General features: G+C 57.5%; 53 protein-coding genes and 1 pseudogene (1 of these 54 running past the window's edge). 22 read left to right on the top strand and 32 right to left on the bottom strand.

Annotation, left to right across the window (positions count from 1 at the left end):
• Positions 1-1146: the 5' portion of an MFS transporter gene (locus tag J2X72_RS20245; protein ID WP_210003550.1), read on the bottom strand. 75 nt of this gene lie to the left of the window's left edge; 1146 of the gene's 1221 nt are visible here — the first part of the coding sequence; it begins with the start codon at positions 1144-1146; its stop codon lies off the left edge, out of view.
• Between the two features lie 128 nt (positions 1147-1274).
• Between J2X72_RS20245 and J2X72_RS20240 the strand changes: the two genes are divergently transcribed.
• A complete protein-coding gene (locus J2X72_RS20240) occupies positions 1275-2102 on the top strand; it encodes a helix-turn-helix transcriptional regulator (protein WP_310074919.1) in 828 nt (275 codons plus the stop codon).
• On the opposite strand, the gene metH is transcribed toward J2X72_RS20240, so the two are convergent.
• Positions 2087-5863 carry a methionine synthase gene (gene metH, locus J2X72_RS20235; protein ID WP_310074917.1) on the bottom strand — a complete coding sequence of 1259 codons (3777 nt, stop codon included), beginning with the start codon at positions 5861-5863 and terminating at the stop codon, positions 2087-2089. The two genes, J2X72_RS20240 and metH, sit on opposite strands and share 16 nt — an antisense overlap.
• A 186-nt stretch (positions 5864-6049) precedes the next feature.
• Between metH and J2X72_RS20230 the strand changes: the two genes are divergently transcribed.
• Both J2X72_RS20230 and J2X72_RS20225 read left to right on the top strand, forming a co-directional pair.
• Complete coding sequence (locus J2X72_RS20230) at positions 6050-6487, top strand: antitoxin Xre/MbcA/ParS toxin-binding domain-containing protein (protein ID WP_310074913.1); 438 nt, start codon at positions 6050-6052, stop codon at positions 6485-6487.
• Positions 6488-6529: 42 nt separating this feature from the next.
• Entirely contained in the window at positions 6530-6991 is a 462-nt protein-coding gene (locus J2X72_RS20225) for an RES family NAD+ phosphorylase (protein WP_310074910.1), read from the top strand.
• Between the two features lie 17 nt (positions 6992-7008).
• On the opposite strand, the gene J2X72_RS20220 is transcribed toward J2X72_RS20225, so the two are convergent.
• The 12 genes from J2X72_RS20220 to J2X72_RS20165 form a co-directional block, all read right to left on the bottom strand.
• The gene (locus J2X72_RS20220; protein ID WP_310074908.1) at positions 7009-7800 is read right to left on the bottom strand and encodes a heme ABC transporter ATP-binding protein; all 792 of its coding nucleotides are present in this window, start codon (positions 7798-7800) and stop codon (positions 7009-7011) included.
• Between the two features lie 2 nt (positions 7801-7802).
• Positions 7803-8918 (bottom strand): iron ABC transporter permease, encoded by a 1116-nt coding sequence (locus J2X72_RS20215; RefSeq protein ID WP_310074906.1) that lies wholly within the window; start codon positions 8916-8918, stop codon positions 7803-7805.
• The gene (locus tag J2X72_RS20210) at positions 8915-9793 is read right to left on the bottom strand and encodes an ABC transporter substrate-binding protein (RefSeq protein WP_310074904.1); all 879 of its coding nucleotides are present in this window, start codon (positions 9791-9793) and stop codon (positions 8915-8917) included. Before J2X72_RS20210 ends, J2X72_RS20215 begins: the two co-directional genes overlap by 4 nt.
• Before the next feature lie 9 nt (positions 9794-9802).
• Positions 9803-10861: a ChuX/HutX family heme-like substrate-binding protein gene (locus tag J2X72_RS20205; RefSeq protein WP_310074902.1), complete on the bottom strand. Its 1059-nt coding sequence runs from the start codon at positions 10859-10861 to the stop codon at positions 9803-9805.
• 21 nt (positions 10862-10882) lie between these two features.
• A complete protein-coding gene (hemP, locus tag J2X72_RS20200) occupies positions 10883-11092 on the bottom strand; it encodes a hemin uptake protein HemP (RefSeq protein ID WP_210003542.1) in 210 nt (69 codons plus the stop codon).
• Positions 11093-11390: 298 nt separating this feature from the next.
• Positions 11391-12338, bottom strand: coding sequence for a substrate-binding domain-containing protein (locus J2X72_RS20195; protein ID WP_210003541.1), 948 nt, complete (start codon positions 12336-12338; stop codon positions 11391-11393).
• A gap of 129 nt (positions 12339-12467) precedes the next feature.
• Complete coding sequence (locus J2X72_RS20190) at positions 12468-13478, bottom strand: ABC transporter permease (protein ID WP_210003540.1); 1011 nt, start codon at positions 13476-13478, stop codon at positions 12468-12470.
• Positions 13475-15022 (bottom strand): sugar ABC transporter ATP-binding protein, encoded by a 1548-nt coding sequence (locus J2X72_RS20185; RefSeq protein ID WP_310074899.1) that lies wholly within the window; start codon positions 15020-15022, stop codon positions 13475-13477. The genes J2X72_RS20190 and J2X72_RS20185 overlap by 4 nt, the downstream gene beginning before the upstream one ends.
• Positions 15022-16194: a Gfo/Idh/MocA family oxidoreductase gene (locus J2X72_RS20180; RefSeq protein ID WP_310074897.1), complete on the bottom strand. Its 1173-nt coding sequence runs from the start codon at positions 16192-16194 to the stop codon at positions 15022-15024. Before J2X72_RS20180 ends, J2X72_RS20185 begins: the two co-directional genes overlap by 1 nt.
• Positions 16195-16205: 11 nt before the next feature.
• The gene (locus tag J2X72_RS20175; RefSeq protein WP_310074895.1) at positions 16206-17261 is read right to left on the bottom strand and encodes a sugar phosphate isomerase/epimerase; all 1056 of its coding nucleotides are present in this window, start codon (positions 17259-17261) and stop codon (positions 16206-16208) included.
• A 22-nt stretch (positions 17262-17283) separates the two neighbouring features.
• A complete protein-coding gene (locus J2X72_RS20170; RefSeq protein ID WP_310074997.1) occupies positions 17284-18300 on the bottom strand; it encodes a LacI family DNA-binding transcriptional regulator in 1017 nt (338 codons plus the stop codon).
• A gap of 101 nt (positions 18301-18401) precedes the next feature.
• A complete protein-coding gene (locus J2X72_RS20165) occupies positions 18402-19427 on the bottom strand; it encodes an Ldh family oxidoreductase (RefSeq protein WP_310074893.1) in 1026 nt (341 codons plus the stop codon).
• Positions 19428-19513: 86 nt separating this feature from the next.
• On the opposite strand from J2X72_RS20165, the gene J2X72_RS20160 reads away from it, so the two are divergent.
• From J2X72_RS20160 to J2X72_RS20130, 7 genes are read left to right on the top strand one after another with little or no spacing between them, the layout of a single operon-like run.
• Positions 19514-20221, top strand: a complete 708-nt coding sequence (locus tag J2X72_RS20160; protein WP_310074891.1) for a GntR family transcriptional regulator — start codon at positions 19514-19516, stop codon at positions 20219-20221.
• 57 nt (positions 20222-20278) lie between these two features.
• Positions 20279-21211 (top strand): SMP-30/gluconolactonase/LRE family protein, encoded by a 933-nt coding sequence (locus J2X72_RS20155; protein WP_310074889.1) that lies wholly within the window; start codon positions 20279-20281, stop codon positions 21209-21211.
• A gap of 44 nt (positions 21212-21255) precedes the next feature.
• Entirely contained in the window at positions 21256-22383 is a 1128-nt protein-coding gene (locus J2X72_RS20150; RefSeq protein ID WP_310074887.1) for a sugar ABC transporter substrate-binding protein, read from the top strand.
• A gap of 55 nt (positions 22384-22438) precedes the next feature.
• Positions 22439-23965, top strand: a complete 1527-nt coding sequence (locus J2X72_RS20145) for a sugar ABC transporter ATP-binding protein (RefSeq protein ID WP_310074885.1) — start codon at positions 22439-22441, stop codon at positions 23963-23965.
• On the top strand, positions 23962-24942 hold the full coding sequence (locus J2X72_RS20140) for an ABC transporter permease (RefSeq protein WP_310074883.1): 981 nt from the start codon (positions 23962-23964) through the stop codon (positions 24940-24942). Before J2X72_RS20145 ends, J2X72_RS20140 begins: the two co-directional genes overlap by 4 nt.
• Positions 24939-25925: an ABC transporter permease gene (locus J2X72_RS20135; RefSeq protein ID WP_310074880.1), complete on the top strand. Its 987-nt coding sequence runs from the start codon at positions 24939-24941 to the stop codon at positions 25923-25925. Before J2X72_RS20140 ends, J2X72_RS20135 begins: the two co-directional genes overlap by 4 nt.
• Positions 25926-25984: 59 nt before the next feature.
• Positions 25985-26641 (top strand): hemolysin III family protein, encoded by a 657-nt coding sequence (locus J2X72_RS20130; protein ID WP_210003528.1) that lies wholly within the window; start codon positions 25985-25987, stop codon positions 26639-26641.
• On the opposite strand, the gene J2X72_RS20125 is transcribed toward J2X72_RS20130, so the two are convergent.
• Entirely contained in the window at positions 26642-29752 is a 3111-nt protein-coding gene (locus J2X72_RS20125) for an efflux RND transporter permease subunit (protein WP_310074878.1), read from the bottom strand.
• Entirely contained in the window at positions 29749-30972 is a 1224-nt protein-coding gene (locus tag J2X72_RS20120; protein ID WP_310074875.1) for an efflux RND transporter periplasmic adaptor subunit, read from the bottom strand. Before J2X72_RS20120 ends, J2X72_RS20125 begins: the two co-directional genes overlap by 4 nt.
• Positions 30973-31229: 257 nt before the next feature.
• Here J2X72_RS20120 and J2X72_RS20115 point away from each other — a divergent pair, with 257 nt between their 5' ends.
• Complete coding sequence (locus tag J2X72_RS20115; protein WP_210003525.1) at positions 31230-32264, top strand: ABC transporter ATP-binding protein; 1035 nt, start codon at positions 31230-31232, stop codon at positions 32262-32264.
• Positions 32265-32364: 100 nt separating this feature from the next.
• Here the strand turns inward: J2X72_RS20115 and J2X72_RS20110 are convergent, their stop codons facing one another.
• Positions 32365-34116, bottom strand: coding sequence for an iron ABC transporter permease (locus J2X72_RS20110; protein WP_310074870.1), 1752 nt, complete (start codon positions 34114-34116; stop codon positions 32365-32367).
• A 6-nt stretch (positions 34117-34122) separates the two neighbouring features.
• Positions 34123-35097 carry an ABC transporter substrate-binding protein gene (locus tag J2X72_RS20105; protein ID WP_310074868.1) on the bottom strand — a complete coding sequence of 325 codons (975 nt, stop codon included), beginning with the start codon at positions 35095-35097 and terminating at the stop codon, positions 34123-34125.
• Positions 35098-35477: 380 nt separating this feature from the next.
• Here J2X72_RS20105 and J2X72_RS20100 point away from each other — a divergent pair, with 380 nt between their 5' ends.
• From J2X72_RS20100 to J2X72_RS20085, 4 genes and pseudogenes are all read left to right on the top strand, one after another.
• A complete protein-coding gene (locus J2X72_RS20100; protein ID WP_310074866.1) occupies positions 35478-36614 on the top strand; it encodes an extracellular solute-binding protein in 1137 nt (378 codons plus the stop codon).
• Positions 36615-36844: 230 nt separating this feature from the next.
• Positions 36845-36996, top strand: a pseudogene (locus tag J2X72_RS20095) (ABC transporter permease); the annotation flags it as partial.
• Positions 36997-37001: 5 nt separating this feature from the next.
• Positions 37002-38051: a LacI family DNA-binding transcriptional regulator gene (locus J2X72_RS20090; RefSeq protein WP_310074865.1), complete on the top strand. Its 1050-nt coding sequence runs from the start codon at positions 37002-37004 to the stop codon at positions 38049-38051.
• Positions 38052-38072: 21 nt separating this feature from the next.
• Entirely contained in the window at positions 38073-38846 is a 774-nt protein-coding gene (locus J2X72_RS20085; protein ID WP_310074863.1) for a phosphodiesterase, read from the top strand.
• A 10-nt stretch (positions 38847-38856) separates the two neighbouring features.
• On the opposite strand, the gene J2X72_RS20080 is transcribed toward J2X72_RS20085, so the two are convergent.
• Positions 38857-39321, bottom strand: a complete 465-nt coding sequence (locus J2X72_RS20080) for a helix-turn-helix transcriptional regulator (protein WP_310074860.1) — start codon at positions 39319-39321, stop codon at positions 38857-38859.
• Positions 39322-39731: 410 nt separating this feature from the next.
• On the opposite strand from J2X72_RS20080, the gene J2X72_RS20075 reads away from it, so the two are divergent.
• From J2X72_RS20075 to J2X72_RS20055, 5 genes are all read left to right on the top strand, one after another.
• The gene (locus tag J2X72_RS20075) at positions 39732-40388 is read left to right on the top strand and encodes a L,D-transpeptidase (RefSeq protein ID WP_210003599.1); all 657 of its coding nucleotides are present in this window, start codon (positions 39732-39734) and stop codon (positions 40386-40388) included.
• Between the two features lie 136 nt (positions 40389-40524).
• Entirely contained in the window at positions 40525-41715 is a 1191-nt protein-coding gene (locus J2X72_RS20070) for an RHE_PE00001 family protein (protein WP_310074858.1), read from the top strand.
• 320 nt (positions 41716-42035) lie between these two features.
• Entirely contained in the window at positions 42036-42938 is a 903-nt protein-coding gene (exbB, locus tag J2X72_RS20065; RefSeq protein ID WP_310074856.1) for a tonB-system energizer ExbB, read from the top strand.
• A gap of 11 nt (positions 42939-42949) precedes the next feature.
• Entirely contained in the window at positions 42950-43408 is a 459-nt protein-coding gene (gene exbD / locus J2X72_RS20060; protein ID WP_310074854.1) for a TonB system transport protein ExbD, read from the top strand.
• Between the two features lie 26 nt (positions 43409-43434).
• Complete coding sequence (locus tag J2X72_RS20055) at positions 43435-44307, top strand: TonB family protein (RefSeq protein WP_310074852.1); 873 nt, start codon at positions 43435-43437, stop codon at positions 44305-44307.
• Here the strand turns inward: J2X72_RS20055 and J2X72_RS20050 are convergent.
• From J2X72_RS20050 to J2X72_RS20020, 7 genes are read right to left on the bottom strand one after another with little or no spacing between them, the layout of a single operon-like run.
• On the bottom strand, positions 44295-44459 hold the full coding sequence (locus J2X72_RS20050) for a hypothetical protein (RefSeq protein ID WP_310074850.1): 165 nt from the start codon (positions 44457-44459) through the stop codon (positions 44295-44297). The genes J2X72_RS20055 and J2X72_RS20050 overlap by 13 nt on opposite strands.
• Positions 44460-44471: 12 nt before the next feature.
• Positions 44472-46061, bottom strand: coding sequence for a GMC family oxidoreductase N-terminal domain-containing protein (locus J2X72_RS20045; RefSeq protein ID WP_310074846.1), 1590 nt, complete (start codon positions 46059-46061; stop codon positions 44472-44474).
• A 1-nt stretch (position 46062) separates the two neighbouring features.
• A complete protein-coding gene (locus J2X72_RS20040; protein ID WP_210003514.1) occupies positions 46063-47055 on the bottom strand; it encodes a branched-chain amino acid ABC transporter permease in 993 nt (330 codons plus the stop codon).
• Positions 47048-47935 (bottom strand): branched-chain amino acid ABC transporter permease, encoded by an 888-nt coding sequence (locus J2X72_RS20035; RefSeq protein WP_310074844.1) that lies wholly within the window; start codon positions 47933-47935, stop codon positions 47048-47050. Before J2X72_RS20035 ends, J2X72_RS20040 begins: the two co-directional genes overlap by 8 nt.
• Positions 47936-47939: 4 nt before the next feature.
• Positions 47940-48644 carry an ABC transporter ATP-binding protein gene (locus tag J2X72_RS20030; protein ID WP_310074841.1) on the bottom strand — a complete coding sequence of 235 codons (705 nt, stop codon included), beginning with the start codon at positions 48642-48644 and terminating at the stop codon, positions 47940-47942.
• Positions 48637-49458, bottom strand: coding sequence for an ABC transporter ATP-binding protein (locus J2X72_RS20025; protein ID WP_310074839.1), 822 nt, complete (start codon positions 49456-49458; stop codon positions 48637-48639). Before J2X72_RS20025 ends, J2X72_RS20030 begins: the two co-directional genes overlap by 8 nt.
• Positions 49458-50663: an ABC transporter substrate-binding protein gene (locus tag J2X72_RS20020; RefSeq protein WP_210003510.1), complete on the bottom strand. Its 1206-nt coding sequence runs from the start codon at positions 50661-50663 to the stop codon at positions 49458-49460. Before J2X72_RS20020 ends, J2X72_RS20025 begins: the two co-directional genes overlap by 1 nt.
• A gap of 42 nt (positions 50664-50705) precedes the next feature.
• Here J2X72_RS20020 and J2X72_RS20015 point away from each other — a divergent pair, with 42 nt between their 5' ends.
• Together J2X72_RS20015 and J2X72_RS20010 are read left to right on the top strand one after the other, a co-directional pair.
• Positions 50706-50936 carry a hypothetical protein gene (locus J2X72_RS20015; protein WP_210003509.1) on the top strand — a complete coding sequence of 77 codons (231 nt, stop codon included), beginning with the start codon at positions 50706-50708 and terminating at the stop codon, positions 50934-50936.
• Positions 50937-50968: 32 nt separating this feature from the next.
• Entirely contained in the window at positions 50969-51880 is a 912-nt protein-coding gene (locus J2X72_RS20010; protein WP_310074835.1) for a LysR family transcriptional regulator, read from the top strand.
• Here the strand turns inward: J2X72_RS20010 and J2X72_RS20005 are convergent, their stop codons facing one another.
• The 6 genes from J2X72_RS20005 to J2X72_RS19980 form a co-directional block, all read right to left on the bottom strand.
• Positions 51881-52993 carry an FAD-binding oxidoreductase gene (locus J2X72_RS20005; protein ID WP_310074833.1) on the bottom strand — a complete coding sequence of 371 codons (1113 nt, stop codon included), beginning with the start codon at positions 52991-52993 and terminating at the stop codon, positions 51881-51883.
• Positions 52990-53769, bottom strand: a complete 780-nt coding sequence (locus J2X72_RS20000; RefSeq protein ID WP_310074995.1) for a carbon-nitrogen hydrolase family protein — start codon at positions 53767-53769, stop codon at positions 52990-52992. Before J2X72_RS20000 ends, J2X72_RS20005 begins: the two co-directional genes overlap by 4 nt.
• Positions 53763-54563 carry an ABC transporter permease gene (locus J2X72_RS19995; RefSeq protein WP_210003507.1) on the bottom strand — a complete coding sequence of 267 codons (801 nt, stop codon included), beginning with the start codon at positions 54561-54563 and terminating at the stop codon, positions 53763-53765. Before J2X72_RS19995 ends, J2X72_RS20000 begins: the two co-directional genes overlap by 7 nt.
• Positions 54560-55414 carry an ABC transporter permease gene (locus J2X72_RS19990; RefSeq protein ID WP_210003506.1) on the bottom strand — a complete coding sequence of 285 codons (855 nt, stop codon included), beginning with the start codon at positions 55412-55414 and terminating at the stop codon, positions 54560-54562. Before J2X72_RS19990 ends, J2X72_RS19995 begins: the two co-directional genes overlap by 4 nt.
• Positions 55411-56448, bottom strand: coding sequence for an ABC transporter ATP-binding protein (locus J2X72_RS19985; RefSeq protein WP_310074829.1), 1038 nt, complete (start codon positions 56446-56448; stop codon positions 55411-55413). The genes J2X72_RS19990 and J2X72_RS19985 overlap by 4 nt, the downstream gene beginning before the upstream one ends.
• A gap of 78 nt (positions 56449-56526) precedes the next feature.
• Positions 56527-57615 (bottom strand): extracellular solute-binding protein, encoded by a 1089-nt coding sequence (locus J2X72_RS19980; RefSeq protein ID WP_310074828.1) that lies wholly within the window; start codon positions 57613-57615, stop codon positions 56527-56529.
• Between the last annotated feature and the right edge of the window lie 56 nt (positions 57616-57671).

Below are 57671 nucleotides of genomic sequence, written 5' to 3'. Positions count from 1 at the left end.
GTAGGAACAGATCATGTAAACATAGTCGATGCCCTTGGCATCGGCGACGAAGCCAAGTACCGCAGCGGCAATACCGGCCATGCCGAAGGCGAAGCCAAAGAAGATGCCGGCGATCATGCCGACCCGGCCGGGTACCAGTTCCTGTGCAAAAACCACGATCGCAGGAAAAGCGGACGAGAGGATGAAGCCGATGAAGACCGTCAGCACACCTGTCCACAACAGATTGGCGTAGGGCATCATCAACGTGAACGGCAAGACGCCAAGGATCGAGAACCAGATGACGGCCTTGGTGCCGATCTTGTCGCCGATTGGGCCGCCAAGAATAGTCCCGACAGCCGCCGCGCCGAGGAACAGGAACAGCATCATCTGCGATTGCTGTACCGAAATGCCGAATTTGTGGATGACATAGAATGTATAATAGCTGGAGATACTGGCAAGGTAGATGTTCTTCGTGAAGACAAGCAGCGTCAGGATCAGCAGCGATGTGATGACCTTTTTGCGTGGCAGCTTCAGTACCCTGCTGGCGGCTGGTTTGTTGGCGTTGGCGAGGCGATAGCGCTGGTACCAGTTGCCGACCTGATAAAGGATGATCATGCCGATCAGAGCGGCAGCGGAGAACCAGGCAATACTTTGCTGGCCGCGCGGCAGAACGATGAAGGCCGCGAGCAAGGGCCCGAGCGCCGTGCCGAAATTGCCGCCGACCTGAAAGAATGACTGTGCCAGGCCATGCCGCCCGCCCGACGCGAGACGGGCCACACGCGAGGATTCAGGGTGGAAGATCGACGAACCGATGCCAATGAAAGCAGCGCCGGCCAGCAACATGACATAATGCGTGGCGATGGAAAGCAAGCCCAGTCCAACCAGCGAAAAAGCCATGCCGACAGGCAGCGAATAGGGCATCGGTCGCTTGTCTGTATAGGTGCCGACGACCGGCTGCAGCAGCGAGGCGGTGACCTGGAATGTCAGCGTCAGAAAACCGATCTGCTTGAAATTGAGGCCATAGTTCTGTTTGAGCATCGGATAGATGGCTGCTAGCAGCGATTGCATCATGTCATTAAGAAAATGGCAGAAGCTGACGGCAAAAATGATGGCGAAGACAGTTGTTTCAGCGGAAGTCCGCTGAGCAGGCAAGGCAGTATCGGTCATGGTGTGCGTCCATCGAAGAAAGAGGGCGCACCGCCCAAGCGGTCACCCTTCCTGCGCAACTGATATACCTGTTGCGCGCATCCTGCTTTCGTGGTTTGGTCCAGTTCTTTCGAGCGTGGGCCAAAACAATGCGCTATCAGACATTTGCTGACCGGATTGCCGCGGGCCTTCGGCTCGAGGAGTTGCACAAGGTGCGGCTCGACTGGCTTGAGCAAGCCGAAGGCGACGTTTTTGCCTTGGCAACCGTTTATCCATCCGGGTTTCACATCCCCGATCATCATCACAGCCAATCGCAGCTCCTGCATGCCATCAGCGGCGTTGCCATGGTCACGACCAAGTTTGGCCGCTGGATGGTGCCGCCACATCATGCATTGTGGCTGCCTGCAGGGACGGAGCATGCGGTGGATATGCTGGGCGATGTCTCAATGCATTCAATCTACGTGCGACCAGACGCGGTGGCGGGGTTGAAACGGCATTTGCACGTGGTCGGGCTGACGCCCTTGATGGACAACCTGATCCGCGAGGCGGTGGCGGCGCCCGCCGACGTGCACGCCGATCCACGGACGACATTTGTCATGGGGTTGTTGCTGCACGAAATCCCCAACCTCCCGGAACGGCCACTCGGCCTGCCATTCCCCGAAGACCGCCGGCTGGCGGCGCTGTGCCGCGGGTTTCTTGAGGACCCCTCGCCCCATACAAATATCGACGACTGGTCGGATCGGCTGGGAATGAGCCGGCGTACTTTCACACGAACGTTTCGGCGCGAAACCGGGCTCAGCCTTTCAACATGGCGCCAGCAGGCTTGCCTTTTGTCTGCACTGCCCCGCCTGACAAAGGGTGAGGCGGTGACCAGCGTCGCGCTGGATCTCGGCTATAACAGCGTGCCGGCTTTCACGACCATGTTCAAGCGCATGCTCGGCGCGCCGCCACGGCACTATCTTCACTCGGCCGCCTGAACCCTTGGCCCCGGAACATAGTTGAGGATCGGCCCAAGCCAGCGCTCGACCTGCTCGACCGGCATTTGCTTGCGTTCCGCATAATCTTCCACCTGGTCACGCTCGACCTTGGCGACACCGAAATAATAGCTTTCCGGATGGCCGATGTAGATGCCCGACACCGACGAGCCGGGCCACATGGCGAAGCTCTCGGTCAGACGAACGTTGATCCTGGCTTCTGCGTCAAGAATGCGGAATAGCGTCTCTTTCTCGGTGTGGTCGGGCTGTGCCGGATAGCCCGGCGCCGGGCGGATACCGCGATAGGGCTCACCGATGAGCTCCTCCGGCGCAAGATGTTCATCAGGCGCATAGCCCCAGAATTCCTTGCGCACACGCTCATGCATCAACTCGGCAAAGGCCTCGGCAAACCGGTCTGCCAGCGCCTTGACGAGGATGGAGGAATAGTCGTCGTTGGCGCGTTCGAAGCGCTCGGCGATGGCGATTTCCTCAATACCGGCAGTGACAACGAAAGCCCCCATGTAGTCCTGAACGGTGCTGTCGACGGGCGCTACGAAATCGCCGAGTGCTACATTCGGCCTTCCATCACGCTTCGACAGTTGCTGGCGGAGCGTATAAAATGTAGCGAGTTCATCCTTGCGCGTTTCGTCCTTAAACACCCGAATGTCATCGCCGACTGTGCCAGCCGGCCAAAGGCCGATGACAGCTTTCGGGTTGAACCACTTCTCCGCGATGATTTTATCCAGCATCGCCTGCGCATCATTGAACAATTGCCGGGCAGCTTCGCCCTGCTTCTCGTCTCCGAGGATGGCGGGATAGCGGCCCTTCAATTCCCATGTCTGAAAGAAAGGCGTCCAGTCGATATAGCGTGCGATCTCGGCAAGATCGTAGTTCTCGAATACGCGCGTCCCGATGAAACTCGGCTTGGTGGGTTCATACGAACTCCAGTCGATCTTGTGCGCATTGGTGCGTGCCCTGGCCAATGGCAGGCGCTGCTTGTCGGCCTCGTTGCGGGCATGCGCGTCGGCGACTTTTATGTATTCGGCCTCGATCGCTTCGACGAAACCCGGCTTGGTTTCCTTCGACAGAAGGTTGGACACAACACCCACCGCACGGCTGGCATCGGTGACATAGATCGTCTGCCCCTTATTGTAGCGCGGGTTGATCTTGACAGCGGTGTGCACGCGGCTGGTCGTTGCGCCGCCGATCAGCAGTGGAACGTCAAAACCCTCGCGTTCCATCTCCGAGGCGACGTGCACCATCTCGTCGAGGGATGGGGTTATCAGGCCGGAAAGCCCGATAATATCGACATTCTGTTCGCGGGCCGTCTGCAGGATCTTGGTTGCGGGTACCATCACGCCGAGATCGATGATCTCGTAATTGTTGCAGGCCAGGACCACGCCAACGATGTTCTTGCCGATATCATGGACGTCGCCCTTGACGGTGGCCATCAGGACCTTGCCGGCGCTCTCACGTTCCCCCGTACCGCCATTGGCAAGCTTCTCTGCCTCCATGTAGGGCAACAGCAGGGCCACGGCCTGCTTCATGACTCGGGCGGATTTCACCACCTGCGGCAGGAACATCTTGCCGGCGCCGAACAGATCTCCGACGACGTTCATGCCGGCCATCAACGGCCCTTCGATCACATGCAGCGGGCGCTCAGCCTCTTTGCGCGCCTCTTCTGTATCGACATCGATGAATTCGGTAATGCCGTTGACCAATGCATGCTCGATGCGTTTGGCAACACTCCATTCACGCCATGCGAGATCGCGTTCGCGTGCTTCCTTGCCCGCGGAACCCTTGTAGCGCTCGGCAAGATCAAGCAGCCGCTCAGTCGCATCGTCGCGGCGGTTGAGCACCACGTCTTCGCAGGCTTCGCGCAGTTCCGGATCGATCGACTCATAGACCGCTAGCTGGCCTGCATTGACGATACCCATATCCATGCCGACCTGGATGGCATGATACAGGAACACGGCGTGCATCGCCTCACGCACCGGCTCGTTGCCCCGGAACGAGAAGGAGAGATTTGAGATGCCGCCGGAAATGTGCACATGCGGCAGGGTATCGACGATCTGTTTCGTCGCCTCGATGAAGGCGACGCCATAGCCATTATGCTCTTCGATACCGGTGGCAACCGCAAAGACGTTCGGATCGAAGATGATGTCTTCCGGCGGGAAGCCTGCCTCTTTTGTCAGGAGTTCATAGGCGCGGGTACAGATAGCAACTTTCCGCTCCAGCGTATCGGCCTGTCCGTCGGTGTCGAAGGCCATGACAACAACGGCCGCACCATAGGCGCGAACTTTCCTGGCGTGATCGACAAACGCCTGTTCGCCTTCCTTCATCGAGATCGAGTTGACCAGCGGCTTGCCCTGTACGCACTTCAGGCCCGCTTCGATGACGTCCCATTTCGAACTGTCGATCATCACCGGAACGCGGGCTATATCGGGTTCTGCCGCGATCAGGTTCAAAAATTCGACCATGGCCTTTTCGCTGTCGATCAGACCCTCATCCATGTTGACGTCGATGATCTGCGCGCCATTCGCCACCTGATCGCGTGCCACATCCAACGCCGTGGCGAAATCGCCGGCGGTGATGAGCTTGCGGAACTTCGCCGAGCCAGTGATGTTGGTGCGCTCACCGACGTTGACGAAGGGAATATCCTTGGTCAGCGTGAAAGGTTCGAGTCCCGACAGGCGCATATGCGTTTCCGTCTCGGGGATCTCACGCGGTTTGTATTTGCCGACTGCTTCGGCAATTGCCTTGATATGCTCCGGGGTGGAACCGCAGCAGCCGCCGACGATATTGAGCAGGCCTTCGCTGGCGAAACCTTCAAGCTGCGCTGCCATCGCTTGCGGGCTTTCGTCGTACTGGCCGAATTCGTTGGGCAGGCCCGCATTGGGATAGGCGCAGACGAACGTATCCGCGACGCTGGAAATCTCGGCGAGGTGCGCACGCATGGCATTGGCGCCAAGGGCACAGTTCAAACCGATGGTGAAAGGCTTGGCGTGACGGACGGAATGCCAGAAGGCAGTCGGCGTCTGGCCGGAAAGCGTGCGGCCGGACAGGTCGGTGATGGTGCCGGAGATCATCACCGGAAGGGTAATGCCCTTCTCGTCGAACACTTCGTTCGTGGCGAAGATTGCTGCCTTGGCATTAAGCGTGTCGAAGATGGTCTCGATGAGGATGATGTCCGCGCCGCCATCGATGAGACCGCGCACCTGATCCGCATAGGCCGTGCGCAGGTCGTCGAAAGTGACTGCGCGATAGCCGGGATTGTTGACGTCAGGCGAAATCGATGCGGTGCGGTTTGTCGGGCCGAGCGCACCGGCGACAAACCTGCGACGGCCATCCTTCTGCTCGGCTTTCAATGCGGCACGGCGGGCGAGCCGCGCACCATCGCGGTTTAGCTCGTACACGACCTCTTCCATGCTATAGTCAGCTTGGGCGATCGTGGTGGAGGAAAATGTGTTGGTCTCAAGGATGTCGGCGCCCGCCATGGCGTAGGCGTAGTGTATATCTTCGATGGCTTGCGGCTGCGTCAGGATCAGGAGATCGTTGTTGCCCTGCAGGTGACAGGAACAATCCGCAAAGCGATCGCCACGAAAGTCATCTTCGTTGAGGCCAAGGCCCTGAATCTGCGTACCCATGGCGCCGTCGAGAATCAGGATCCGTTCTTTCGCCGCCTTGGTCAAAGCTGCAAAAACTTCGGAGCCGTCCCGAGGAGCACCCATGGGACCGAACAGATTGTCAACCGCAATATTCATAGCTTGGCACGCCTCATGATCCATGATCTGGATGAGCGTTAAGGTCACATAAAGATATCTTTATGTCAACAAGTCAATTCTGTTGGCGGCATGATATGTCGCAGTTGCAGTGCTCGCGCCGACTTGAAAAACGGCAATATGCCGCTTATATTCGAGCAAGTTGCCGTTAAGGATTGGAGCACGTCGATGTCAAAAGTCATTGTCGAGGAAGTTGCGCGAAAGCTTGGTGGGACGCCGGTGCTCGGATCCGAAGTTCGTTCGCAGGCGGATCTCGCCATGGCTGTCCGTAACCGTTTGCCTTTGAGTGCTCTCAAGGGCTTGAGCCTTGCCGGATTGACCAATCAGGAAATCGAGCAATTCGTCATTCCTCAGCGAACAAGGCGGCACCGCGCCGACAAGAAGCAGCCGCTGACTGTTGACGAGTCCGACAGGACAGTCCGTTTGATGCGTATCCAGACACTGGCCGAAGAAACGTTTGGGGACAAGGAAAAGGCCAATCGCTGGTTGCGTCGAACGCTGGCCGAACTCGGCGGCGAAACCCCGCTTGTGATCGCACAGACCGAAGCTGGCGCCCGCGTCATCGAAACCATCCTTGGCAAGATCGCCTGGGGTGCAGCCGTCTAGAGCCCTTTTTGCAATGATATTGACGCATTGCAGGAGGCTCTGATGCGGCTTTGGCGGTTATCCGGCAAACAGCATGCGGAGGCTTTTGACGGCGGCTACGGACTGTTATTCGACGGCCGCTGGAACAGCGTCGGCCATGCGGTGACCTACTGCGCGACGTCGCCTGCCCTTTGCGTCCTTGAAAAGCTGGTTCATGTCGAAGATCCGGCACTTTTGCCGGAGCTCGTCATGGTGACCTATGAAGCGCCGGACAATGTTCCGGTCGAGAACATTGCAGTTCAATCTTTACCGTCAGACTGGCGCCGGCAGGAGGGCCTGACCCAAGGGATGGGCGATGATTGGCACAAGGCCAGGACATCGCCGGTGCTGATGGTACCGTCAGCGATTGTTCCTATTGCCGGTTCGCCCGATATCAACGTGCTGATCAATCATTCGCACCGGCTGGCGGCGGAGATCAAAGTTCTCACATTGGAACCGTTCACGCTCGACCCGCGACTTTTATAGACGGGCAACGATAAAGGTCACATCGCTGCCGACTGTGGCAGGACAAAAGGCACATGCGTGTCTGGCAAGGCGCCGACTTTCAACGCACACTCATAGACGCGCAGGATACGGTCGTCTGTAAGGACCTCCGCGGGCGTGCCCACGCTATCGATACGGCCATCGTGCATGACCACGACGCGATCCGCATACATCGAGGTCAGGTTGAGGTCATGCAGGATGGCAATCACGCCACCGCCACGCGTGGCAAAGGCCCGGGCGATCTGCATGATGATAAGCTGATGCTTGATATCAAGGCTGGAGACGGGCTCGTCGAGGAACAGAAAGCGTGGCTGGCCATCGAGAACGGGCTGCCAGACCTGACAGAGAACACGCGCGAGTTGTACGCGTTGCTGTTCGCCTCCGGAAAGCTCCTGGTAGAAACGGCCGCCAAAGCCGGCTAGATCGACGAGGGACAGCGCCTCGTCCGGAAGGTTGTCGGCAACATGATGCGTCGCGCCGGAACGGCCGCTGGTCAGACCGAGCCTGACGATTTCGCGAACGGTGAATGGAAAGGACAGCGAGGTCGATTGCGGCAGGATCGCCCGCATGGCGGCCGTCTGCCATGGTTTCAGATGGCTGAGCGAGTGTCCATTGATCGTTATGCGGCCGGTGAAAGGCAGGTCGCCGGAAAGCGCACGCATCAGCGTCGTCTTGCCTGAACCGTTGGGGCCAACGATAACAGTCAGCTCCCCCGCCTGAGCATCGAAACTTGCCTCTTTGACAATGGCCTTGCGTCCAAGCACGACGCTGACGTTGGAAAGGCTGATCATGATCAAAGATCCACAATGCCGCGACGGCGCAGCAGTATCCAGAGGAAGAATGGCGCACCGACGACTGCCGTAACGATGCCAATCGGCAATTCCGAAGGGGCGACGATGGTGCGGCTAACGGCGTCCGCAAGCAGCAGCAGGCTTGCACCCAAGAGCGCCGACGCCGGGAGCAGATAGCGATGGTCCGGCCCAATGACCAGCCGAAGCAGATGCGGCACGACAACGCCGACGAAGCCGATGCCACCGCTGACGGCTACAGAGGCACCGGTTGCGGCAGCGACCACTATGATGGCCACGCGCTTGAAACGCTGGACAGGAATGCCGAGGTGGCTTGCCGAGGCTTCACCAAGTGCGAGGGCATTGAGGCCGCGCCCAAGAAAGGGAAAAACGAGCAGCGCCAATACGATAAAGGGACCAGCCGTAGACACCTTGGCCCAATTGGAACCGGCGAGTGATCCCAGTGTCCAGAACGTGAGATCGCGCAACTGCCGGTCATCGGCAAGAAACGTCAGGAGGCCGATATACGCCATGGCCATGGCGCCAAGTGCAATACCGGCCAGGAGCATCGTCGCGATGGAGGTTTGACCGCGCCGCGTGGCAACGCCATAGAGAATGAGCGTAAAAACCAGGGCGCCGACAAAGGCGGCAACCGGCAGGGCAAATATACTGAAAGTCGCAATAAAGGGTGCCAGCACCGTTCCACCAAGGACAATGACGCTGACGGCTCCAAGTCCCGCACCCGCGGAGACGCCGACAATACCGGGATCCGCAAGCGGATTGCGAAACAAGCCCTGCATCACGGCGCCGGACACGGCAAGCGACGCTCCGATCATCGCGCCAAGAACAATGCGCGGCAACCTTATATCCCAGATGATGATGCTGTCGCGCAGGGAAAGGACATTACCGTCACTGCTCGCGCCTGGAACCAAAGCGCTGACAACAGATATGACCGAGGCGTCGGACGCGCCGGCGGCAAGACTGAACAGCATCGTCGCCAGCAGAGCAAAGGCCAGTGCGACGATGACGCACCTGGCCAGGAATGAACGGTCGCCATCCGGATGGGCCTTGCTTCGCCCGGACCGGAGGGCGGCAGGTCGCGTCAAGACAGTCTCGCTCATTGGCTCGCTTCAGATCCGTAGAATGCCTTGGCCAGATCGTGCACCGCTTGTGCCGTTCGCGGCCCGAAGCCGAGCAGATACTGTCCGCCCATGCGCACGATGTTCTTTGTCTGACCGGCAGGCGTCGCGGCAATTGCCTCATTGGCTAGAAGCTCGGCGTCACTAATAGCGCGCGGACCATGGACATCCATCACGAGAATGACATCCGGCTGTGCCGTGAGGATGGCTTCCTCTGTCATTGTCTTGTAGCCGGAATATCCAGTGACGACGTTGTCGCCGCCTGCAAGTTCGATAATGCCGTCAGCCGCCGTCCTGGTGCCCGCCGCCATGATCTTTCCACCCGCGGCGCTGAGGACGAAGAGCACACGTTTACGCGTCTTGACATCTTTGGTTTCGGCTTTCGCCGCGGCCAATTCCTTCTCGACTTTGGCCGATAGCTTCTCGGCCTTGTCATCGACGCCGAGTGCCTTGCCGACAATCCGGATTTTTTCCGACACGCTTTCGGCGGTGTAGTTTTCCGGAACGAACACGAAAGGTACGCTGGCTTTTTTCAACACGTCGATAGCTTCACGCGGGCCCGAACCCTCAACAGCAATGATCGCAGTCGGGTTGATCGACAGGACGCCTTCCGGCGACAACGCACGCATATATCCGACGTCAGGAAGCTTGCGTGCAGCTTCGGGAAAAACGCTGGTGGTGTCGCGACCGACCAACCGCCCCTCTTCACCCAGATCATAGATGATTTCGGTGATCGACCCGCCGATCGACACTACGCGGCTTGGATCGGGAATGGGACCGGAAATCTCTTCTGCCATCGCAACGGTCGATAGCGCTAGAATGCCGAGCACTGCCGCTATGAGCGGGAATTTTGTCATTGTGATTTCCTAGGCCGCAGCACGCATGAGACGTGGCAGCGCTTCGACGAGCTGACGCCAGTCGCCACGTTCCCCGGATCCCTCATGGCGCTTACCGAAAAACTGGACGATCATGTCGCCCTCCACGCCATAAGCCTCAAGCGAAGTGACATGCCCGTCTTTGGTAGGCTTGCGCACGGCCCACAATTCCGCGATGTGATCAGTGCGCAGGTGCATATGAAAGGTTTCGTCGAGGATGTTTATCCACGGACCCATCGGCTTCACGTTGTAAATGGGTCCCGAATGAATCTGGATGCAGCCGCGATTGCCGATAAAGCACATGATCGGCAGCTGCTCTTGCGCTGCATCGTGCATCATCGCGGTCAATGCAGCCGTATCGAGTTGCCACGCGTAGTCCTGTCCGATCACCTGCACAGCCTGATGGCGGGTCATATTCAGCGAACGCAGGATGCCGAAAAATTCGTGTACATCCTTCATCTGGGTCCAGCGGTCGCGCAAGCCGGTCGCGTCCAGTTCTTCAAGCTCTGCGGTTTTTTCCTCCGGCTTCGGCAAGGCTGTCAGTTGCACGGACTGTGACTGATCATCAAGACGAAGTTTGGCTACGAGAGCTTGATAGGCTTCCAGATTGGAGGCTGGGCGAAGGTGGATCTTGTGGATGGCCTCGCCGGCCGCGTCGAAAAATTGCAGGCTGCGGCGCACCTCTTCGCCGTCCCGCTTTTCGACGGCAAAGCCATGGGCCCAGGCATTGGGAAAAAGCCGCATATCGATCTGCTCGCCGAGCAACATAGAGGCGTGCTTGCCGACGATCGGCTTGTCGTAGACGCCTATCTTCTCATGCACGGCGCTTTCGTTGCGGGTGAGTGCCATCACTTCGCCGAGCGCTTCGATTTCGCTCAGAAAGGTTTCGATGTGCGGGTTGATGCGAACGACATTGATCCCGCAGAAGGCTGCCACCAGGTCGGCTTCCGAGATCTGCAGTTGCAGCGCGAGGTCGCGCTCGCGCGTTTTCGGGTTGTCCGCCCGCGCCTGCCGAATTGCCTCGGGTGTTGGTTTTACTGCGTCAGTCATGTTTCTAGCCTGTGATGGGAACTATTTATTCAGGATCAGTTTGCCTTGCCGGGTGATTTTGAGCCGGTAGAGTGAGCCAGCGTGTTCAATACCAACCTCATTGGTACCGTCGAAAAGGATGTCGCTACCGTAGACGCGGATATCCTTTTGTATCGGCACGGAAAAATTGGCGCGGACCGGCGTCGTATCGGGGAGACGCACCTGCATATCGATGATTTGACGAGGGGACATGGCGGCGGGCCTTTTCTGTTCCTTTTGTCCGGGACAACGCTGCTCACATTATCCCTCCTATTTAAACTTGACTATGGAGTTCATCTTTATTACTCACCTAAATAGGAGTCAATGAGTCAAGTTAAAAAAGACCTGGCAATTTGCAGCAAGCATCGGCCATAGCATGACCGCTGCTACAGCCATATTCCTGCTTGCCGCAACAGGGTGGCGTCGGGGTTAGAGTTCCCCCGGCGCCAACCCTGACCAAACAAAAGGGCCCTTGCGGGCCCTTTCTATACAGTGGGATATGCGTCTCAGATCAGAAGGGCGAATCCGGGAAGTAGAACTCCTTGGCGTTATCCTTGGTGACCAGTGTGGCATCGAGGATGTATTTGCCGCGCACAGGAACCTGGTCGTAGAAGTTTGCAACCGTGAGTTCCATTGCCGTCGCAATCATCGAAGGCGGATAGAGCACGTTGATCGGTGTCATTGCATCGCCGTCGGCAACGCGCTTGATCATGTCCTTCATGCCGGCACCGCCGATGACCATCTTAATGTCGGTACGCTTTGCCTGATTGATGGCCTCGAGCACGCCGACCGCCATATCGTCATCCTGGCACCATACGGCGTCGATCTTTGGAAACTTGGTCAGGTAGTCCTGCATGATCTTGAAGGCATCATCGCGTGACCAGTTACCGAATTGCTTGTCAAGAACCTTGATGCCGCTGCCGGCGATTGCATCGTCAAAACCCTTCTGGCGCTCTTCGTCGATGACGATCGGCAGACCGCGGATAACAGCGACGTCACCAGTCTTCAGCGTGTCCTTGAGGTACTCGCCAGCGACGCGGCCGAGCTCCGGATTGTTACCAGCAACGTAGAGATCCTGAATCGTCGGATCGGACAGAGCGCGGTCAACCACGGTGACGAACACGCCCTTTTCCTTGACTTGACGCAGCGGATCGGTCAGTTCGTCGGAATTGTGCGGCAGCGTAACGAGCGCATCGATGCCCTGCGTGGTCAGATCTTCCAGTGCATTCGCCTGCGATGCACCATCCGGCGAAGTCTTGATGGTAATCTTGAGGCCCGGATGCGCAGCTTCAAGAAGCTTGGCAGCCCGTTCGGCGTGATAGACAACGCCGCCTGTCCAGCCATGATCCGCCGCCGGAATGGAGACGGCGATGTTGACCTCTTTTTTGTCCTGAGCGTAGGCGAAGGTCATGGTCGAAGCGAGCGCCGCCCCGGCAAGACCGATCAAAAGTTTACGCATTTGGTTTCTCCCAATTTTAGCTCGGGCCGTGATTGCGGCTCGGTGGGTGGCCCTGTTCCCCCGTCCCGTTAGAAGAGGCGGCCTCTCCGCCCCCTATTGCTTCGGCCGTGCCGGGCACGGCGATATGGATCACTTTTTCTTCTGCAGCGTGCGCTGCACCAGCATGGCGATAATGATGATGGTGCCCTGTACGGCGCCGATCAGATATTCGCTGACGATGTTTGACAAAACCATGATGTTGCCGACGATCTCGAGCATGAAGGCGCCGCAGATCGTTCCCCAGATGCGGCCAACGCCGCCGCGCAAGGCAGTGCCGCCGATGACGACTGCGGTGATCGCCTGCAGCTCCCATAGCATGCCGGTTGTCGTTGTCGCCGCGCCGAGGCGCGGAACGTAGACGACGACGGCGATGGCGACGCAAATGCCCTGAATGATATAGGTCATGGCGCGGACGCGATTGACGTGGATCCCTGAATATTTCGCCACATCCTCATTGGATCCGACGGCGATCACGTGCCGTCCGAACGATGTCTTGTAAAGGATGAACGCGCCGAGCAGGCCGGCCGCAATGATGATCCAGACCGGTATCGGCAGGCCGAGAAACACCCCGGTATAGACCGGGCGGAACATATTGCGCATCGCAATGGATTTCATCGCGATCGAGCCGCCATCCGCGAGCCAGACTGTTACCGACCGGAAGATCGCCATGGTGCCGAGCGTGACGATGAAGGGCTCGATCTTGCCAATTGTAATAACGGCACCGTTGAGCAGCCCCGCAAGCGCGCCGACACCGATCGCAACGACGATGCCCGTGGCCAGCATGGCCATATCGCCATCGATTGCGCCCGAATTCAGGAACAGGATCATGATGCCGGCGACAAGCGCCGCCATGGAACCAACCGACAGGTCGAGGCCGCCAGCGGAGATGACGAACGTCGCGCCAATCGCAATGATGGCGATGAATGACGACCGGGTCAGAACGTTGAGCAGATTGTCGATCGACAGGAAATTGGGATTGACCAGGGCGCCGAGAACGAACAACGCGGCAAGCGCCAGGAATGGCGCAACGGCCGTCTTGTCGAGATCCGCCAGCTTGCGGCCAAAACCGCGGGTGTCGGTGATTGTTTTCGTGTCGGTCATGCGTTCCCCGCCGAGTAAAGCTCTGCTTCGTTGATTTTGACGCCAGTGGCGTAGACGACGATTTCGTCTTCGGTCATCGCCTCGCCCGTAACCTCGCCGACAATGCGTGACGAACGCATGACGAGTATGCGATGGCATATGCCGATGAGTTCCTGCATTTCCGAGGAAATCACGATGACCGATTTGCCCGCCTTGGCGAGATCGGCAATAAATTTATAGATTTGTTCCTTGGTGCCGATATCGATGCCGCGTGTCGGCTCGTCGATGATGACGATGCTCGGCTCAAGCAGCATCATCTTGGCGAGCAGCAGCTTTTGCTGGTTGCCGCCGGAGAGCTGGCCGGCGAGGAGGTCGCGGCGACGGGCGCGAATATCGAAATCGCTGATCGCCTTGTCGAGGCTGCCATCTTCACGCTTGCGCTCGATGAGCGGCCCCCTGGTGAACTTCTCCAGCGTCGCCAGCGTGAGGTTCGTGCGTAGATCCTGGGCGAGGAGCAGCCCTTTGCCCTTGCGGTCTTCGCTCAGGTAAACAATACCCGCGGCCATGCTGTCGCGTACTGTTTTGAACTTCACGGGATCGCCGTTGAGTTTGACTTCGCCATGGCCAGTGCGCAACCCGACGATGCCTTCGAGAAGCTCAGTCCGGCCAGCGCCGATCAGCCCGGCAAAACCCAAGATCTCGCCTTTGCGCAACGTGAACGATGCATCGCGTGCATATCCCGGAACATCGAAGTTCTGGACTTCCAGCACGTTCTGATGGCTCGCCGTATCTTGGCGCTCCGGATAGAGCTTCGACATATCCCGCCCGACCATCAGCCGCGCCATATCGACCGGTTGCAATTCGGAGGCATCGCGTGTGGCGATGAGCTTCCCGTCGCGCAGCACCGTGATGCGGTCGGCGATTGCACCCACCTCCGGCAGGCGATGCGAGATATAAAGGATCGCTACGCCTTTGTCCCGAAGGTCGCGGATAACCTTCAGCAGCGCTTCCGTCTCGAATGGCGTCAGCGACGCGGTTGGCTCATCGAAGATCACGACGCGATGCGGCACCTGAAGTGCGCGAGCGATCTGCACCAGTTGGCGCCGGGCGATGGAGAGCCGCGAAATCGGCGTCGTCGGATCGATATCGGCTCCGAGACTTTGCACTGCCTCGGCCGACTGGCGGTTCATCTCACGGTCATTGACCATGAGCCCGCGCTTCAGCTCGCGTCCCATGAAGATGTTTTGCGCTACCGTCAGGTCTGGCGCCAGCAATATCTCCTGGTGCACCAGTACCAGACCACGATGTTCCGCGTCAACGGGTCCGGCGAAACTTACCGGTTCCCCGTCCATCGCGACGGTTCCCCGGGTCGGCTTCAGGTGTCCGCTCATGAGCTTCATCAGCGTCGACTTGCCGGCACCGTTTTCACCGATAATGGCATGCACTTCGCCGGGCATGACGCGCAGGCTGATGTCCGTCAGTACCTCGACCGGACCGAACGCCTTGGCGATGCCACGTGCCTCAAGCACTGGTGCTGACACAGCCTTGGTTGGGTTGTCGCTCATCACACCTTTGTCCAGACACCGCCCGCCTTGGACGACTTCACCGCGGCCTCGATGAATTCCATCCCTGCAAGCCCATCATCCACAGTCGGAAAAATCACATCCCTGGGCTGCTTTTTTCCACTTCGTGCAGCGATGATCGCCTGCGCGGCCTCGGCGTAGATATTCGCGAAGCCTTCGAGATAGCCTTCCGGATGGCCGGACGGCACGCGGGTCAAACGCGCTGCTTCTGGCGACGCGCCAGCACCTCCGCGCGTGAGCAACTGCTTCGGTTTGCCGAAAGGCGTGTACCAGAGATAGTTCGGATCGGCCTGCGTCCATTCGAGGCCGCCCTTGGTGCCGTAGATGCGCAGCTTGAGACCGTTTTCATTGCCTGGCGCTACCTGGCTCGCCCAGATCATGCCCTTGGCGCCGCCGTCGAAACGCATGAGAATCTGGACATCGTCATCGAGCACCCGGCCCTCGCCAAAACTGGTAAGCTCAGCGCAGAGTTGCTTGAGCTTCAAGCCGGAAACGAAGCAGGCAAGATTGTAGGCATGCGTGCCGATATCACCGATGGCACCGCCCGCGCCGGAGCGCTTCGGATCGATGCGCCATTCGGCCTGCTTGTTGCCTGTAGCTTCGGTTTTTTCCGTCATCCAGTCTTGCGGATATTCCGCCTGTACGACGCGAATGTCACCGAGCACCCCCTTTGCCACCATGGCGCGTGCCTGCCGCATCATGGGGTAGCCGGTGTAATTATGCGTGACGACGAAGAGCTTGCCGGTCTTCTTGACCAGCGACACGAGTTCCTTGGCCTCCTTTACCGTGGTCGTCAGCGGTTTGTCGCAGATGACGTGGATACCCGCTTTCAGAAATGCCTTTGCCGCCGGGGCGTGCATGTGGTTCGGCGTGACAATGGAAACCGCTTCGATACCGTCAGGACGCTTGGCTTCGGCCTTGGCCATCTCTTCGAACGAGGTGTAGGCACGGTCTTCGCTGATCCCGATTTCCTTCGCGGACGCTTTGGCGCGCGCCGGATCGGAAGAAAGAGCGCCTGAGACGAGCTCATACTGATCGTCCATGCGCAGCGCAATACGGTGGACTGCGCCGATAAACGCGCCTTGCCCGCCACCGACCATACCGATACGGATGCGGCGGCTTGCGGATTTCTCCCTGGATGCTCCAATAGCCATTATTCGATCCTCTATTTCAGGCCAAGAATACGGCGATTGGCCGCGTCATCGGTACCAGAACCGGCAAAATCATCGAAAGCGCGCTCGGTGACGCGGATCAGATGCGCGTCGATGAACTGCGCACCTTCGCGTGCGCCGTCCTCCGGGTGCTTCAAGGCGCATTCCCATTCAAGCACTGCCCAACCATCGAAATCATAGGCTGTCAGCTTCGAGAAGACCGCACCGAAATCAACCTGCCCGTCACCGAGCGAGCGGAAGCGGCCTGCACGATCGACCCACGACTGGTAGCCGCCATAAACGCCCTGGCGTCCGGTCGGATTGAACTCGGCATCCTTGACGTGGAAGGCTTTGATCTTCTCGTGGTAGATGTCGATATAGTCGAGGTAGTCGAGCTGCTGCAGGACAAAGTGAGACGGGTCGTACAGGAGATTGGCGCGGGAATGGTTTTTCACCCGCTCGAGGAACATCTCGTAAGTGATGCCGTCATGCAGATCTTCCCCGGGATGGATCTCATAAGCGGCATCGACACCCTGCTCGTCGAAATAATTCAGGATTGGTGTCCAGCGTTTCGCCAGCTCATCGAACGCCGCCTCAACGAGACCCGCCGGACGCTGGGGAAACGGATACAGGAATGGCCAGGCGAGCGCGCCGGAGAACGTCGGTATTGCCTTAAGGCCGAGGTGTTTTGAGGCACGCGCCGCCCGCTTAAGCTGATCCACTGCCCATTCTCGCCTCGCCTTCGGATTGCCATGTACTTCCGGTGCGGCAAAGCCATCCATCAACTCGTCATAGACAGGATGGACCGCCACGAGCTGGCCCTGAAGGTGGGTCGCGAGTTCTGTGATGGTCAGACCGTGCGAAGCGGCAGTGCCGGCGAGTTCATCGCAATAGTCCTTCGAATCGGAAGCCTTCTTCAAATCGATGAGGCGTCCATCCCAGGCCGGTATCTGGATACCCTTGTAGCCCAGCCCTGCTGCCCACCCGCACATGGCATCAAGCGAATTGAACGGCGCTGCATCGCCCGCGAACTGCGCGAGGAAAATGGCCGGTCCCTTGATCGTCTTCATGTCAATCCTCCAGATTTTGCCGTCAAGGCATATTGTCCCTGAGAAATATATCGATGCGAATATGTTCCTGACCCGGCACGATCGGACGTCCCTCGCGCAAGGCAGTCAGGATGCGGGCAGCGCTGCGCGCCATATGACCCGCGTCCTGATTGATGAGCGCGTCCACTGTGCCGCGCACGAGATGGCGGCGCGTCGAGGACGTCAGTTCGTGCGCGACGAAGATCACGTCGGAAACGTGGTTTGTCGCTTCGAGCGCGGCGATGACCCCTGCTTGGCCGCCGCCGGCATTGTAGATTGCCACCAGGTCCGGATGATCCCGCAGCAGCGAGCGGGTGACGGCTTCAACGCGTGCGTTCTCGTCGCGGGCCTCGCGCACAGGCAGCACTTCCAGGTTTGGATATTCTCGGGACAGGATCTGTTCGAAACCGAATTGGCGCTCGACGTGATCGCGCAATGCCAGCGAGCCAGCGATCATGCCGACCTTGCCGTTGCGCGGCCCGACGAAACGGCCGATCAGCGAGGCGGCTGTCCGTCCGGCGGCAAAGTTGTCGATGCCGACATAATGCGCCCGCCGTGAATTAGGCACGTCGGACACGAGAGTGAGAACGACCACCCCGGCGTCTGCCAGGGCGTTGATCGCCTCGGTGACGGCAGGATGATCAAGCGCAACGACAGCGACACCGTCGATGCCGGACGGGAGCCTTTCGAGGGCTGCCGCAAGTGCCTCGCCGTCGAATGTATCGACATGCTGGATCGACAGTCGGACGCGCTCCTCCAATTGCCGCTCGCGTGTGGCGCGGAATTCGGCGCCGAGGGCCATCATGAATTCATTTTCGCCGGTGGGCAGGATGATGCGGAAATCATAATCGCGTCCGCGAGCGAGCCGGGACGCGTGCGGATCCGGTAGAAAGCCAAGCTGTTTGATGGCCGCATTGACGCGCTCGATGGTGCGCGCATGCACACCCATCCTTCCGTTCACGACACGATCGACCGTTGCTAAACTGACACCGGCTTCTCGGGCGACGTCTTCGAGCGTCATCTTCCCCACGAGAATTCTCCTCCGCCTAAGTCTTAGATCAGCGAAATGAGGTGTGCAACTCTTTTTGAGTGGTTTTGATGGGAAAAAAACTGGCGGTCCGACTAAAAGCCGAGAAACGCCGCCGTATCGCTATCGAGCGGTATGCCGTCTCGCAGGCGCTGCTCCTCCACGGCCCATTCGCGATCGCCCGGCGCCATGACCTTCCGGCCATCAACGGGGGGAACTGCCCGGAGCTGATCGAGATAAGCACGCATGCCTGCGGCGAAGATGTTCGCGCCTGCGAAGCGTGCAGGATCGATCGCCAGAACGAAATGCCCCATATTGCGCGGCGTCGATATGTCATCGCTGCCGACCATCGGGATAAAATCCGCGTCGAGCGTTGTACCTGTCAATACGGCGGAAAGCAGTGTCGCGACACCGGCAAGTCCGGCACCCTTGAAACCGAAATCCGCCCCGCCAAGCGGCAACAAGGTCTGCGCAACATTCGGATCGCGGGTCGGCACGCCGGCCGTGTCCGCTGCAACGCCTGCAGGCAACTCTTTATCCAAGGATCGGTAGAGCAGGACGCGGTTGAGCGGGATGGATGAAGTTGCCATGTCGAACAGCCATGGCTTTTCGCCCTTAACCGGCGCGGCGAAGGCAAGCGGGTTGGTTCCGTGAAATGGCTCGGCACCGTCGAACAGCGCCACGACCGAATTGGTATTGGTGGTGGCAAAGCCGATCATGCCTGCTTCCGCAATGGCAAGCGCATAGGCGCCTGCAGCCCCAAAATGTGAGGAACGGGTCGCGCCAACGGCACCTATGCCGCTTTCCCGGGCGAGCTCGATGGCGACAACCACAGCACGGTATGCGGTTAGATGGCCAAGCCCATCGTCGCCGTCGACCATAGCCGTGGCAGGACCGGTGCGGTGGCATGAAACAGCAGCGTGCGGATTGACGCGCCCGCCCCGCAGGACCTTGCAGTAATGTGTGATCAATCGCGCGCCATGACTGTCCACGCCGAGGAGAGACGCGTGCATCAACGCTTTTGTCGTAGCGGCTGCGCCCTCATCAGGGACGCCTTCGGCCGCGAGCGCGGCCAGCAGGCGTTTTGCAAGCACATCAGCCTTAACGAGGATTTCCGCCATCTGCTCCAACCATCCCTACAAGTATCTAGGTGTCTATACGGCTAATATATGATATCTCAGATATAAGTACGACAGGAGATGTCTTTGTGACCCTGACGCTCGCGAGAGGCCCTTCACTAACGGAACAGGCGGCTGCGCATATCCGCAGCCGCATTGTACACGGAACGCTGCAGTGTGGCGAACCCCTGTCGGAACTGGCGCTGGCTCAGGAACTGGGCGTCAGCAAGACTCCGGTACGCGAGGCGCTTCTGGAACTGAAGCGTCAGGGCCTTGTCGAGATCCATCCCCAGCGCGGTACCTTCGTCTTCGAAATGAGTTCGGCCCAGGTTGTGCAACTTGCCGAGATGCGTTCCATTCTCGAACTCGCCGCCCTTCGTCTGGTCATGGATCGCAACCGGGATGCACTGCGCCGCCGTTGGGCGGAACTTGTCGCCGATATGAACGTGGCGATGGCGAATGGGAACACTGAGGATTATCGCGTTCTCGACGGGATGTTCCATCAAGCGATGTTCGATCTCGCAGAAAATCAGTTTCTGTCCGAGACGTTCACCGTTATCGCATTCCGCATCCAGGCCTTGCGCAACCGGCTGTCACTCAATCCTGCACTCAATGAAAAGTCGCATGGAGAGCACAAGCGCCTGCTTGAGCTCGTGACGAACAACGACAATGAGGAAGTTGTGGAATTGCTAGCCTGGCATATCGAATGGACACGTTCTTCTTACCTTGAATTGCTGGGGATGCCTGCCGCCGATGATAGACCAACGCGTGAGCGGCGGCTGAAGGCGGGGAAATGATAGCAGCCGTTTAAGGCGGCGTGAAAAGCATGACAAATCGGCATGGGAGAGCCAATCATGGGAGCGGGACAGGACTTTCTTTCATCGGACGATGAACAGTTCGCGTCTTTTTTTCCGGCTGACGCCAGGCTGGAGCAGATCGCGACCGGCTTTATCTGGGCCGAAGGACCGGTCTGGATCAATGAAACGCAAGAACTGCGATTTTCTGACATTCCCAATAACCGGATGATGTCTTGGTCACACGATAGAGGCTTGCAGGTGTTCCGGCAGCCCTCGCAACGAACCAATGGCAACACGCTGGACCGGACCGGCGCGATGATTTCCTGCGAACATGGCGGGCGCTGTGTCAGCCGCACGGGCAAGGATGGCAGCTACGAGGTTCTCGCCACGCACTGGAAGGGTAAACGCCTGAATTCTCCCAATGATGTGGTGGTCAAATCGGATGGTTCGATTTGGTTCACCGATCCGCCCTACGGCATCATTTCCGATCACGAAGGCATTCGTGCGCCGAGCGAGATTGGCAGCAATCAGGTTTACCGGCTCGACCCGGAGACGCACCTTGTAGAGGTGGTTGCGGATGATTTCGACAGGCCGAACGGACTCGCCTTCTCCCCCAACGAAACCGTGCTCTACATCGCCGATTCCGGCCGGGCACGCGGTCACGGCTTCGGTTTCGACGATTCGCGTCCGCATAACGTGCGCGCTCTCGAGGTGATCGACGGAAAAAAACTTGGGAACAGCCGCGTGATCGCGGAGATCGATATGGTGCCTGACGGACTGCGCGTCGACACCGAGGGGCTATTGTGGATATCCGCCGAGGACGGCGTTCACTGTTACACGCCCGATGGAAAAAGGCTTGGCCGGATTCTCGTGCCCGAGGTCGTCGCCAATCTCACCTTTGGCGGCCCGGAGAAGTCGCGGCTGTACATCACCGCCACGAGCTCTGTCTACGCATTGGAGACGACGCGACGGGGCGCGCAAACCCCGTAAAAACTGCAAAAACAAACAATAACCAACAAGGAGGAGGAACTGAAATGAAAACCACCCTTAAATATCTGTTGGCCGCTACAGCCACTCTGGTGATGACCGTATCTGCCTATGCGGCGGGCCCCGAAATCGTCAAAGGTCCGAGTAAGGATGCAGAATGCTTCAAGCCGCTGACGGCGGAAACGAAATTCTTCCAATGGCCCAAGAAGGAAGGTCCGTACCGCATAGCGCTTGCTAACGGTTTCATCGGGAACACCTGGCGTATCCAGATGATTCAGACCGCCAAAGCCTATGCCGCCTTGCCGGAGGTGAAGGCCAAGCTCAAGGAATTCAAGGTGGTCTCGACTGGCGACGATGTTGCCGCGCAGATCGCGGCAGTGGATAATTTCATCAATTCCGGCTACGACGCAATCGTCGTCAACGCGCAGAATCCGACGGCATTCAAGCCGGTCATCAAGCGTGCCAATGCCGCTGGCGTAATCCTCGTTGCTTTCGATAACACACTCGATACCGATGAGGCCATCAACGTGAACGTCGACCAGAAGGGCCTTGGCGAATTGTGGGGCAACTGGCTTGTCAAGAATGTGCCTGGCAACAAAGGCAAGCTGCTTGAAGTGCGCGGCGTTACCGGCACGTCCGTCGATCGCGATCGTCACGAAGGCATTCAGGAGGTGCTTAAAAAATCTGGCGGAAAGTGGGAATCCGTAGAAGTGGTCGGCCGCTGGGATGACGGTACTGCGCAGAAGGTCGTGGCTGACGCCATTGCCGTGCACAAGCATTTCGACGGAGTTTCCGTCCAGGGGGGCTCGACCGGAACGGTACGTGCCATGATCGACGCCAAACATCCGTTCGTGCCGGTGGGCGGTGAAACGGAGAATGGTTTCCGCAAGCTCTGCGCGGAATATTCCAAGGATGGACTGAAATGCACCTCCGCCGGTACTGGTCCTGCGCAGGTTGCCGTCGCCATCAAGACTGCGATTGCGGCACTTGAAGGAGAGGTCGTTCCTCAATCGATTTCGCTGCCGCTGTCCATTGTCGAAGATCCGAATTTCAAGGACGGCGACAGCTTCTACTCCAAGGAAACTGACAATTTCTTCGTTGGCAATTCCTTCCCGACCTGCGGCATCAATTTCAGTGCACAGGAAATCATGGGCCAGACCAAAGCCGATCAGTGAATCTGCAATGCCGGGGCGCAAGATGTGCGCCCCGGTTCTCTTTGGGAGGGGTTTCATGTCGGACGCTGCACCAATTCTGGAAATGAAACACGTCTCGAAACGTTACGGTGGCATCGCTGCGCTGAACGAGGTGGATTTCGTCGCCTACCCAGGCGAGATTCATGCGATTCTTGGCGAGAACGGTGCCGGCAAATCGACGCTGATCAAGATTGCCGCCGGCGTCACCGACCCGAGCGATGGCGAGGTCTTCGTCGACGGCCGGCGCGTAAATTTTCGCAATCCAACGGAGGCAATGTCCGCAGGCGTGGTCTGCGTTTTCCAAGAGCTCTCATTGCTGCCCGACCTGACGGTTGCGGATAATCTCTCGATCGTCTCCCCTCCCCTTCGCGGCGGGTTGATCGATAGTGCTGCACAGCGTCAGCGTGCACGGGAACTCCTTGCTTCGATCGGCTGTGAGGATGTCCATCCGCTCGAACTCGTGCGTGACCTGCCTCTGTCACGGCGTCAGATGGTGGAAATAGCCAAGGCGCTCGGCAAAAAGCCAAAGCTGCTCATTTTGGACGAGGCGACATCAGCCTTGACAGCCGCAGATGTCGAACGTGTGTACGCGATCATCCGCAAACTTCGGTCTGAAGGCGTGGGTATTCTCTACGTTTCGCACCGGATGCATGAGATCGAGGCTCTTGCCGATGTTGCAACCGTTTTCCGCAATGGGCGAAGGATCGAAACGTTCCGGAAAGGCGAACGCTCGGTGAGTGCCATCGTCCAGATGATGATTGGCCGCGAGTTAACGCACCATTATCCTGACAAGCCGGCGCCGAAACCCGCGGAACCAGTAGCACTGACTGCCAAAAACCTTTCATGGGGTGCGCAGTTGCGCGATATCTCGCTTGATATTCGCAAGGGCGAAATCGTTGGACTGGGAGGATTGGATGGGCAGGGACAGCGTTCCCTGCTGCTGGCGCTTTTCGGTGTGCTCAAGGGCGTTTCCGGCACAGTCGAAATAATGGGCAAACCGCACCGTCTTTCAGGGCCCCGTTCGGCAATGCGGGCTTCCTTGCCGATGGCGCTCATTCCCGAGGATCGAAAGACGGAGGGCCTGATGCTGCCGATGAATATACGCGACAATATCAGCCTGGCTTCGTTGTCCCGGTTCCAGAAGGGATTGGGATTGGATGGCGGCAAAGAACATTCCGCTGTGGAAAGAATAATCGACAGACTGAAGATCAAGATTTCCGACCTCGCCGCTGCAGTCTCCACCCTGTCGGGTGGCAACCAGCAAAAGGTCGTTCTGGCGAAATGGTTGATGACTGGTCCCGGCATCATTCTTCTCAATGACCCTACACGCGGTATCGATGTAGGCACGAAACAGGAGGTGTATCAGCTGCTTCGGGACCTTGCAGACAAGGGAGTGGCGGTCCTCTTCTATTCCACAGACTATGCAGAGCTGATCGGCTGCTGTGACCGCGTTCTCGTCATGTATAACGGCAGCATCGCGCGGGAACTGGAGGGCCAGCACCTCAATGAGCGCACCATCATCGAGACGGCACTGAATGTCGATGACAAGGAACAGGCGGCATGAACGATCTTCGCCATCGCATCCACCACAATGGCGGGTTGCTCGCAGCTATCGGTCTCTTCATCGTGATGTTCATTATCTACGTCAGCAATCATCCGGTCGGGCTGACGGCGGCAGTGGCGACCACGGCGTCGAACAAGGCGGTTCTGCTCGCGCTGGTCGCCATGGCGCAGACATTGCCGGTGTTGACGCGCGGTCTGGATCTTTCGGTGGGAATGGTTTTCATCCTCGCCAATTGTCTGGCGTCGGTCCTGGTGGTCGGAACGATAGGCGAAGGTCTCCTCGGCATCGCCATTGTGCTTGGCGCGGGTGCACTCGCCGGGTTCATCAACGGGGCGATCATCGTCTGGGGCCGGCTGCAGCCGATCATCACGACGCTTGCGACGGGAGCCGTATATTACGGCATCGCACTCTATTTGCGTCCGGGACCCGGAGGTGACGTGCAATCGGATATCGCCGACTTTGCGACCGGCCAGCTGTTCGAAGTTGTACCCACAGCACTTGTTGTACTCCTCGCGATCGTGTTGATCGTATGGGTGCCTTACCGGAATTCCGTGCTCGGACGCGCAGCCTATGCGGTGGGGTCGAACGAGCAGGCGGCCTATATGTCCGGCGTGCCGGTACAGCGGGCGAAACTATTGGCTTATACGCTTGCAGGTTTGCTTGCCGCCATCGGCGGACTGATGCTCACCTTCAACACCTATTCAGGCGAGGCCTCGGCTCCCATCGCCGGAACCTATACGCTGAATTCCATCGCGGCCGTGGTGATTGGCGGGACGTCACTTTTTGGCGGCTGGGGCTCGGCTATTGGCTCCATCTTCGGTGCGTTCGTGCTCCGCACCATCGAGGATCTGCTTTTCGTGTTTGATCTCGATCCGTTGTGGCAGCCGCTGTTCCAAGGGGTCGTCCTCCTTGCGGCGGTAAGTCTCGGCGCATTGCGCGTCCTGCGTATCCGCAACCGCCTGGAGCTTTTCGCATGAGCGAGTCGAAACTTCCGGTCAGCACCATCCCCGCTCTACGGTTTGCGTTCGACCGTTCGCTTATCATCGCGTTCTCCTGCATAATCCTGATGCTGCTCGGCGGCGCACTCTATTCGCGCGAATTCCTCTCACCGGAATATCTGCTGCAGCAACTGCAAATCAGCGCGTTTCTCGGCATCATCGCCTCGGGCGCAATGATGGTCATCCTGATCGGTCACATCGACCTTTCAATCCCTTGGACGGTGACACTTGGCGCGATGATGGCGACGGCCGTTGCGGGCTGGTTCGGCGAGACCGGCAATCTGCTCGCCATCCCGGTCGGGGTATTATGCGGTGCAATGGTTGGCTTGCTGAATGGCCTCGGGGTGGCCTATTTGCGGCTGCCATCGATGATTTTTACGCTCGGCATGAACGCCGTGGTGCAGGGGCTGATGGTGTTGCATACGGGAGGCTTTGCACCGCAGGACCATGCCACCGATGCGATGCATTTCCTGGCCGTCGGCCGACCGGTCTTCGGTATCCCCAATGCCCTGCTCATCTGGGTCGTCGTTGGCGCGCTCACCATTTTCCTTTTGACCCGTACGGCATTCGGCCGTCGCGTCTACGCGGTGGGCAATCGCGAGGCCGCAGCCTACCTTTCAGGTGTCAACACCAATGCGGTGATCATCTGGTGCTTTGTTCTGTCGGGAGCGGCTGCGGCGTTCGCCGGTGTGCTGCTTGCGGGTTATTCAACCAAGGCTTATCAGGCCATGGGTGATCCGTATTTATTGCCGGCCATTGCGGCCGTCGTCCTTGGCGGGACCAATATCCTCGGCGGACGCGGCAATTACCTCGGTACGATTGCTGGCGTAATCCTGATCACCCTGCTGCAATCAATCCTCGCGGTTATGCAGATGCCCGAAGCTGGCCGGCAGATCATCTATGGCGTGGTTATTCTTGCTATGCTGCTGGCTTACGGGCGCGGCGACATCGATCGAAAATAGTGGCAGGCGCTGGACAAGCCGCCCCCAAACGGCAATGCTAAGGCGGAATCGGAAAACCAATGCCGAAAGCGGACACTTCAACGGCGCCTGCCGTAATCTACCGGGACTACACGCTGGCTGAGTTGCTGGCCGACGGTGCCGTTCATGTCATCGGCGTTATTCTGGCGCTGGGAGGATCGGTCGCGCTGCTGTCCTTCATGTTTGGGCGGACAGCGCCAGGTCCTTATGTGGCAACGACCGTCTATCTTGCTACCCTCGTTCTGTCGATGTCACTTTCGGCTGTTTACAATATCTGGCCGCTTTCGCCGATAAAGCGGTTTTTGCGGCGTTTCGACCATTCTGCGATCTATCTCCTGATAGCCGGAACCTATACGCCCTTCATGGCCAAGAGTGGAACATGGTGGCTGCTGGCAGGCGTATGGGCGATTGCCATCTTTGGCGTACTTCTAAAATTCCTCAAGCCAGACCGCTTCGATAGGCTGTCGATCGGACTCTATCTTGCGCTCGGCTGGAGCGGTGCCGCGGCCTATCAGGAATTTTCCGGCGCGCTCTCCGCCACGATCGTTTGGCTCATTCTCGCCGGTGGCGTGGTCTATTCCCTCGGCGTTATTTTCCACATTTTGGAGAGGTTGCCGTTTCATAACGCTATATGGCACACGTTCGTGCTGGTTGCTGCCAGTATTCATTTTGCGGCGGTGTGCTCAACTCTCGCTTGACTATTCAGCCGGCGCGGGGGCGTGCGTGCCGCGCAGCCGGTGGCCGATTTTGCTTAAAGCGCGAGACAAATCCTCCATGTAGAGGAAAATAACCGGCGTGATGAACAGCGTGAGAATCTGGGAAACCACGAGACCGCCAACGACCGCAACACCAAGCGGCTGACGAAGCTCCGAGCTTGCCCCTGCCCCAATGGCGATGGGGATTGTACCCATGAGAGCAGCGAGCGTCGTCATCATGATAGGCCGGAAACGCACGAGACAGGCTTCACGAATGGCATCGAACGACGTTTCACCCGATCGTTGGCGAACAAGCGCAAAGTCGACCATCATGATTGCGTTCTTCTTGACGATGCCGATAAGCATCAGGATGCCGATAATCGCAATGACGCTAAGATCATAGCCAAAGAGTTCGAGTGTCGCGAGTGCGCCTGCAGCGGCCGCAGGCAGCCCCGTCAGGATGGTAAGAGGATGGACGAAGCTTTCGTAGAGGATGCCCAGCACGATATAGATCGTCAGTATTGCTGCACCCACCAACAAACCCTGATTGGCTAGGGATTGCTGGAACACCTGGGCAGTGCCGGTAAAGCTCGACGTGATGGTTTCAGGTACACCCAGTCGCGTTTTGAGAGCATCAAGCTCCTGTACCGCCTGACCGAGCGAGACACCCTGCGGCAGATTGAAGGAGATTGTGACCGCGGGGAGCTGTCCGAGCTGGCTGACTGCCAATAGTCCAGTTTTGCGCTCAACATGGGCGAAGGCAGAAAGCGGTATCAGTTTGCCGGTCGTCGGTGAGCGGATCTGCATCTGGTCAAGCTTGTCAGTTGTCCAGGGAATGTCGGGATCGAGTTCGAGAATGACCTCATAGCTGTCGGCTGTGGAAAAAATCGTCGATGCCTGATTGGTACCGAAAGCGTAGTAGAACGTGTTGCGAAGCTGATCCGCATTGATGCCGAGCATCTGCGCCTTGTCCTGATCGATCACCAGGTTCGCCTGAAGTGCATTGTTCTGCAGATTGCTCGATACATCGACAAACGTCTGGCGTTCCTGCTGCATCGCCAGCAGAATTTTCTGCGACCACGGATAGAGGTCTGTCGAAGTGACGCTTTGAAGATTGTATTGATACTGCGCATTGGAGGAGACGCCACCGATACGCAGATTCTGCACGGCGACAGGGTAGCTGGTGATCCCGGGAATCTTCGACAAGGTTTGGCGCAGATCACGAAGAAGCGGTTCAAGCGCCAGTCGCTCGGCTTTTGGCTTCAACTCGACGAACATTCGCCCTTGATTGAGACTTGCGGAGTTGAAGCCCCCGCCAACCGTGGATACGACATGCGAAACATATGGCTTGCTCGAAATCGCATCCGCTACCTTTTTCTGCAACACCACCATGGCATCGAACGAGATATCCTGCCGGGCCTCGGTCGAGATCGACAATTGCCCGATATCCTCAGTCGGCAGAAAACCCTTGTTAATTGTTGTGAAGAGATATCCGGTCGCGACGACGGTCAACAAGAATACACCAAGGACGACGGGGCGTGCGCGCAGGCAAAGATCCAGAACACGGCCGTAGCCCGACTGCACCGCGTCGAAAATACGCTCGGTGAGCGGCTTCCTCTTTTCGCCATCGGTATGTTTTTCGGGTGGCAAATGGCTGCAGAGCATCGGCGTCAGCGTGAGCGATATCAAGGCCGAGGCAACGATAGCCACAGTCACAACGACGGCGAATTCGTTGAAGATACGCCCGACGACGCCGCCCATCAGCAGGATCGGGATGAACACCGCAACAAGCGACGTGGTGATCGAGATGATCGTAAAGCCGATCTCCTCGCTGCCTTTGAGTGCCGCCTCGAGCGGCGCCATGCCATCTTCCATATGACGGGCTATGTTTTCCAGCATGACGATTGCATCATCGACGACCAGTCCGACAGACAAGGTCAAGCCGAGCAGAGAGATATTGTCGATCGAAAACCCGAGCACATACATCGCGCCAAGTGTGGCGATCAACGAAAGCGGGACAGCCACGATCGGAATCATCGTAGCGCTCAGCCGGCGCAGGAAGATGAAGATCACCAGAATGACCAGCCCGATCGTCAAAAGCAGTGTAAATTGCACATCTGATACCGCTTGCCGGATGGAGGCCGAGCGGTCATTCAAGATGTGGATGCTGGCTGAGGGTCCAAGATCCTGCTGGAATTGGGGCAGGATCGCCTTGACGCGATCCACGACGTCCACGGTATTGGCGCCCGGTTGGCGGAATACACCGAGAACCAGCGACGGCTTGCCGTCATACCGGCTTTCGGTCTGCGTCGTCGCCACGGAATCGATAACACGGGCTACGTCACCCAGGCGGACCATTTTTCCATTCGCCGATTTGACGATGATCTGCCGGAACGTGTCGGCGTTCTGGGCCTGCGTGTCCGCCTCGATCGCCATCTGCTGCGTCGGGCTGGAAATCGTACCAACGGGGGCGATCGAATTCTTGCTCGCGACGGCAGCCGTCAGTTCGTCGAGACCTATGCCGCGTGCGGTCACCGCCTCCGGATCGACCTCGACGCGCACGGCATATTGTTTTGTGCCGAAGACCTCAACTTCTCCGACGCCGTTGATCGTCGAAAATGCGGGAGACATCACGTTTTCGGCGTAGTCGTCGAGCTTGGACAATTGCATCGTGTCGCTTTGCAGCGCCACGAGAACGACCGGTGCATCCGCAGGATTGCTTTTCCTGTAACTCGGCGGGTCGGTCATATTGGCCGGCAGACGGCGCAGAGTGCTTGCGATTGCAGCCTGAACGTCCGCCGCGGCCTGGTCGATATCGCGATTCAAATCGAATTCGAGCGTAATATGCGTGGCACCTTCGGTGCTCGTGGAACTGATCGTCGAAATGGCCTGGATAGTTGAGAACTGTTTGATCAACGGTGTCGCAACGGCACTCGCCATCGTATCCGGTGCGGCGCCAGGAAGCTGAGCGGAAACCGTTATGATCGGGAAATCGACTTCAGGCAGAGCAGCGACCGGAATGAACCTGTAGGCGAAGAGGCCAGATGCGGCGAGCGCGATGGACAGAAGAATGGTTGCAATTGGCCGCCGAATGAAGACCGATGAAATGTTCATTTAACAGCCTCTAAGGCTCCGGCATCCGGGCTGTCGATGGATGATGCTATATCCGCCGCCTGCGTGCTTGTCTGGACAGGCGAGCCGTCTTGCAGGTGAAGCTGACCATCGACAACCACCTGGTCACCAGGCGCTACGCCGGACGCGACAACCGCCGTGTCGCCCACCGTGTCGGCGAGGGTGATGTTCTGCTTTGCAACGGTTTTGTTGGAATGGACGAGGAAGACGAACGAGCCGTCGTTTCCCTGCTGAATGGCAACGAGCGGCACGGTCGTGGCATTCTTATGAACGGTGAGTTCAACTACAGCGGTAACATATTGTCCGGGCCAAAGCGCGCCGTCCGTATTGGCGATATCCGCCTTCAGAACCACAGTGCCCGACGAGGTATCGACGCTTGAATCGATGAAGTTCAAAGTACCTGTCGCGACCGTATCGTTACTGCCTGGAAGTTTGACCTGGACCGGTGTCGGATGATCGGCCACCGCTGCTCTCAGGGCAGGCAAATCACGCTCGGCTATGATAAAGGCGACACGCAGCGGCGCCATTTTGGTTATGGTAACAAGGTCGTTGGCATCATCGGTCCTAACAAGGTTGCCGACAGACGTATTGACGACGCCCACGCGCCCGTCGATTGGCGCCGTAATCGTCATGTAAGACAGTTGCACCTGATCGGCTGCAATCTGAGCCTTATCCATATTGATCGATGCTTCCAGCACCTTCACAGCGGCTTCGAACTGATAGACCTGCTGATTGGTATCGACGTTGCGTTTTTGCAGGTCTTGAGCACTCGATAGATCGAGGTTTGCAGCAACCAGGCTGGCCTCGTCCTTTGCAAGCAATGCTTGATCCTTATCGATCGTGGCGCGAATTACCCGGTCGTCAAGTTGAAACAGTACGTCTCCGGTCTTGACCATTTGACCGTCGGTGACTTTGCTTGCGATCACGACACCATCAATCTGAGGTTTGACGGCCACCGTGTCGATTGGCTCCATCGTTGCAACGACTGTTTTGGTGACGGGTACATCTTCCGATCTGGCAGACGCAACCACGACAGCGGCGATTCCTCCCCCTTTGTGAGCCTTACCGCCGCCAGACGCTGCGTCGACGGATGATGTCCTTTGCGCCGATGAAGATGGCCTTGGGTAAAGCTGGGGGTAGACGACAAAATAGCCAATACCGGCAATGAGTGCTGTGGCGATCAGAAGGCCTAAACGCTTCATGGCGATATCTCTTTCGTGGCGGTATGCCGTGGGAGCCCGCCGTCCCCAGAAGCGAAAGCACTACCGATTCCATTGGCCATTTCAAATTATACTTTCGTAATGATTTGAACCCTGTGACCGCGCTTGCGGCGTTAAACACAGGCCCTAGCTGGGTTTTTTGTAAGGCGCCTGGCCGACATCAACTGCTCGTCACACAATTGTTACGCAAACGCAGCATAGCCGGTGTCAAATTGCAGAAAGAATTGTAAAACCTGCGCATGACCGAAATTCGTATCCAGAACCTGACAAAACGCTTTGGCGACGTCACCGCGCTCAACGATATCTCGATCGATTTTCCAGCCGGGTCGTTCACATCATTGCTTGGCCCGTCTGGATGCGGCAAGACCACCTTGCTGCGGCTGATCGCTGGATTTGAGGCACCGGACGGCGGGCAGCTGTCGTTTGGCGATGAGTTGATCGCCGATGCGAAGCGCCAGAAAAAGCCGGAAGAACGCGGTGTCGGTGTTGTCTTCCAGTCTTATGCACTCTGGCCGCACATGGATGTGGCTGGAAATGTTGCCTACCCCTTGAAGACGCGAAAGGTGGGCAAGGACGAAATTTTGAAGCGCGTCGCCGCCGTCCTCGACAGTGTGGGCCTCAATGGCTACGCCAAGCGTGGGATCGAGGAACTTTCCGGTGGTCAGCGGCAGCGGGTTGCCCTCGCCCGCTGCCTTGTCGCGGATGCGCAGATTATTCTCTTCGATGAGCCGCTGGCCAATCTCGACATGCATTTGCGGGCTTCGATGGTCGAAGCATTTCGCGATATACACCGCCGTACGCGCGCGACGATTGTCTACGTGACGCATGATCAATCGGAAGCACTCGCGCTGTCCGATCGTGTCGCGGTCATGAGTTCGGGCAACATCCTGCAGATCGCCTCCCCTGCGCAAGTTTATCATTCACCATCTGACCGAAAGGTGGCGGGGTTTATCGGGCGCGGGACGGTCGTCTCCGGCACAGTGCTGCACAGAAACGGCCAATCAACAATCGTCGATATAGGCGGAACACACGTCACGGCACGTGGCGGGAGTAGTGATGCGGACAATGTGCAGGTCCTGCTGCGTCCGGAGGCCGTTACTCTTTCCCGTCAAGGGCTCACCGCTATTGTTCGGCAAAGCACCTATCGCGGACCGGTGCACGAAGCGTGGCTCGAACTTGCCAATGGCGAGCGGCTGACGCTTGACAGCGCGCATCCCCTCCCCCTTGGAAGCAAGGTGCATGTCGACGTGAGTGACGCCTGGATCATTCCTTAAGGCAAGACCGTTTTTTCTTCGAATCGCACAGTTGTTCTAACTCGCTGTTCTTACGCAATTGAGGACGGAAAGCCGGCTCCCATTTTTCCTGAGATTGCTCTCAGCGCCAGGGCAAGACGCCTGCAGGCAGCCTCCTGCCGAGCCGATCCAGAAGAAATAGCAATCCGACGACGATGACAATGGTCGTGACTGCGATTGCCGCTGCCTGGGTGCCGAGCCCCGCCTCCTCCAGGCTGAACAAAACAACGCCCAGGGTTTCGTTACCGCTTGACCACAACAAGGCAGAGACAGTGAGCTCGTTGAAAGCGCTCATGAATACAAGGAGCGCGCCCGCGACGGCGGCTGGTGCGGCGAGCGGCGCGATAATCGTCAGCATCCGGCGCAAGGGGTAAGCACCAGAAACCGCCGCGGCCTCGTCCAGATCTCGCGACATCTGGCCGACAGCCGCGGTGACCGGCTTCATCGCGAGTGCGAAGAAGCGCATGAGATAAGCGGCGAGAATGATCCATGGCGTGGCATAGAGGCTGCCGATAAATGGCAGCGGCCGCAGAAACAGAAGAATGCAGGCAATTGCAAGGACGATGCCTGGTAGCGCATAGGGCAATTCGATCATTCCGTGAAATATTCGTTGCGACAGGCGCGAAAAGCGCTCAAGTCCGATCGCCAAGGGGACGGCGCCGAACGCGAGGAGCAATGCCGTGCCGCCAGCCAGCATTGTGGAATTGCGGAAGGCACGATTGGTCGAAGCCTGACGAAACAGCACTTCCTCGAAGTTGGAAAAGGTCAACGTAGCCCAGTTAAGCGGAACACCGAATGATGGAATAAGCGCAGTGGTCACCAGAGCAAGAACAGGAAGGATGAGCATGAACAGGATGGCGATCCAGCCGATAAGTGCGAGCGGCAACCGCCAACCTCCCAGGGAAAAACGCGCAGGTGTGCCGACCGTGAAACGATGACCGCTGCGACGCAGGGCCAAGGCTTGCAGCGTTACACCGAGCAACGCCAGGATGGCAATCAGCACGGATAGCGCCGCGACTTGCGGCAATACGCTTGGGCCGAAGCTGGAAATTCGCTGATAGATCAGCGTTGTCAACGTCAAATAGTTGACTGGCATGCCGAGCAGCGCGGGAATGCCGAAATTGCCGACGCCAGAGACGAAGGCGAGCGCTGTTGCGGCGACGACATAGGGCCTGACCATGGGCAGGATAATGGTGAGAAGGACACGGAGCGGCGAAGAGCCAGATGAACGCGCCGCTTCAACCAGATCTCGCGGGACGCGCATAAGCCCTGCACGCAGTGTAATGAAGATGATCGGCGCGTGTTGAATGGCGTAAAGCAAGATAATGCCATCGCGGCCGAGCAGAGGGTTGGCGGTGCCTGGAAGGGGCGAGAGATTGAAAGCTCCAAGCAAGGTGCTGGAAGGCCCGAAAAGATGCAGCCAGGATAGTGCCATGACTTGCGGCGCGATCATCAACGGCAGCAGCAGGAGGAAGCCCAGCGTCCGGCGCCCCGGCAAGTCGGTCATGGACAGGGCAACGGCAAAGGGCGCACCGATCACAAGTGCCAGCAATGCACCGAAGAAGGACGTGTCGAGGGTATTGAACGTTGCGCGGATGACTGCCGGGCTTGCCAGACGACTTGCGAAAGCGACGAAATCCACTTCGCCACCGGGCGCAATTGCCGTCGACACGAGGCGCAGGACGGGGACCAGGCTCAGCAGAAAAATGACTACCAGAACGGCCAGACCCGAAAGCCGCGTATCATACCGAAGTTTTCGCCACAGGATTGAAAGAGAACCCGCGTCGCGTGACGCGGGTCGTTCATTCGGGCGGATAGATTGGGAAACGGCCAAAGAGCTTTATTGCCCCATAACTTCGCTGAATTTTTCCTTGTTCGCTGTATCGTTCGTCAGTGCGCCGGCTGCGTCGAACGCCAGCACCTTGATGGTGGAACGATCCGGATAACCCGCCGGTAAGCCGGCATCGGGACGTGCAGGGATATAGCCCATGCTGACCGCCAGCTTCTGGCCTTCTTCAGATAGAAGGAAATTGACGAAGGCTTTTGCCGCCTCGGGATTCTTCGCCGTCGAGAGAATGGCGACCGGTTCGGTTACGGCCGAGACACCTTCCTTCGGGAACACGAATTCAACTGGCGCGCCCTTGGCTTTTTCGCGAATGGGCATGTAGTCGACGATCATACCGAACAGCTTGTCGCCGCCGCTCACAGCCTTGAGGACGTCGCCATTGCCGCCGGCGGCCTGTGCACCGTTCTTGGCCAGTTCAGCATAGAAGTCCCAGCCCCCTGGCAGGTTTTCCGTTAAAGTCACCGTATGGATCATTGCGGCGCCCGATGTCAGCGGACTAGGCATGCTTACCAGATTCTTTGCCTCAGGCTTGGTCAGGTCGCTCCAGCTCGAGGGAACGAAGGGCGCCTTGGTGTTGTAGATGATGCCCGTCGTGATGAGTTTGGTGGAGAAATAAGTTCCATCTCTGTCCATCAGCGCCGGATCGATGCCGTCAGTATTCGCATCTTTGAATGCGAGAAGGCGGCCCTCCTTCTTCAGTCCTTCCATAGTCACAACATCGGAAAGTAAAAGAACATCGGGTTGAGGATTGCCGGCTTCGATCTCGGCGCGCAGCTTGGCCATGATCTTTGGCGTGCCGTCACGAACCCATTCGACCTTGATGCCGGGGTTCTTTGCCATAAACGCGTCTGTCGTTTGTTGTGCGTCGGTGTTGGGCTGACTGGTATAGAGAACGAGTTTACCATCGAGGGCGAAGGCTGGATGCAGCCCGGCGGCCATTACGATTGCAGCGGCGAGAAGTTGACGCACGATGATTCCCTTTTACCAAACGAGACAAGCCCGCTTCTCTTTTATGCGGGCACAAACGGATTGGCCACCCTTATACAAGCCGGATAACGGTTCTATGACATATGTACGAAAGTCGCACTTTCCCTGTCGGACGTCATGAGTCTGGCACATGGTTCATCGCCCGCATCAATATTTTTGGCTTGTCACGTGGCTGTTATGAACAGACGGTACAAAGGAAAAAATGCACAGCTGCGCAACAGGGAGGCGCGACGTCACGCAGATGCGTCGCTCTTCAGTCGAAGGCCTGGCTGAGGCACACGCGCATTAAACAAATTGAATGCCGGAAACCCGGCCGCCAAAACAACACTGCAACCATTCATTTTTCTCAAGGGAGATAACAAATGAAGACACTTCTGCACGCCTCTCTCATTCTCGGACTGGCGACGGTCCCAGCTGCGGCTGGCGACCTGACGGTTTTGACAGCCGGCGACCAGAACATGGTGGACTATGTCAACGACTATCTCGGCCCACTCTTCGAGAAGGAAAATCCGGGCACGACGGTTCGCGTCGTTGGCACAGGCCCAGGGGATGCCGGATCGCAGAAGATCGTTGAGCGGTTCGAGGCACAGGCAAAGGCCAATGTCGACAAATGGGACGCGGACGTCGCGGTCGTGCATGAGAAATTCGCCGGGCCGTTGGTTAAAGATGGCTATCTCGAATCCTATCGGTCGAAGATACCTTCCGGCGAGATGACTACCAGCGAAAAGGCAAAGATGGCGCTCGGCGCAAATGTCGATGGTTATGTCATGCCGATGTTCTCAAGCCAGACCGCAATTGCCTACAATCCCGCGCTCATCCCAAACCCGCCAAAGAGCTATGAGGAGCTTGTTGCCTGGGCCAAAGAGAATCCGAAGCAGTTCGGCTATAACGGCATCAAGGGTGGAGCGTCAGGAGTCAGTTTCGTCATGGGCTGGATCTATGCTTTCGGCGACGGCGACGCCAACAAGCTGATGAATGGTCCATTCGAGGAAGCCGAGACCAAAAAGTGGGACAAAGCCTTCGCCAGTTTGAAGGATTTCACAACCAACGCCACCCTTACCCCGGGGAATGCCGGTACATTGGATATGCTCAGCCGCGGCGAAATCGCGATGGGGCCGGTTTGGGTCGACATGTTCTACGCGTGGCAGGCGGATGGTAAATTGCCACCGGAGATGAAGTTGTTCCTGCCTGCGCCGGGTATGCCAGGGCAACCGATGCACTATGTGATTCCGTCCAAGAGCCCGAACACTGAACTGGCGGAGAAGTTCGTTGCGCTCGCCACGAGCCCGAAAGTTCAGGCCGATGGTATCGTCAAGCGGTTCAACTGGTACCCCGGTATTGATGCGAAGTTCGTGCAACCGGAATTGGACAAAGCAAGCTGGGACAAGCTCTTCGTCGACATTTCCCCCGATGATCTCGCAACCAAAGGCAAGTCTTTCCCGATTGCCCCTTACAACTCGGCGATCCTCGAGGCTTATGAAAAAAATGTAGCCAACTAACATATTCTGTTTCTCGGGGCCATTTGATATCGTCGGTGGCCCCTCCCCTCCCCCCGAACATTGTGCCGCAGACGCGCTTCCTGACCCTTCTCCATGTTCTTCCAGCGCTATCAAGATCGTGCCGTTTTTCATCGTGCCGCTGTTTGCGTCCAGCTGAGGCGGCGTTGATATATCTGCGTCAGGCAAATGAAGGACCGCTTATTGATCTCGTCGACGCGTCCATCGTGAATGCCCTACCGCTATCGCCACTCACTGCGGGTTCGGGTGAAATTATCAGGTTGCGTCGATCACCGCTCTGCTATTACTCGTACCGTCGATAGGCTGTATGCTGGTGGTGGAGCGATTCTTGAGGGCAGATGTTCTTTCCACGGTCGGACGTTGAAAAATATGAAATCTAAAGACAAGCGCGCTTCCAATGACGACAAGCAGTACGTCAGTGCACTGCAGGTTGCGAAACACGCGGGTGTATCTCGCTCGGCAGTGTCCAGGGCCTTTACACCCGGGGCGAGCGTCTCGGCAAAAAAGCGCGAGAAGATCATGGAGGCAGCGGAAGCGCTTGGCTATCAAGTCAACGATCTTGCGCGTGGACTTTTGGCTCGAAAGAGCCGACTCGTGGGTTTGGTTGTTACCAATCCGGAACTCGGCTATCGCTCGCATTTGGTTGCGGCGCTGACCAAGGCGCTCATCCATCGGGGTAGCGTTCCCATAGTGATCAACACTGGCCGCACCGAAGAAGAACTGGTTGCGGCACAGAAGACGCTTTTTGGTTATCGCGCCGAAGCGACCATTATCCTCTCCGGTTCTCCGCCCTCGTCTTTCGTCGATCTTGCCCGCCGCAACGGGCAGCCACTGATCGTTCTCGGCCGTTCGGAAACGGGAGCAGACGAGGTCAATATCGACAATGAAGGTGCCGGGCGGGAGGCAGCACGGTTTTTTCTTGCCGATGGCATAAAGAAAATGGGTTTCGCCGGGGCTCTATCGGGCACGCCCACGACGATTGAACGTGAATACGGCTTCCGGCGGGAAGCCGAACTTCATAACGCTACGGTACTGACCGGCAATGGTCGGAATTCGGATTATGCGGGCGGACAGGAAGCAGCGCAGCAGCTCTTCACCGTTGGGAACAACCGCCCGGACGCAGTCTTCTGTGTGAATGATTTGGTGGCATTCGGCTTGATTGACTATGTGCGGAAACACACACAACTTTCGATACCGGCGGATCTTTCCATCGTAGGATTCGATGATATTCCGGAAGCGTCGTGGGGTGCCTACAACCTTACGACGTTTCAGCAGGATGCGAACACTATGGCTGCGCGTGCGGTGGCTCTTCTCGATCGCCGCGAGGCTGAACCTGATCGCCCGGCTGCTCATGAACGTTTGAATACACGCCTTATCCTGCGCGGCAGTGCGCGTATTCCTGGGTCGTACAGATCCTAAAAAACCCTTGGAACTTCTTGCATGAAAATTATCCAAGTGACTGATCTGCATCTGGTGAAGCCGGGCACGACCCTGTGTGGCCTTGACCCCTTGGCGCGCCTGCAGGCTTGCATCACCGATATCAATCGGAATCACCGCGATGCCGAGTTGGTGGTCTTTACCGGCGATCTGAGTGACACGGGGGAAGAGATTACATATCGGGTCCTGGCGGAGGAACTCACCAAACTGCTCCCGCCCTTCCGTCTGATGCTGGGGAACCATGATGATCGCACTGCTTTTCTGAGCGTCTTTACCACTGTCCGCGTTGAGGAAGGCTTTGTCCAGAGTGTGAAAGACACCAGCGAAGGCAGGTTGATCATGCTCGATACGCTGGTTCCGGGCCGCCCAGAAGGTCGCCTGGATGTGGCGCGGTTGCGCTGGCTGCAGCAGCGCCTTTTGGAAGCCGGGGACCGTCCGGTTTTTTTGTTCTCACACCACCCGGCTTTTCCCATTCACATGCCGCTTCTGGACCGGATGGGCATCGTCGAAGCGGACGCTCTCCACGCACTGCTCAAGGAACACGGCAAGGTCCGGCATATTTTTGCCGGCCATGCACACCGGCCGATCGCCGGGAGTTGGCGGGGTATTCCCGTTAGCGTTCTGCGCGGCACCAACCATCAAGCGGCACTGGATTTTTCGCCGGATAGGATTGCTGTCACGCACGAGCCGCCCGCCTATGCTGTGATCTTCATCGATCAAGACAGCGTTATTGCGCACTTTCACGACTTTTTGGATCGCACGGCCGCTTATCGCTGAGACGCTCAGCCTACGCTGGTAAATCGCGCGAATTCGCCATGCATTGATGCGCGCGAATCTGTTCAGACGGAACAACCGAATATGTTTTTCGATAGAGCTTGGAAAAGCGACCCGGATTGGAGAAATGAAGCCTGGCCGCCAGCTCCCTCACGGATGTTGCCTTCCCGCTGCAGATAATTTCGTGGGCTGCAGCAATGCGGCCATTCAGCAAAACGTGGATTGGAGTGGCGCCGTGGTGTTTGCGAAACAGGCGTTGCAGGGCTCGAATATTGACGCCGGTGGCATTGGCAATGTCTGAAATGCTGACGGATTTGCAGATGTTATTTCGGATAAACTCTTCAGCGAAAGCCAATTGCTGCCGGGTGTCGCGCGGAAAACCTGGCTGATTCTGGAATGATGGTAGTACAGCGTTCGCGCGTGCACTCGGTTCTTCACCGTTGGGGTGTCTGAAACAGTAGGACATATCGTCTGCCATTGTGAAATACCTGATCGAGCGTGAGGAATATCCAAACAGGAATAAATACAATTGGTAGTAGAATAACGGTCGCAGTAAAACGCAGGATTGCATCACTGAATACCCGAAAGTTGGCGATTTGGAAATTGAACCTTAGTGTTAGTTCTCTGTCGAGCGTGGTTGACAGCTGTCAACCAAGCCGGGGGCTTGCTGGAGAAGCCCGTCAAAGCTTCGTTGACAGCTGTCAACTTCTCGGTTGGTTAAGACGCTGTTTTTCGATTCATTGTTTGTAAACCACATTTCCATACAGTTTGAACGATTGCCAATATTTGTAAGCGAGTACGAAATTGTCCCAGCGTAAACAGGTATCCACGATCAAACAGGCGATTCCCGCTATTTCGCGCCGTCATCTTTTGGCGGGTGCAGGGTCTATGGCAGTGCTGGGAATGACAGGTTGCACTCAAACGACCCTCGAATTGCCGTCCATGGACATAGATGCGATGCCGACCAGTGGCATCAGGCCACAAATCAGCATTGATAAATCCGTTACAGTCCCAGACGTCATGTACGCTGCCGTGCAGGAGGGTCCGTACTCGCTCCCAGCGGTCCCGTATCAAAAGGTTCCAGTCCAGTTCCGGCGCCAGATAGTTGTCGATCCGACAGGCGAGCAGCCGGGGACGATTGTCGTCCGCCTGCAGGAGCGTTTTCTTTACCTGGTCCAACCCGGCGGGGATGCCATTCGTTATGGCGTCGGTATCGGCAAAGACGGCTTCCTTTGGAGCGGTCGGGCGAATATTCAGTATAAGAAGGAATGGCCGCGATGGACGCCACCACGCGAAATGATTCAGCGCAAGCCGGAATTGGCCAAATATCAGAATGGCATGGACCCGGGTCCACAAAATCCGCTGGGAGCGCGGGCTCTCTACATTTTTAAGGACGGCGTCGATACCGGCTATCGGATTCATGGATCGCCAGAATGGTGGTCGATCGGGCAATCGATGTCATCTGGCTGCGTCCGCCTGATTAATCAGGACATCATCGATCTTTACAGTCGCGTCTCTGGAAAAGCGACGGTCGTGGTTGGCTAGACGCTGCAAACGCGCTAATGATTCACATCAGATCTTCAGGCGATTCATCCGGTTGGTCAGGTCCAACCCGGGCCTTGCCCAACGGAAGCTAAATTACATATAGCATCCGTTTAATCAATCGTTTACCATAGTTTCAATGGTTTATGATTCTAGAGAGTTATCCCTCAAAGACCTGCTTCATCCGGCCATCGCTGCAGAAGACGCATTGGCGCGGCTTGATGACAGGGTCGGCCGCAAGAATGACCTGGGGGAGGTGAGGGGGCGCCGGACGCGAGACGGACTTTTGCGCGAGAACGACGGCTGGATAGAACGCTCGCATTTTGTGGAGGCGTGCAATGCTCTCTGGCTGGCAGGGGAGCTCGTTCACGTCGAAGATCTGGTTCTTCATGATGCGCGCATGGACATCCGCACGCCAACGCATGAGTTGACAAGGGCCCACGCCATTCTGCGTACGCGACGTCAGATTGCTGCGAGCCCACCTGCTTGGTCCTTCAGCTCGAAAGGTCTCGCTAGTCTGCGTGGTCGGGCAACCAGCGAGTTTGCCGTGCTAACTGGCGAAAACATCCCAGCAGCCGAATCCGTTGCCGAGGACGAGACCGAGGTCAAATCTGACGCTGAAAACGCGTTCGAAGACGAATTGGCGAATATGGATGCCCTGCTGGTCCGCTCGTCGCGGCTGCTTGCGCAACCAGCAGAGGTTGGCGGGGGGAGGGGCGAGAGCAAGTCTTCAGCGGCCGACCTCACACCGGATGGTGAGCCCTTGGTTTACGATCCGGATTGGGATGAGGATGAGCGGTTCGAAGGGTGGCTAGCGGTTCATGACCGGAGCCGTGATTTGCCGCCACTACTTGCGGCTGCGGTGGTCTGGGACGCCTGGGAGGACATCGAACCGCTGCAACATCAGCACTGGCTGGGTCCAATGCTCGTATCCGCCATGCTTAGGGAACGGGGGAAGACGAGATCACATCTCGCAGCCCTTAATGCGGGATTGCGCTCCATTCCGCGTGACCGGCGCCGTGCCCGCGATCATACGACACGGCTGGTTGCATTTCTGGAAGCGGTACAAGTTTCGAGCATGGCAAATCTGAAGGAAGTCGAGCGGCTGAGTCTTGCAAGGATGCAAATGGAACGAAAATTGAAGGATCGGCGCTCCACATCAAACCTTCCTGGCATGATCGATCTCATTTTATCGCGGCCCATGGTATCAACAGCTCTGATTGCCAAGGAATTGAAGGTGTCCCAACGCGGAGCGCTCAATCTCATCAGTGAACTTGGGGTGCGCGAAATGACGGGCAGGGGACGTTACCGTGCTTGGGGAATTGTCTGAAAACACTCGGATAGATTAAAATTTAAGTTCTTTGTGTGTGTGTGCTTTGTGCGCGAATCCGCAGACGGTCGCTCCAAATCGTGACGAGCTTTTAAACTTCCGCTTCTCGTTTGGTCTTATCAAAACACTCCCCCTTACCATATTCAAAAAATAGTTGATTATTTTAGTCATAAATACTAAGCCGCTACCAACCGGTGATGCCGCCACGCGAATGCGCCTGAACAAGGCGATGGCCTCGGGCCTTCCGGCAGCGGCGAAAAATGAAGGACTGCAGAGCGATGCGAGCAAGGCCGCAAGGGTATCCAGGAGGTGCTATTATCATGCTGAGGGCAGGGGTTCTCGGTTTGCTGCTTTGCCTGTCTGGTATGCCAATTGCAACGGCCCAAGAGCGTGCAGCCCCGGTACCCCAGTCGGAGGTTGTGCAGCCGTCTTCACCGCAACCTGAAGCAACCACACCAGCATTAGAACCGGCAATACCCGAGAGGGGTGAAGGCAATCAGACGGCAGCAACGCTGCCACACAATCTCTCACCCTGGGGCATGTTCATGGCCGCGGACTGGGTGGTCAAGTCGGTGATGATCGGTCTCGCTTTCGCCTCGCTGGTCACCTGGACTGTCTGGTTGGCGAAGACGCTTGAACTTGCCGGAGCAAGAGTGCGGGCCTACCGCGCACTCAACGCCATCGGCAATGCTCGCACACTGCACGATGCCGAGCGGGCACTCGAAGGCCGGGGCGGCCCGGGCGCTGCGCTTGTCAATGCGGCACGCGAGGAAATGCGTGTTTCCGGTGAGGTTCAAGGATACACAAGCGCCGATGGTTTGAAGGAGCGCGTCGCTTCGCGTCTGTCGCGCATCGAGGCCCAAGCAGGACGGCGCATGAGTCGCGGCACGGGAGTACTCGCGACCATCGGTTCAACTGCGCCATTCGTCGGGCTTTTCGGCACGGTTTGGGGCATCATGAATTCGTTCATCGGCATTTCAGAGTCGCAGACAACCAACCTGGCGGTCGTTGCGCCTGGCATCGCAGAAGCGCTTCTCGCCACCGCGATCGGGCTCGTCGCTGCAATTCCGGCGGTTGTTATCTATAATGTCTTCGCGCGGTCGATCACTGGCTACCGGCAGTTGCTCGCGGATGCGTCGGCAGGAGTCGAACGGCTTGTCAGCCGCGATGTGGATTTTGCCAGGGCCCCTGCCGCCCACACCTCGCGCGCCGCTGCGGAGTAAGGAGAGCGATCATGGCTGGTGGCATCAGGCATAACGCTTCGGACGACGAGCTCCAGGAAAATCACGAAATCAACGTGACGCCGTTCATCGACGTCATGCTGGTCCTGCTTATCATTTTCATGGTCGCAGCGCCGCTGGCGACGGTCGATATCAATGTGGATCTGCCAGCCTCGACAGCAACGCCCGCGACGCGTCCCGAGCAACCCCTCTACCTGACGCTCAAGGAAGACAAGTCTATCGCAGTCGGCAATGAAACGATTTCACGCGAAACGCTTGGCAGTTTTCTGGATCAACGTACGCAGGGGGACAAGGACACCCGGGTCTTTCTTCGCGCTGACCGAGCTGTTGACTACGGCGCCTTGATGGATCTGATGAACGGGCTGCGCGACACAGGCTATCTCAAGATAGCCCTTGTCGGTCTGGAAAGTGTTCCTCCTCGACCCGCGCCCGCGGATGAAGGCGTCCAGTAGTGCATCAGCAGACAACTGCAACCAGAATGGGATCCCTGCGCCCAGATTGGCGTGAGGTCGGTCTTTGGTCGGTTGCAGGACTGGCGGTCATCAGCATTCATGCGGGTGCTGCGTGGTTTGTTCAGAACTATCAACCTGAGACACCCGCGAGCGATATTGCAGCGGCGGTAATGATTGACATGGCGCCGTTGCCAGCACCAGTGGTGCCAGAACCAGTTAAAGAAGAGGCGCCGGCCGAAGCTGAGCCAGTAAAGCCGGATGCCATGGAACAGGAAGCTGCAGCGCCGGAGCCAATCCCGGATGTGCAGCCGGAGCCCGAGCCAATTAGTCCATTGGAAGAACTGGTTCCGGATCAGCCTGAACCTGAGGTGGCCGAAGAGCCGCAGCCGGAACCAGAAGTGACCGAGCCGCCCGAAGAACCGATCGAAGAGGTTGTGGAACTGCCAAAGGTAGAAGTGCCGCTTCCGGTGGTTCGGCCAACACCGAAAAAGCCCGACGTTCCAAAAAAGCAGGTTACCGAGAAGGTGGCGCAGAAGCCAGCGAAGAAAGTCAGCACCGCGACTGTCCAGGACGCCACGCCCCGGGAAGCAAAACAGCAACCAAGAGTTTCCAGCGCAGCGTCAGCGCGACAATCGGAGACCTGGCGTTCAAGGGTGCAGTCTTATCTGGCGCGCAGAGCAAATCGCGCCCGTGCAGAAGGGCAGGGCACCGTCAGGATACGCTTCGTGGTCACCAATGACGGCGCCATCGTTTCGGCAAGTGTCGTCGGAAGCTCCGGGACGCCTCAGTTGGACCAGAGCGTGCTTGAAACAATCCGGCGGGCGTCACCCGTTCCGTCAGCACCCGATGGGGTGGATGTCTCGCGGCAAAGTTTTACCGTACCGTTTCAGATAAGATAACCACTAGAGCCTTCATAGTTAGCCGGAAACAATTCTGTTTCCCGGATGGCGAGACAATCCACGCGGAAGATGGCGGCATCGCCCGATGGAAAGGCATCGGCCTCGCCAAATCCCTCGACCTTGAACCAAATTCCTCCGGCAGAACGCTCCATCAAGCTATGGCTCTAACCCCTCGTGATCATCTCTGCGGCTTTTTCGGCGATCATGATCGTTGGTGAGTTGGTATTTCCCGAGGTGATCGACGGCATGATCGAGGCATCGGCCACCCGCAGACCTTTAATGCCGCGCACGCGCAATTGCGGGTCGACGACGGAGTCTGGATCAGAACCCATGCGACAGGTTCCAACGGGATGGAAGATGGTTGTGCCAACGGCACCGGCGGCTTCGACCAATTCCTCTTCCGTTTGATAGGCGGTGCCGGGTTTGAACTCTTCCGGCATGAAACGCTGCAATGGCTTCTGCGCCACAATGTTGCGCGTGATGCGGATCGAGTCCGCCGCGACACGGCGATCGGTGTCTGTCGTCAGATAATTCGGTTGGATCGCAGGATGCGAGCGGTGATCCGGTGCTTTGATGTGTACGGAACCTCGGCTCTCGGGACGCAGATTGCAAACGCTCGCGGTAAACGCCGGGAAGGGATGGACGTTTTCGCCAAACTTTTCCAGGGAGAGAGGCTGCACATGATATTGCAGATTGGCTGTCTCAAAAGAGGGATCGGACCGGGTAAAAACACCAAGCTGGCTCGGCGCCATCGACATGGGTCCGGACCTGCTGATGAGATATTCAAGCGCAATGGCAGCTTTGCCCAAAAGACGGTTGGCCTTCTCATTAAGTGTCGGAATACCAGTCACCTTGTAGGCACAGCGCAGCTGCAGGTGATCCTGGAGGTTTTCTCCGACATTGCGCCGTTCGAGGACGGTTTCGATACCCGCAGTCTGCAAGATGTCGCCGCGACCGATGCCTGATAGTTCGAGAATATGGGGTGAGCCAATTGACCCGGCAGTCAGAATGACCTCGCGCCTGCATTGGATCGAACGGATCACCCCGGCCTGTTCGAATTCAACACCTTTGACGGCCAAATCCTGCAAAATCAGCTTTCGAACATGCGCTCCGGTTTCAACCTTGAGATTGGGACGTCTGAGGGCAGGGCGCAGAAAAGCCTTTGCCGTGTTCCAGCGGATTCCGCGCTTCTGGTTGACCTTGAAATAAGAGGAACCTTCGTTGTCGCCGCGATTGAAATCGTCAGTACGAGGGATGCCGGCAGCTTCCGCAGCATCGCGGAATGCATCGAGGATATCCCAATGCAGCCGCGCTTCCTCTACGCGCCATTCGCCGCCAGAACCATGGAAGTTGTCCGCCCCGAGATAGTAGTCTTCAGATTTCTTGAAGTAAGGGAGGACGTCATCCCAACCCCAGCCGGTACATCCGTCCTGTCGCCACAGGTCATAGTCGCGCGCCTGGCCGCGCATATAAATCATGCCATTGATTGAAGAGCAGCCGCCCAGGACCTTGCCGCGCGGATAACTGAGCGAGCGGCCATTTAACCCCGGCTCTGGCTCAGTGGTGAAGCACCAGTCCGTGCGCGGATTCGAGATGCAATAGAGGTAGCCCACAGGAATGTGTATCCAGTGGTAATTGTCCTTGCCGCCTGCCTCGAGTAGAAGAACGGAGACGTCCCTGTTTTCAGAGAGACGATTGGCGAGCGTGCAGCCGGCAGTGCCGGCTCCGATAACGATATAATCGTAGGTTGACATTTCAGTTGTCCGGCTTGCTCTCGAGTTTTTTGCCGAAGCGCGAAGCATAAAGCTCACCGATGATCCCACGCCGAAACACAAGCACGCACACCATGAAGATAATGCCGGTGATCACCGTGACTGGAAACTCCGAGGTTGCGAGGTAGTTTTCCAGAGCGGCCACAAGCCCTGCACCAAAGATCGGTCCAACCAGGGTGCCAATGCCGCCAAGCAAAGTCATCAAAACGACTTCGCCAGACATCTGCCAGCTCACGTCGGTGAGCGTGGCAAACTGGAAGACGATCGCTTTCAAACCGCCTGCAAGACCGGTCAAGGTGGCAGACATGACGAAGGCAGCAAGCTTGTAACGCGCGACCGAGTAGCCAAGCGAGATAGCTCGAGGTTCGTTCTCGCGTACGGATTTGAGGATCATGCCAAATGGCGAGTTAATGATGCGCCAGATGATGAACATGCCAATGAGAAATACGGCAAGCACGAAGAAATACATGTTCAATGGCTGATTGAGATCGATGAAGCCCAACAAGTAGCCGCGAGGTACCCCCTGGATACCGTCTTCGCCATGGGTGAAAGATGCCTGCAGACAGAAAAAGGCAAACATCTGTGCGAGTGCCAGCGTGATCATCGTCGAATAGATGCCCTGGCGCCTTATGGCAAAGAAACCGATGATCAAGCCGAGGATCGTAGCCCCGAGGACACCGACAAGAATGCCGAGTTCGGTCGGTAACCCCCATTCCTTGACCGCATGTGCTGTAAAGTAGGCAGCGCCGCCAAAGAAGGCGGCATGACCAAAGGAGAGGATGCCGGTGTAGCCCAGGAGAAGGTTAAAGGCGCAAGCGAAGAGTGCGAAACAAAGCACCTTCATGAGGAATACCGGATAGAAATAGAAAGGCGCGAGAATAAGCCCGATGACCCCGATCAGGATCAGCGTTGTTTCGAGCGTCAAAAGGCGTGGCTTGGGTGCAGATGTAATTGTCGCTTGCGTCATGTCATACATCCTTTCCGAACAGGCCCGCGGGTCGGACGAGCAGGACGATCGCCATGATGACGAAGATGACGATGCTGGACGCTTCGGGATAGAACACTTTGGTTAGACCCTCGAAAATACCGAGCATATAGCCGGTGATGATTGCGCCAAGGATCGATCCCATACCGCCAACAACAACCACCGCAAAGACAACGATAATCATGTTCGATCCCATGAGCGGACTGACCTGATAGATCGGCGCCGCCATGATACCCGCGAGCCCTGCAAGACCTGCGCCGAGACCGTAGGTGAACGTCAACAGGAGGGGCACGTTGATGCCGAAAGCACGTACCAAGGTCGGATTTTCCGTAGCTGCGCGCAGATAGGAGCCAAGGCGGGTCTTCTCGATGAGCAGCCAGGTTCCGAGGCAGACGACCAGCGAAGCGACGACAACCCAGGCGCGATATTTCGGCAGGAACATGAAGCCGAGATTGACGCCTCCGGCCAATGCGCTGGGAACTGCATAGGGCTGTCCGGCCGCACCGTAGTAATAGCGGAACGTGCCTTCAATCACGAGTGCAAGGCCGAACGTGAACAACAGCCCGTAAAGGTGGTCGAGGTTGTAAAGGCGCGACAGCGCGACCCGCTCGATGAGCGCGCCGGCCAGACCCACAACCAACGGAGCAACGATCAGGGCCGGCCAGTAACCGATGCCAAACTCCGCGAGCAAAAGATAGCCGACGAAAGCACCCAGCATGTACTGTGCACCGTGTGCGAAATTGATGACACGGAGCAAGCCGAAGATGATTGCGAGACCAAGGCTGAGCATCGCATAGAATGAGCCATTGATGAGGCCGATCAGCAACTGGCCCAGGAAAGCCTGGAGGGGAACGCCGAAGATCATGGTCATGTCGTCAGACTCCCAATGCTTCGTTGAGCATGGTCATGCGGTCGGGCAGCTCCCTGACGTGGAAATTGTCTATTATCTTGCCATGGTCCACCACATAGAAGCGGTCGGCAACCTTGCTGGCAAAACGGAAATTCTGTTCGACCAGGAGAATGGTCATGCCGCGCTGTTTCAGCGTCACAAGCACTTCGCCGATACGTTGGATGATGACCGGCGCAAGGCCCTCCGTCGGTTCGTCCAAAAGCAGCAGCTTGACGCCTGTACGCAGAATCCGGGCAATGGCAAGCATTTGCTGCTCGCCGCCCGAAAGCTTCGTACCAGGGCTGTTGCGGCGCTCTTTGAGGTTCGGGAACAGGTCGTAGATCTCGTCGATCGTCATGCCGCCCTTGGCGACGACCGGCGGAAGATTGAGGTTTTCATCAACGGATAGCGTGGCGAATATGCCGCGTTCTTCCGGCACAAAGCCGATACCTGCATGGGCGGTGCGATGCAACGGTACGCGGATCATGTCCTTGCCTTCGAACGTGATCATACCTGTACGTTTGCGGATAATCCCCATGATAGACCGCAGTGTGGTCGTCTTGCCGACACCATTGCGGCCAAGCAGGGTGACCGTCTCACCTTGGTGAATATCGAGATTGATGCCGTGTAAGGCGTGACCTTCGCCATACCAGGCGTGAAGGTCCCGGACGGAAAGCAGCGCGTTACTCATGTTCGGTCCCCATATAGGCAACACGCACGCGTTCGTCCTGACTCACGGTGCGATAATCGCCGGAGGTAAGGATTTCGCCCCGTTGCAGCACCGTGACTTTGTCGCAGAGGTCAGCGACGACCTTTAGGTTGTGTTCCACCATCAAGATCGCGCGGTCTTTCGCCACCTCGCGAATGATATCCGAGACGATGTGCACGTCTTCGTGACCCATGCCGGCCATTGGCTCGTCCAGCAACAGCACTTGCGGATCCAGCGCCAGCGTCGTGGCGATTTCGAGTACACGCTTGCGGCCATAGGACAGGTCGGCGGCAAGATTGTTGCGCGCATCGTGCAACCCGACCGCTTCGATCAATTCCATGGCCCTTTGATTCAAGCGATTCAGCGCTCCCATGGGCAGCCAGAATTGCGTGGACAGACCACCGGGGCGTTGCAGGGCGACGCGGACATTGTCAAGGATCGTCAGGTGCGGAAACACTGCCGATATCTGGAAGGAACGCACAAGTCCCATTCGAGCCACCTTGGCCGGATCCGTCTTTGTGATGTCCTGGCCGAGTAGTGTGATCGTTCCGCTTGTCGGCTGCAGAAATTTGGTCAGTAGATTGAAAACTGTGGTCTTGCCAGCACCGTTCGGGCCGATCAGCGCGTGCACCTTGGCATGGTGCACATCGAGATCGACATTGTTGACGGCCACGAAGCCACCAAAGTCACGGCGCAGACCGCGGGCGGACAACACCACCCGGGACTCTTGACCTTGAGAGGCACCGGGAGAGGATTGTCCTCCCCCGAACGCTGCATCATTCAGTGAAGCAGTCATTACTTGACCAGTGGGCAGCCGCTTTCGGCCGGCTTGATAAATGCTTCGTCACCCGGGACTGTGGCCAGAACCTTGTAGTAATCCCAGGGAGCCTTGCTTTCATCCGGCTTCTTGACTTCCATCAGATAGACATCGCTGAACAGGCGGCCGTTGGGGCCAACCTTCGCACCGCGCCCGAAAACGTCATCGACCGGCATTTCATGCATCGCTGCCGCGACCTTTTCGGTGTCGTCAGTGCCCGCCTTCTGAATGGCTTTCAGATATTGCGTCACGCCCGAATAGGTTGCCGTCTGAATCATGTTTGGCATGCGGCCCGTACGCTTGAAGAACTTCTGTCCGAACTCTCGAGATTGGTCGTCACGATCCCAGTAGAAGCTTTCGGTTAGTGTCAGGCCCTGTGCAGCCTCAAGACCGAGGCCATTTACCTCGGCGAGGGTGAATAGCAGCGCTGCGAGGCGCTGGCCACCGGACACGATGCCGAATTCAGCGGCCTGCTTGATGGCATTGGAGGTATCGAGACCAGCGTTAGCGAGACCGATGACCTTTGCGCCAGACGATTGAGCCTGCAGCAGGAACGAGGAATAGTCGGTCGTTGCCAGTGGATGGCGAACCGAGCCGACGACCTTGCCTCCCTTGGACGTGACGAATTTGGAGGTCTGTTCCTCCAGCGAATAACCGAAGGCATAGTCTGCCGTCAGGAAGAACCAGCTGTCGCCGCCCTGGGCAACCAGCGCCCCGCCAGTGCCGACCGCCTGCGAGTGTGTGTCATAGGCCCAATGGAAGCCGTAAGGCGAGCACTGCTTGCCGGTGAGTTCCGTCGTTGCCGCACCGGTCACAAGGTCGATCTTCTTTTTCTCTTTGGAAATGCCCTGCACGGCAAGCGCCACCGAGGAAGTCGTCAGTTCCATGATGGAGTCGACCTGTTCGGTGTCATACCATTGGCGGGCAATATTGGAGGCAATATCCGGCTTGTTCTGATGATCGGCGGTGATGACTTCGATCGGTGCGTCCAGCACCTTGCCACCGAAATCCTCGGCGGCCATCTTCGCTGCCTCGTAAGACCACTTGCCGCCGAAGTCCGCATAGACACCGGACTGATCGTTCAGGATGCCGATCTTGACCTTGCCATCGGATATCTCGGCGCTTGCTGCAGGAATGACCGTGGCTGCCGTCAAGACAGCAGTTGCAATTGCTAGTAACTTCATTCGTATCTCCTCCCAAAGATTGACCGCTCACAGGATCATCACATGATGGCTGTCGCGGACGGAACGGTTCAAATTGAAAACGCCAGTAGAGATGCCGCGGATCGCGCCCGCATCCCGCTCGTTGTTTATCCTCCTCAATCCAGCTTTGGTTTTCCAAACCGGACAATGCTCATCCCCATGATTGCGCTGTTTCTTCTGACCGGCAACCATGATGTCCAAAAAACTGTAACATTGACAAATAAGTACACAAACATCTATTTATGCACATATTAAGTACAAAAATGTACATTTACTGAAAGAGTGGCATGCGGCAGTTTACCTGGGACGACCTGCAATATTTTCTCGCCGTTGCGCGTACCGGACAATTGACCACTGCGGCGCGAAGACTGCGCACCAATCACGTCACCGTTTCAAGAAGGATAGACCGGCTGGAAGAAGCCTTGTCGGCGCGGCTGTTCGAGCGCAACCCGCGCGGTTATATCCTGACGGCGCTCGGCGAGAAGCTTATCGAGTCTGCCGAAATTGTAGAGCGCGAGGCCGATCGTTTCCAGAACGAGGCCTCCGGGGGAACCATCTCGCTCAGCGGCGTCGTTCGCCTCAGTATATTGGAAGGGTTTGCCAATTTCTTCCTAGCGGACCGGCTGCCGCTGATGGCGCAGTCTTATCCAAGCCTCTCCGTTGAAATGGTGACGATCCAGCAGATCGTGTCGCTATCGCGGCGCGAGGCGGATTTGTCGATCACGCTGCATGCGACGCGGACAGGCCCGTACCATCAGGAAAAGCTGATGCCCTACCGACTGTTCATCTATGGATCGAAGGACTACCTTTCACGTCATCCGGAGATCAGACAGCAGCCGGACCTCTCCAGTCACCAATTTATTGGCTATATCGAAGACATGATCTTCACGCCGGGCCTCGACTACATGCGCGAGATCTTGCCGGGGTTGCGCGCCTCATACCAGAGTTCCAGCATCTTCGCCCAACTCAGCGCGACACGATCGGGCTTCGGTCTGTGCATCCTCCCCTATTACATCGCCTGCAATTATCCCGAGTTAGTGCCGGTCATGCCGAGGCAGCTCCATCTCAACCGGGACTATTGGCTCATTTGCCACGAGGATATTGTCAGCACACCGCGCATCCGCGTCTTGAGCGATTTCATCAAGTCCGAACTGGAAGGCGAGGCGGTGAACTTTGCCGGTCAGCCGCTTCTTGACTGATCAGCCGAAGCGGGCTGGTGTCAGGAGCGGGAGTAGCGATTCAACGACAGGGTCAGGCGCCTGATCTCTAATTAGTGCTGCAGAAAGTGCCGAAAGGGCAGGGGAGGTTTGAATGCCGTAACCGCCTTGGCCGGCGAGCCAGAAAAAGCCATCGACCTCACCGTCGAAACCGGCCACGGGCGTCCGGTCCGGCGCGAAAGTGCGTAGGCCCGCCCAACTGCTCTCGACACGGGTAACCGGCACGGTGACAGCCTGTTCAAACCGGTAGAGGCCTTCGGCGAGAACCATGTCGTCGACAAAGGCGTCATGTGGCTCGACAGGTGTTTCGTCGCAGGGCGAGACAAAAATCCGTCCGCCGTCGGGCTTCAAATACCACGCTTCATTTACGTCATCCACCAGCGGCCAGCTTCTGGTGTCATGGCCGTCCGGAGCGGGCAATACTGCAATCGACCGTCGCATGGGCGTGAGGCCAAGCGGACGAGCGCCGAAGTGTCCAGCAGTGACATCCGCCCACGCACCCGATGCGTTGACGACAATTTTAGCCCGGAATATGCGGTCGCTCGTTTCAACCTGCCATTCACCGGCGATATGCTTCGCACCGACAACTTCCGATTTCGTGTAGAGCCGAACGCCGAACGCGGTAGCTTTCCGCAGCCAGCCCTGATGCAAAGCGTTGACGTCAATATCCCAGGCGTCCGCTTGGTAACACGCCGCCTTGACATGATCGCGGTTAAGTATCGGAACCATGCCGATGGCGCGATCGATATCAATCGCCTCTATCCCTACGCCATTGCGGACAAAATCTTCGCAAGCCTCAACGCCGTCTTCGCCGGCGACCGTTAGAGACCCGCGCCCGGTCAACAATGGCGTGGGAAAAAGGCCGACATCGCGCTGATGGAAAAGCGGCGCGCTGGCTTGGTTCAGTCTACGAATGACATTATTGCCGTAATTGGGAAGGAAGATGGCGGCAGAGCGGCCGGTCGAGTGATATCCAGGCTGGTTTTCACGTTCGAGAATCACGACCCTATGTGTGTCGGCCAATGCGGCTGCAACGCCCACGCCGGCGATGCCCGCGCCGATGACAACGACATCGGTTTCGATTATTTCGGTCATGCTGGACCCCGGTCCTTGAGGTAGGGATTGTCGGTGATGGATATGGCGAAAGCACCAGGATCAATCTCCGCAAAAATCATACTTTCCGCATCATCGCTGCAGGATGCGACCAGACTGCCATCGGGCGCGGCAATCCGTGAGTTTCCGGCAAACGTAAATCGTTCGTCAGCTCCGGCATGATTGATGTAGGCGACGAAAATCTGGTTCTCGAAGGCGCGGGTTTGAATCATGTGATCGGCGATGAATGTTCCGGACGGGCCGGCAGGAAGAGCTGTCGGCACCAGGACGGCGTCGATGCCGGCAAGGGCGAGCCGGCGGACATTCTCGGGGAATTCCACATCGTAACAGATCAGCATGCCGAGCCTCAGACCGCCCAGTTCAACAATACAGTTAACGGGCATTCCTGGCTTGAAGAGCGATCGCTCATAATCGCCATAAAGATGCGATTTGCGATAGATCGCCGGTTTGTTCTGGCCATCTATGAACGCAGCGCTGTTATAAATATCGACACCGTCCTGTTCGGCAAATCCTGCGACGATCGCAATACGGTTTGTCGATGAAATTGCCTGCAAGGCTCTGACCTGACTCCCGTCCTGTGGTTGTGCCAGCGCTGTAATCGCGTCACCGGCGCCATAACCTGTAATGCAAAGTTCCGGTGTGATCAGAAGTTTGGCCCCAGCCTCTGCGGCGTCAACAGCCGCTCGTTCGACGCGTGCCAGATTTGCAGGCACATCGCCCGGGATCGACTGCATCTGTAGCGCTGCTATTTTCATGATTCGTCCGATGCCATTGCGCCGAGCAGCTTGGGCAGATCGCCGAACTTCGCAACCAAAGAAAAGATGACGGCAGCGGTGAAAACGAAAAGGATGGTCACGGCCGCCATGGTCGGTGTGTAGCCATAACGCAAAGCGTTGAAAATCTTGATCGGCAGCGTTTCCAGCGTGAACCCAACGGTCATGTACGCAACGATATATTCGTTGAGCGATAACACGAAGGCAAAAGCATAGCCTGATACGAGATAGGGCAGGATCAGCGGCAGCACCACCGTGCGAAATATGGTCCGGTCATTAGCACCCATGGTAGCCGCCGCTTCGACGAAAGAGCGGTCAATGGCCGAAAAGCCGAGCGACAATGTGACCAATGGCAGGGTCACGAAGAAAATCGCGTGACCGATGACTGCGGTCCACGGCTGGCCATAGAAACCTGTTGTCGCCCAGAAGGTCAGCAGCCCGAGTGCCGTGATGACAGGTGGCAGGGTGAATGGCGCGATACCGAGCACCTGGAAGATATTCGCCCACGGCGCGATGCGGCGCCAGAGGAACCAAGAGAGCGGCAAGGCGATCAGAACGGCCAAGGCGGCGGAGGTTGTGGCCAGAATCACAGAAGCGACAAGGGCAGCACGCCATTCGGGATTGGTAAATATCTCGCCGTACCAGCCGAGGGAAAAGCCTTGCGGCGGAAACGCCAGAGTTTGCTTGGCATTGACTGACACGCCAGCCACGACGATCAGCGGCAAGCTGAGGAAAAGCCCGATGAGCAGGAAGTAAAAGCGCTTCAGCCAGTGGATCATGCTTTCTCCCCCTTGCGTCCGATGAGCAATGTCAGTGCGACCAGACCGAGCGTAACCAGTACAAGGAAAACAGCCATCGCCGCGGCAAAGGGCATATTGGATTGATAGATCGCCTGATCGGTGATGAGAACCGAAAGCGTCCAGTGTTGCGGCCGGCCAAGGATTTGCGGCAACAGGTATGAGCCGAGCGCGAAGATGAAAACCATGATGAGCGTTGCCATGATCGTATTGCGCAGTGCAGGCACCAGTACGTTGAAAAAAGCACGGATGGGCGAAGAACCAAGTGTTCGCGCTGCTTCCATCAAGGTTGGATCAAGTCGAACGATGGCCGGGTAAAGCACGAGGATCGTGTAGGGCAGGGCTTGATAGACCATCCCGGTTAGCACGGCACCGAAACTCGGAAACAGCGCGACCGGCTGTTCAAGAAGGCCGATCTTCACGAACAGATTGCTGAGGCCCGCCGTGCGCGAAAGCAGCGTCGACCAGGCAAACCCTATAATCACCTCCGACAGCGAAAGCACGGAGAGAAGTCCGACAAGCCAGATCACCTGCAAGCGCCGGGACAATCGCGAGAGCAGGTAAGTGAAGGGAAGTGCCAGCACGACGCAGCAGATCGCGACGGTCACCGCAAGCATCAGTGAAAAGCCGAGTACGCCCCCGAAGAATGTGGTGAGGAAGCGCTCATAGTTGGAGAAGACGAACGCTGGTGTGTAGAAACCGCCTTCCTGCCGCTGAAAGAAGCTGACGGCAATCATCGTGCCAAAGGGCACCACGAAGAAAAGGAGCAGCATTCCGGCAGGAAAGAACAGGGGCCCATAATCGGCGATGGATTGAGGTGGTTCGCGCTTCATTGCTTCAGAACCACGCAGACATCGGGAGAGAGAATGATACCTACCGCTTGACCTGCAATAACCTCGGGCCGTTCGCGCGGAGTTGACACGGCAATGATCTGCTGCCCGCCCGCTTCGACAAATGTTTCGATAGTGCCGCCGAGATCGCGGACGAATGTGACCGTTCCGTCAATCGCACCATTGCCGGGCGCGGTGAGGTGCACGTCTTCGGGACGGACCGAAATAGTGGCTTTCTGCGCGCCCGCGGGCAGGGCGAGATCGGCTATTCGGTGGCCGAATATTGTTGCAATTCCCGAACTGTCCGCTTTGGCCTCGATCAGGTTCGTCGAGCCGATGAAATCTGCAACGAATGTATCGGCCGGCTTGCGGTAAATTTCGATCGGTGAAGCCGCTTGCCTGATATGCCCGCCATTCATGACCACAACCGTATCGGCCATCGTCATCGCCTCGCGCTGATCATGAGTCACGACGATGGTCGTGATCCCGAGTTGCTGCTGGAGTTGCCGCAATTCCACTTGCATGGCTTCGCGTAGTTTTGCGTCAAGTGCCGAGAGTGGCTCGTCGAGCAGGAAAATCCTCGGCGACAGCGCCAGAGCCCGGGCAATAGCAACGCGTTGACGTTGACCACCGGATAGCTTCGACACCGGCCGGTCACCATAACCGGGCAAATGGATGAGGGTGAGCAATTCGTCGACACGCTTTTTTCGCTCTTCGCGAGCCGCCCCCCGGATGCGCAGCGGATAAGCGATGTTCTCGCCGACGCTCAGATGCGGAAACAGCGCCAAGGATTGAAACACCATTCCAAGATTCCGCTTGTGCGTCGGAACGTCCGTAATATCGGCGCCGTCCAGCAGGATAGTGCCATTCGTTGGGTCTTCAAGGCCGGCGACCATGCGCAACAGCGTGGTCTTGCCGCAACCGGATGGTCCAAGCAGGCAAACAAAGGTACCGTGCGGCACAGACAGTTGCACATTGTCGACCGCGGTGAATGCGCCGAATTGCTTGGTGACATTGTTCAAAACCAGTCCGGACATAAGTCCCCCGTCTCTTGGGTTGTGTTTTGGCGGCCCCACCCTCGCGGCAAAGCAAAGGGACGGGACCGCGCAGGGGTATTAACCGACGATCAACTCAGTCCATTTCTGGTTCAGCCAGTCGGACTTGGTCGTATAGAGGTCATAGCGCGGAATGATTGGCTCGATATCGGATGATACCGCCGCGAATTCCTTGTCGCTCAGATCCAGCAGTTCGCGTTTCACTGTCGGAGAAGTACCTACCTTGCGCGAAAGCGTCGCCTGAATGGCAGGCTGGCTCATATAGTCCATGAAAATATGTGCTTCGTCGACCTTCTTCGATGCGCGCGATAGAGCCCAGCAGCCAGAGTCCTGAACGCCGCCTTCCTTTGGGAAGGTGGAACGAACGGGATGACCCTCGGAGGCAGCGAGGCCCGTCACATCGTGGTAGTACTGACCCATCGGAATTTCGCCCGACTTCAGCGCTTGTTCGAACTGGGCCTCGTCACGGTACCAGAGACGCACATTCGGCTTGACCTCTGCAAGCTTGTCGAAAGCCTTCAGCAGGCCTTCTTCCGTATCGAGGGCATTGGTGCCGCCGAAGAATGTCTTTGCTGTTATTTCCAGCAGGAACGAATTCGATACCAGTGCGAGCAGGCCAAGCTTGTCGGCGTTAGCCTTGTCCCAGAAAGCCGCCCATGACGTCGGCGCTTCCTTGTAGACATCGGTGTTGGTAACGAGCGTGATGTACCATGAGACGGCGCCGATACCCGCTACGGCGCCATCGGGGTACTTGTTGATGAAGTGGTCAATGAGGTTCTTGGAATTCGGAATCTTTGCCAAATCGAGCGGCGTCCAAAGTTTGGTCGTCTGGCCCTTCAGCATTGCCACCTGCGACATCATCGAAACGTCGGCGGGAGCGGCTCCAGCTTTTGCAGCCTGCTCGAGCTGGACGAGCCAGGCTTCGCCTGTCGGCTCCGCGATGGATTCAACCGCAATACCTGTCGCCTTGGTAAATTCCGGAAAGATGTTCTTGTCGAACGAATCCTTGAAATAGCCGCCATAGACGCCGACCTTCAACGACTTGTCCTGCGCACGCAAGATGTTTGGCATTGCCAGAACGGCGGCACCCATTACGCCGGCGCCGAGCACTGTGCGGCGACTCACGCTCGTTTTCAGAAAAGTATCCATTTGTCGTATCTCCTTTTTGAAAGCCAGTTTGCTGGCCGATTCCCACTTCTGTTTTT

The organism is Phyllobacterium sp. 1468 (genome assembly GCF_031455525.1).
GTDB lineage: Bacteria > Pseudomonadota > Alphaproteobacteria > Rhizobiales > Rhizobiaceae > Phyllobacterium.
Note: the sequence above shows the minus strand (reverse complement) of the source record. Positions and strands in the feature narration are given on the sequence as shown.

Bases quoted from the DNA above. Each gene is read 5' to 3' on its own strand.
- exbB (WP_310074856.1), top strand. From the start codon at position 42,036: ATGCTGAGGGCAGGGGTTCTCGGTTTGCTGCTTTGCCTGTCTGGTATG.
- J2X72_RS20145 (WP_310074885.1), top strand. From the start codon at position 22,439: ATGTCGGACGCTGCACCAATTCTGGAAATGAAACACGTCTCGAAACGT.
- J2X72_RS20090 (WP_310074865.1), top strand. From the start codon at position 37,002: ATGAAATCTAAAGACAAGCGCGCTTCCAATGACGACAAGCAGTACGTC.
- J2X72_RS20170 (WP_310074997.1), bottom strand. From the start codon at position 18,300: ATGACGCTCGAAGACGTCGCCCGAGAAGCCGGTGTCAGTTTAGCAACG.
- J2X72_RS20210 (WP_310074904.1), bottom strand. From the start codon at position 9,793: ATGACAAAATTCCCGCTCATAGCGGCAGTGCTCGGCATTCTAGCGCTA.
- J2X72_RS20055 (WP_310074852.1), top strand. From the start codon at position 43,435: ATGGGATCCCTGCGCCCAGATTGGCGTGAGGTCGGTCTTTGGTCGGTT.
- J2X72_RS19980 (WP_310074828.1), bottom strand. From the start codon at position 57,615: ATGGATACTTTTCTGAAAACGAGCGTGAGTCGCCGCACAGTGCTCGGC.
- J2X72_RS20075 (WP_210003599.1), top strand. From the start codon at position 39,732: ATGGCAGTGCTGGGAATGACAGGTTGCACTCAAACGACCCTCGAATTG.
- J2X72_RS20070 (WP_310074858.1), top strand. From the start codon at position 40,525: ATGGTTTATGATTCTAGAGAGTTATCCCTCAAAGACCTGCTTCATCCG.
- J2X72_RS19990 (WP_210003506.1), bottom strand. From the start codon at position 55,414: ATGAAGCGCGAACCACCTCAATCCATCGCCGATTATGGGCCCCTGTTC.
- J2X72_RS20040 (WP_210003514.1), bottom strand. From the start codon at position 47,055: ATGTATGACATGACGCAAGCGACAATTACATCTGCACCCAAGCCACGC.
- J2X72_RS20085 (WP_310074863.1), top strand. From the start codon at position 38,073: ATGAAAATTATCCAAGTGACTGATCTGCATCTGGTGAAGCCGGGCACG.
- J2X72_RS20240 (WP_310074919.1), top strand. From the start codon at position 1,275: ATGCGCTATCAGACATTTGCTGACCGGATTGCCGCGGGCCTTCGGCTC.
- J2X72_RS20140 (WP_310074883.1), top strand. From the start codon at position 23,962: ATGAACGATCTTCGCCATCGCATCCACCACAATGGCGGGTTGCTCGCA.
- metH (WP_310074917.1), bottom strand. From the start codon at position 5,863: ATGAATATTGCGGTTGACAATCTGTTCGGTCCCATGGGTGCTCCTCGG.
- J2X72_RS19985 (WP_310074829.1), bottom strand. From the start codon at position 56,448: ATGTCCGGACTGGTTTTGAACAATGTCACCAAGCAATTCGGCGCATTC.
- J2X72_RS20020 (WP_210003510.1), bottom strand. From the start codon at position 50,663: ATGAAGTTACTAGCAATTGCAACTGCTGTCTTGACGGCAGCCACGGTC.
- J2X72_RS20175 (WP_310074895.1), bottom strand. From the start codon at position 17,261: ATGAAGACGATCAAGGGACCGGCCATTTTCCTCGCGCAGTTCGCGGGC.
- J2X72_RS20230 (WP_310074913.1), top strand. From the start codon at position 6,050: ATGTCAAAAGTCATTGTCGAGGAAGTTGCGCGAAAGCTTGGTGGGACG.
- J2X72_RS20190 (WP_210003540.1), bottom strand. From the start codon at position 13,478: ATGACCGACACGAAAACAATCACCGACACCCGCGGTTTTGGCCGCAAG.
- J2X72_RS20025 (WP_310074839.1), bottom strand. From the start codon at position 49,458: ATGACTGCTTCACTGAATGATGCAGCGTTCGGGGGAGGACAATCCTCT.
- J2X72_RS20045 (WP_310074846.1), bottom strand. From the start codon at position 46,061: ATGTCAACCTACGATTATATCGTTATCGGAGCCGGCACTGCCGGCTGC.
- J2X72_RS20015 (WP_210003509.1), top strand. From the start codon at position 50,706: ATGATGGCTGTCGCGGACGGAACGGTTCAAATTGAAAACGCCAGTAGA.
- J2X72_RS20205 (WP_310074902.1), bottom strand. From the start codon at position 10,861: ATGACTGACGCAGTAAAACCAACACCCGAGGCAATTCGGCAGGCGCGG.
- J2X72_RS20005 (WP_310074833.1), bottom strand. From the start codon at position 52,993: ATGACCGAAATAATCGAAACCGATGTCGTTGTCATCGGCGCGGGCATC.
- J2X72_RS20180 (WP_310074897.1), bottom strand. From the start codon at position 16,194: ATGGCTATTGGAGCATCCAGGGAGAAATCCGCAAGCCGCCGCATCCGT.
- J2X72_RS20115 (WP_210003525.1), top strand. From the start codon at position 31,230: ATGACCGAAATTCGTATCCAGAACCTGACAAAACGCTTTGGCGACGTC.
- J2X72_RS20215 (WP_310074906.1), bottom strand. From the start codon at position 8,918: ATGAGCGAGACTGTCTTGACGCGACCTGCCGCCCTCCGGTCCGGGCGA.
- J2X72_RS20220 (WP_310074908.1), bottom strand. From the start codon at position 7,800: ATGATCAGCCTTTCCAACGTCAGCGTCGTGCTTGGACGCAAGGCCATT.
- J2X72_RS20150 (WP_310074887.1), top strand. From the start codon at position 21,256: ATGAAAACCACCCTTAAATATCTGTTGGCCGCTACAGCCACTCTGGTG.
- J2X72_RS20035 (WP_310074844.1), bottom strand. From the start codon at position 47,935: ATGACCATGATCTTCGGCGTTCCCCTCCAGGCTTTCCTGGGCCAGTTG.
- J2X72_RS20130 (WP_210003528.1), top strand. From the start codon at position 25,985: ATGCCGAAAGCGGACACTTCAACGGCGCCTGCCGTAATCTACCGGGAC.
- J2X72_RS20120 (WP_310074875.1), bottom strand. From the start codon at position 30,972: ATGAAGCGTTTAGGCCTTCTGATCGCCACAGCACTCATTGCCGGTATT.
- J2X72_RS20185 (WP_310074899.1), bottom strand. From the start codon at position 15,022: ATGAGCGACAACCCAACCAAGGCTGTGTCAGCACCAGTGCTTGAGGCA.
- J2X72_RS20010 (WP_310074835.1), top strand. From the start codon at position 50,969: ATGCGGCAGTTTACCTGGGACGACCTGCAATATTTTCTCGCCGTTGCG.
- hemP (WP_210003542.1), bottom strand. From the start codon at position 11,092: ATGTCCCCTCGTCAAATCATCGATATGCAGGTGCGTCTCCCCGATACG.
- J2X72_RS20195 (WP_210003541.1), bottom strand. From the start codon at position 12,338: ATGCGTAAACTTTTGATCGGTCTTGCCGGGGCGGCGCTCGCTTCGACC.
- J2X72_RS20050 (WP_310074850.1), bottom strand. From the start codon at position 44,459: ATGGAGCGTTCTGCCGGAGGAATTTGGTTCAAGGTCGAGGGATTTGGC.
- exbD (WP_310074854.1), top strand. From the start codon at position 42,950: ATGGCTGGTGGCATCAGGCATAACGCTTCGGACGACGAGCTCCAGGAA.
- J2X72_RS20165 (WP_310074893.1), bottom strand. From the start codon at position 19,427: ATGGCGGAAATCCTCGTTAAGGCTGATGTGCTTGCAAAACGCCTGCTG.
- J2X72_RS20155 (WP_310074889.1), top strand. From the start codon at position 20,279: ATGGGAGCGGGACAGGACTTTCTTTCATCGGACGATGAACAGTTCGCG.
- J2X72_RS20080 (WP_310074860.1), bottom strand. From the start codon at position 39,321: ATGGCAGACGATATGTCCTACTGTTTCAGACACCCCAACGGTGAAGAA.
- J2X72_RS19995 (WP_210003507.1), bottom strand. From the start codon at position 54,563: ATGATCCACTGGCTGAAGCGCTTTTACTTCCTGCTCATCGGGCTTTTC.
- J2X72_RS20225 (WP_310074910.1), top strand. From the start codon at position 6,530: ATGCGGCTTTGGCGGTTATCCGGCAAACAGCATGCGGAGGCTTTTGAC.
- J2X72_RS20100 (WP_310074866.1), top strand. From the start codon at position 35,478: ATGAAGACACTTCTGCACGCCTCTCTCATTCTCGGACTGGCGACGGTC.
- J2X72_RS20135 (WP_310074880.1), top strand. From the start codon at position 24,939: ATGAGCGAGTCGAAACTTCCGGTCAGCACCATCCCCGCTCTACGGTTT.
- J2X72_RS20030 (WP_310074841.1), bottom strand. From the start codon at position 48,644: ATGAGTAACGCGCTGCTTTCCGTCCGGGACCTTCACGCCTGGTATGGC.
- J2X72_RS20125 (WP_310074878.1), bottom strand. From the start codon at position 29,752: ATGAACATTTCATCGGTCTTCATTCGGCGGCCAATTGCAACCATTCTT.